Source organism: Cupriavidus sp. FW305-3-2-15-C-LB2 (assembly GCF_058787575.1).
In genome coordinates, this window is record NZ_JBYSZW010000021.1 from 56,695 (window position 1) to 109,127 (window position 52,433).

Consider the following 52,433-nt stretch of genomic DNA (forward strand, 5'->3'; position numbering starts at 1 on the left):
CGGCACGTCGATGGGCGAGACGATGTCCTCGGCCAGCACGCGGTCCAGGGCGCTGCGGATCGGCAACTGCTCGACGCCGCGCACCGGCTCGACTACCTCGCCGATGATGCGGTTGGCCTGGTCCACCGGCAGGGCGGTGGGGTCGTAGTCGGAAAGGCAGGAGATGACGGATTGCAGGGTGGGCATGGTGGCTCAGCGCGTTTCGTGCGTGCGCAGTTCGTCCAGGGTGTTGATATTGGCAAAGGCCGCGGCGTCGTCGAACAGCACTTCGGCCAGGCGGTGCGAGGCGGCCCAGGTCTCGATCTTGCGGCCGCCGCCGGAAAGATAAGCCACCAGGCTGTCGAGCGCACTGACCGGCATCAGGCAGAACACAGGTTGGGTCTGGCGCCGGCCGTCTTCGTCCAGCGTGACGGGGATCGCCAGGTCCGCGCCTTCGGCCTCGATCGCCTGCGCCAGGCGCGCCACCAGGTCGGTCGGCAGGAACGGCGAATCGCAAGGGGCGGTCACCATCCACGGCGTGGCGCATTGCTCCAGGCCGGCCAGCATCCCCGCCAGCGGACCGGCGAAGTCGGGCACGGTATCGGTGTAGACCGGCACGCCGAACGACTCATAGGCGGCCAGGTTGCGGTTGGCATTGATCATCAGCCCGCCCACCTGGGGGGTAAGCCGCATCATCGTGTGCATGGCCATCGGCGTGCCGTGCAGCGGCTGCAGGCCCTTGTCGGTGCCGCCCATGCGGCTGCCCCTGCCGCCTGCGAGGATCAGGCCGGTGATGTCGTCGCGTGCAATCATGGATTTTGTGTGCGGCTGGGTCAGCCGCCGATATAGGACATCTCGATCTTGCGCTCGGCACGCCTGGCGCGCACCGTCGGGTCGCTGCGCTGCTCGGAATAATTGTCGGTGCGGCCCTGCCACACCTGCGCAATCGCATTGGAGATTTCCAGGTCGCTGTAGCCGCCGCGCAGCAGCGCGCGCAGGTCGAAGCCCTCGGTGGCGAACAGGCACAGGTAGAGCCGGCCTTCGGTGGACAGCCGGATGCGGCTGCAGTCGCCGCAGAAGGCGTGGGTGACGCTGGAGATCACGCCGACCTCGCCGCTGCCGTCGCGGTAGCGCCAGCGCTCGGCGGTTTCGCCGGAGTAGTTGGCCTGCACCGGTTCGAGCGGGAATTCCGCATCGATGCGCTTCACCACCTCGGCGGACGGCAGCACTTCATCCATCTGCCAGTGGTTGCTGGCGCCCACGTCCATGAACTCGATAAAGCGCAGGATGATGCCGCTATTGCGGAAGTGGCGCGCCATCGGCACGATTTCCTGGTCATTGGTGCCGCGCTTGACCACCATGTTGACCTTGATCGGCGCCAGCCCCACGGCCTGCGCGGTCTCGATGCCGTGCAGCACGTCGGCGACGGCGAAGTCCACGTCGTTCATGCGGCGGAAGGTGGCGTCGTCGATCGCGTCCAGGCTGACGCTGACCCGCGTCAGTCCCGCGTCGCGCAGCGCGCGCGCCTTGCGCGCCAGCAGCGAGGCGTTGGTGGTGAGCGTCAGGTCCAGCGGCTTGCCCGAGACCGTCTCGATCTTCGCCAGCATCTCCACCAGGTGCTCGATATTCTTGCGCAGCAGCGGCTCGCCGCCGGTCAGGCGGATTTTCTCGACGCCGTGGGCGACGAACAGGCGCGCGGTGCGCTCGATCTCCTCGAAGCTCAGCAGCTCGGAGTGCGGCAGGAAGGTGTAGTCCTTGTCGAAGACTTCCTTCGGCATGCAGTAGACGCAGCGGAAGTTGCAGCGGTCCGTCACCGAGATGCGCAGGTCATGCAGCGGCCGGCCGCGGGTGTCGGCCACCAGGCCGGTGGGGGCAGCCAGCTTGCCGGGAATGCTGGGCGTCATCGAGCGGTAGCGATGGTCGCGCAGGTCGAAAATCGGAATGACGGATTCGGTCATGGCCTGTGGGTGGGCACGGCGTCCGGGGAGCGGCCTGGCGGCGTGGCCAAATCAGGGGCGCTCGAGGGCCGGATGCCTTCTGCTGCCATTCTAGCCGAGGCGGGGGCGGGGCACCCGCATCCCCCGGAGATGGCGGGGATTCATCCGGCCGGCTGCCCATGAAAAAAGGGGACGGCGTGGCCGTCCCCTTCTTGCTTTGGCTGCGGTGCAGCGGCAACGCTTACTGCTGCGATGCCATCTCCACTTCGCGGCCACCGGTTTCCACCAGGATCATCGGACCGTGGGGCAGTGGCGGCAGCGCCTTGCGCTCGCGCTGCACGCGCGGGGCGGGCGCGATGCGGGCGGCGGCTTCCTGGGCCGAACGCAGCTTGTCGCTGTCGGTATGGACCCATTGAAGGCCGGCAGTGGCCAGCATCGATTCCAGGTTTTCCAGCGCTGCCGGGGTGGCCGGCGCTGCAGCAACGACCGGGGCTGCCGGGGCGAACACTTCGGCCGGTGCGGCTTCGGCGACAGGGGCGGCGACCGGTGCAGCGGCAGGTGCCGCCACCACCGGAGCCGCTTCGACGGCCACGCTTGCGGTGGTCTCGACGATCGCTTCGGCGGCAATGGCTTCCGTGACGGCAACGGCTACCGGCGCAGCTTGCTGGGGCGCGGGCTCGGCAACCGGCGCGGTCACTGGGGCTGCCTCGGCGACCGGCGCGGGCGTCACATCTTCCGGCACGGCGATGCGGATCGCTTCGACGGCCTCGGCCGCAGCGGCCACGGCAGCTTGCGGTGCGGGCTCGGCCGGCACGGGGGCTTCAGCACGTACCGGGGCAACGGCTTCAGCAGCGGCGGCCTCTTCGTCGCCTTCGCCCTGGGCAACTTGCACCGACTCGTCGCGCTCGCGGCGATAGCGGTTGCGGCCACGGCGGTTGCGGCGGCGGCGCTCTTCGCCCTCAGCAGTCTCGGCGGTGCTTTCGGCACCTTCCGGCAACTCGGCGCGGACGGCTTGCGTCTCTTCGGTCACGGCCTGCGGCAGCACGCCCAGAGCCTGGGCGGCGGCGACGGCTTCCGGCCGCGGTGCTTCACCGGCTTCGGCTTCGCGCAGTTCGCTGCGTTCGCGCTGGCGTTCACGCTGGCGCTCGCGGCGTTCCTGGTTGCGGTCGCGGCGGCCTTCCTGACGGCCCTCGACGCGCTCGCCCTGGGCGCGCTCGGCTTGCACCGCCTCGCCCTGGCGTGCCAGGGCCGGGGTGGCCTGGCCTTCACCTTGCTGGCGCGGCTGGCGGCCCTGGCGTTCGCCACGGCCCTCGCGTTGCTCGCCGCGCTCGGCACCCTGGCGTTCACCACGTTCCGCGCGCTCGGCACGGTCGCCGCGCTGGCCGCGGCCCTGGCGCTCGCCACGCTCCGCGCGCTCACCACGCTCGGCGCGGTCGCCACGCTCACCACGCAGGCCACGGCCTTCGCCGCGCTGGCCGCGCTCGCGCCGGCCTTCGGCGCTGCGGGCCTCAGTGGCAACCGCCGGCTTGGCCGGTTCCACCACCGGCGGGGTTGCCGGACGGGCACCGAACAGGCCCTTCAGCCAGGCGATAAAACCGCCGCTGACCACCGGCTGGGTGGCCGGCACGGGCGGGGCGACCGGGGCTTCCGGCTTGGGTGCGCGCTCGGGGCGCGGCACCGACACCGGGGCTGGCTGTTCCGGGGTGATGCCCTTGACCGCGGCTTCCTGGCGCGGCTTGGCTTCTTCCTTGCGGCGGCTGCTGTAGCTGGTGTCGGCTTCCAGTTCCTTGGCGGCGGCCTCGGCCATGCGGTAGCTGGCGGTGCTTTCTTCCAGGCGCGGGTCGTCGTGGCGCAGGCGCTCCAGCTTGTAATGCGGCGTTTCCAGGTGCTTGTTGGGGATCAGCAGCACATTGACCTTGAAGCGCAGCTCGATCAGGTTGATTTCCTGGCGCTTCTCGTTCAGCAGGAAGGCGGCCACTTCCACCGGCACCTGGCAGTGGATGGCGGCGGTGTTTTCCTTCATCGCCTCTTCCTGGATGATGCGCAGCACCTGCAGGGCGGACGATTCCGTATCGCGGATATGGCCGGTGCCGTTGCAGCGCGGGCAAGTGATGTGCGAGCCCTCCGACAGCGACGGCCGCAGGCGCTGGCGCGACAGCTCCATCAGGCCGAAGCGGCTGATCTTGCCCATCTGCACGCGCGCGCGGTCGTGGCGCAGCGCGTCCTTCAGGCGCGTTTCCACGTCCTTCTGGGCCTTGCCCGACTCCATGTCGATGAAGTCGATCACGATCAGGCCGCCCAGGTCGCGCAGGCGCAGCTGGCGCGCGATCTCGTCGGCGGCCTCGAGGTTGGTGCGCAGTGCGGTTTCCTCGATGTCGGCGCCCTTGGTGGCGCGGGCCGAGTTCACGTCCACGGAGACCAGCGCCTCGGTGTGGTCGATCACGATGGCGCCGCCCGAGGGCAGCATCACCATGCGCGAGTAGGCCGACTCGATCTGGTGCTCGATCTGGAAACGCGAGAAGAGCGGCACGTCGTCCCGGTACTTCTTCACGCGGTTCATGTTGTCAGGCATCACCACGCTCATGAAGGCGCGGGCCTGTTCGTAGATCTCGTCGGTGTCGATCAGGATCTCGCCGATATCCGGCTGGAAGTAGTCGCGGATGGCGCGGATGACCAGGCTCGATTCCAGGTAGATCAGCAGCGGGGCCTTGTTGTCGCCGGCGGCGCCGTCGATGGCCTTCCACAGTTGCAGCAGGTAGTTCAGGTCCCACTGCAGTTCCTCGGCCGAGCGGCCGATGCCGGCAGTCCGGGCGATGATGCTCATGCCTTCCGGCACGGTCAGCTGCGCCATGGTCTCGCGCAGTTCCTGGCGGTCCTCGCCCTCGATGCGGCGCGACACGCCGCCGCCGCGCGGGTTGTTGGGCATCAGCACCAGGTAGCGGCCGGCCAGCGAGATGAAGGTGGTCAGGGCCGCGCCCTTGTTGCCGCGTTCTTCCTTCTCGACCTGAACGATCAGTTCCTGGCCTTCATGCAGGGCATCCTGGATGCGCGCGTTGCGCACGTCGATGCCTTCCTTGAAGAAGGCGCGGGCTACTTCCTTGAACGGCAGGAAGCCGTGGCGCTCTTCGCCGTAGTTGACGAAGCAGGCTTCCAGCGAGGGTTCGATGCGGGTGATGACACCCTTGTAGATGTTGCCCTTGCGCTGTTCGCGCCCGGCAGTCTCGATGTCGATATCGATCAGTTTCTGACCGTCGACGATGGCGACGCGCAATTCCTCCTGTTGCGTCGCGTTGAACAGCATGCGTTTCATCGCAATACCTCACTCCAGTGTCGCGGGTGGCACCGTCTGGGCGGTGTCCGCGGCGATCCATGGAGCACGCGAGGGAGCGAGCGAGGCGCGAGAATTGCCGGAAAGCGCCGCTGCGCGGGATAGGCGAGCGGCTGGGCGCGGGTGAAAGAGAGCGATGACGTCGGGGTAACGTCCGCGGGGCAGGAGAGAACACCGGAGGCTGCTCTTGCGCAGACATCCGGCGCGTTCCCGTGCCGGAGGCGATGCTGAACGCCGGCGCAACCGGCGCCGGCGGCATCGCGGCCGGCCGCGGAAGGCCTAGACGCGTCAAAGAGCAAATTTTTCGGACACGGCATGGTTGCCGTTGCTGCCTGACTACTCCTGGCGGGCGCACCTACTACTTCTTGGAATTCTGCGACCGGGCGCCGGTATTTCCAGTCAGGCGGCAGGCTAACCTGCCGGCCGGCACCGTTTCCCGGTGCGGGCAGGACTTCTCTCACCGAAGCGGATGCCGGCAGTGGCATCCGCCTTTAAATTCTGTTTTACCTGAACACTCAGTTCCCACGTCACCGCCTGCCTCGCCGAAGCCTCCTTTGGGCGACTTCCTGCATGCCGGCGGCACCGTGCGTGCTGCTTTTTACTGCCATTTGCCCGTCTGGCGCTTGGCGGAACGCAAAGTTGCGGGAGACGGGCGGGGTTGGCGGCAACCCCAAGTGTAGAATGCGAAAAATCCAGGAAAACTCGAAGATTAATCGCTTACACAGGTCTTGCGCTGCCGGCCACAAGCCGGGACAGCGAGGAAATTATATTGAAAATGAATGAGTTACGCCATCAAATTGAAAAGGCTGCCGAAGCTGCGCCGGCCAGCCCACAGGTGGCGTATGTCACGATTGACGAAGGCTCGGAAGGTCAGCGCATTGACAACTTCCTGCTGAAGGTGGCCAAGGGCGTGCCCAAGAGCCATATCTACCGGGTGCTGCGTTCGGGGGAAGTTCGCGTCAATAAGGGCCGGATCGATGCCACTTATCGTCTGCAGTCGGGTGATGTAGTGCGCATTCCGCCAATGCGGGTGGCGAATTCGGCGCAATCGGACAATGCCCAGCATGTGCCGGCGGGGGAGTTCCCGGTGCTGTTTGAGGATGCCCAGCTGCTGGTGATCAACAAGCCGGCCGGCGTGGCCGTGCACGGCGGCTCGGGCGTGGCCTTCGGCGTGATCGAGCAATTGCGCCGGTCGCGGCCCGAGGCCAAGTTCCTGGAGCTGGTACACCGGCTCGATCGCGAGACCTCCGGCATCCTGGTGCTGGCCAAGAAGCGCTCGGCGCTGGTCCACCTGCACGAGCAGATTCGGGGCAGCGCGATGGACAAGCGCTATTTCGCCTGCGTGGCCGGCGAATTCCCGAACGCGCGCCAGCACGTGAAGCTGCCGCTATATAAGTACAGCACGCCGGACGGCGAGCGCCGGGTGCGGGTGCAGGCCGACGGGCTGGCCTCGCACACCGTGTTCAACCGGGTCGAGGCCTTCCAGGGCTTCACCCTGCTGGAGGCCGAGCTGAAGACCGGCCGTACCCACCAGATCCGCGTCCACCTGGCCCACTCGGGTTTCCCGATCGTCGGCGACGAAAAATATGGTGACTTCTCGCTGAACAAGGCACTGGCGCGTTCCGGCGCCAGGCCGGGCCTCAAGCGCATGTTCCTGCATGCCCACCGGCTGGTGTTTATCCACCCGGCCACGGGCGAGCCGCTGGCGGTGGAAGCGCCGCTGCCCGACGAGTGCGTCGGATTCCTGCAACAATTGCGTGAACTGCATGCCCCGGAGTAGGGTAGTGCATCAAACGCCACAAGGACTTCCATGGCCAGGCAACAATTTGACCTGATCGTTTTCGACTGGGACGGGACGTTGATGGACTCGACCCCGACCATCGCGAAGTGCATCCAGCTTGCCAGCCGCGACCTGGGCCTGCCGGTGCCGGATGACAGCGCCGCCAGCCACGTGATCGGGCTGGGCCTGAAGGATGCGCTGTCTTACGCGGTGCCGACGCTGGACCCCGCCGACTACCCGCGCCTGGCCGAACGCTACCGCTACCACTTCCTCGCTCGCGACGCCGACCTGGTGCTGTTCGACGGCGTGCGCGAAATGCTGGAGGCCCTGCGCGGCGAACACTATTTTCTTGGCGTGGCCACCGGCAAGACCCGCGTCGGCCTGCAGCGCGCGCTGGCCGCGAGCGGTCTGACCCGCCTGTTCGACGCCACGCGCTGTGCCGACGAGACCTTCTCCAAGCCGCACCCGGCCATGCTGCACGAACTGACCCGCGAACTGGGCCAGGACGTGGAGCGCACGGTGATGGTCGGCGACACCACCCATGACCTGCAGATGGCGGCCAATGCCGGCGCCAAGGGGATTGGTGTGTGCTATGGCGCACATCCCGCAGATTCGCTGCGCGCGATGGCGCCGGTGCATTGCGCGACTTCCATCCCCGACCTGACCGACTGGCTGCTGGCCCATGCCTGAGGCAGCGGCCGGCCAGGCGCCGGTGCGGCTGTGCGCCGCCGAGGACCTGGAGGAAGGCGGCCTGGGCGTGCGCTTCTCGGTGGCGCTGGACCAGCGCGAGATCGGCGCCTTCGTGGTGCGTTTCGACGGCGCCGCGCACGGCTACCTGAACCAGTGCGCCCATGTGCCGATGGAACTGGACTGGCAGGAACGCCGGTTCTTCGATGCCTCGGGCCTATACTTGATGTGCGCCACACATGGCGCGGTTTATGCGCCGGACAGCGGCGAGTGCGTCGGCGGTCCCTGCCGCGGTGCATCGCTGGCCAAGCTGCGCATAGAGGAGCGCGACGGCCAGGTCTACTGGCTACCGGAAGCGCCATACCGGATTGCTGCGCGCATGGGCGGTGCCTGAATGACGGGCAGGGCCAGCAGTCAGGCCGGCCGTTGTATTTCCAGGCCTGGGGTTCCAGGCGTTTCCACGAGCGATTTGCATGACAGAACAACAGAAGCCGCCATCGGGTGAATCGGGTCAGCCGGACGAGCACAAGCCAGCCGGCGACGGTGCGCCGGGCGAAGGGGCGCCCCAGGCGGAGTCCGAGCGCCTGGTCACCGCACCGCGCGCCGACTACCCGCTGGAAGACGAATTGCGAGCCGGCGACGACGCCGCAAGGCGTGAAGCGCGCGAGCGCAAGGCGCGCATGGCTGGAGCCACGGCGGGGCCCCCGGTTGGCGGCGGCGCCGGCTGGGAGCGCGATCTGCTGGAAAAAGTGCTGACCGCATCGCTGCGCGAGCAGCGCGCGGCACGGCGCTGGCGCATCTTCTTCCGCTTTGTCGGACTGGCTTTGCTGGCGCTGATCCTGGTCACGCTGTTCGACTTCAAGGGCGATGGCGCCATCAGCACCTCGGGCCGCCATACCGCCATGGTCACGCTGGAGGGCGAAATCGCCGCCGGCACCCCGGCCAGCGCGGAATCGATCAATGCCTCGTTGCAGGCGGCGTTCGCTGACGGCAATGCCGCCGGCGTGATCCTGAAAATCAACTCGCCGGGCGGCTCGCCGGTGCAGGCGGGCATCATCAACGACGAGATCCAGCGGCTGCGCACGCTTTATCCGTCCAAGCCGTTCTATGTGGTGGTGGAAGAGATCTGCGCCTCGGGTGGCTATTACGTGGCCGCGGCGGCCGACAAGATCTATGTCGACAAGGCCAGCATCGTGGGTTCGATCGGCGTGCTGATGGACGGTTTTGGTTTTACCGGGCTGATGGACAAGCTGGGCGTGGAGCGCCGGCTGTACACCTCGGGCGCCAACAAGGGCATGCTGGACCCGTTCTCGCCGCAGGTGCCCAAGCAGAAGGCCTTTGCCGAGGCCATGCTCAAGCAGATCCACCAGCAGTTCATCGACGTGGTCAAAGAAGGGCGCGGCGACCGGCTCAAGGATGATCCGGAACTGTTCTCCGGCCTGTTCTGGTCGGGCGAGCGCGCCGTGGAGCTGGGCCTGGCCGACGGGCTGGGCAGTGCCGACTATGTCGCGCGCGATGTGCTCAAGGCCGAGGACATCGTCGACTACACCGTCAAGGAGAACATCGCCGAGCGCGTGGCCAAGCGCTTTGGCGCGGCGGTGGGCTCGGCGGCGATGAAGACCATGCTGTGGAGCAACCGCATGCAGGGCATGCACTGAGCCTGGATGGCGCGGCGGCAACGGCAAAGGGGGCGTTTGCGCCCCCTTTGCCGTTTCTTACATGGCCAGCAGCGAGAAAATCGCCGGGCGCTTGTGCAGGTCGATCCGCTCGGGACGCCAGTCCGACAGCGGCAGCGTGACGATGGTCTCGCCCGGCAGGGTCAGGTCCACGGCCACGGACAGCAGCGTGGTGCCGGCGCAGTGCTGGCGCATGGCTTCCAGCAGCGCCGCATTGCGGTAGGGCGTTTCGATGAACACCTGGGTCTGGCTGGACTTGCGCGAGCGCTGTTCCAGCTCACGCAGGCGCTGCGCGCGCTCGCCGGCATCGACCGGCAGATAGCCGTTGAAGGCAAAGCTCTGGCCGTTCAGGCCCGAGCCCATCACCGCCAGCAGGATCGAGCTGGGCCCGACCAGCGGCCGCACGCGGATGCGGCGCGCATGGGCCAGCCGCACCAGGTCGGCGCCGGGGTCGGCCACCGCCGGCACGCCGGCCTCGGACAGCAGGCCGCCGTCGCGGCCGGCTTCGAGCGGGGCTAGCAGTGCGGCCAGGGCGTCGGCGCGCGTGTTGACGTTCAGCTCGCGGATATCGATCTGCTGGATCGGGCGTGCCAGCGGCGTGGTCTCGCCCAGCTTCTTCAGGAAGGCGCGCGCGGTCTTGGCGTTCTCGGCGACGAGGTAATCGAGGTTGGCCGCGATCTGCTGCACGCCGGCCGGGATCACGTCGGCCAGCGGGTCGGCTTCATCGCGCTTGCCGAGGGTGTTGGGGATCAGGTAGAGAGTGCCGCTCATCGTGGGCTCGTGCGGATCATGCGGAAAGAAGAGGGTAGCCAGCCTGGCGCAGCATGCCGGTCAGTGCGATCAGCGGCAGGCCGACCAGTGCGGTCGGGTCGTCCGACTCGACGCGTTCCAGCAGCGCGATGCCCAGGCCTTCGGACTTGGCGCTGCCGGCCACGTCGTAGGGGCGCTCCAGCTGCAGGTAGGTCTCGATTTCAGCATCGGTCAGGTCGCGCATGGTCACGCGGGTCTGCACGTCGGCCAGCTGCACGGTGCCGGTGCGTGCGTCCAGCAGGCACAGCGCCGAGTGGAAGGTGGCGGTGCGCCCGCGCATGCGGCGCAGCTGCGCCACGGCCTTCTCGTGCGTGCCGGGCTTGCCCATCTGTTCGCCGTCCAGGGTCAGCACCTGGTCCGAGCCGATCACCAGCACGCCCGGATGGCGCGCGGCAATGGCTTCGGCCTTGCGCTGCGACAGGCGCAGCGCGGTGGCTTCGGGCGCTTCGCCGGCAAGCGGGGTTTCGTCGATGTCGGGCACGGCCACCTCGAACGGGATGCGCAGGCGCTCCAGCAGTTCGCGGCGGTAGGACGAGCCGGAGCCAAGGATCAGGCTGGGGCGGGGGTCTGTGGACATAAGTAATGGAATCGGAACAGGAAGCGAAACAGTAAAAGGTGCGGCCCGCGTTGCAAGACCTTTGACCTCGACGCGGTTTACGTCGTACAATCGCGCGTTTAGCCGCATCCGCACCCGGGCGCAGTGCCGCCAATGTGCGCGGCCCGTAGTCCGGCAGGCGTGGAATGTGGCGAACCAGTCATTGTATAGCGACCGGAGCACGCACATGACCCAGCCGATTGACCTGCGCGCGCTTGATCTCTTCGCCTTGTGCCGGAAGGGTGAAAGCCTGGCCGGCGACGTGGCGGTGCGGGATTTGCCGCGCATCTTAGCCGAGACCGCCGCGCAAGCGCCAGCCTCGGCACCCGATGAGACGTTTGCCTATACGGTCACTGGCTTCATGCGTGAAGAGGCGGCCGAGCCGGGCGCCGCGGTGGCGCGGCGGCTGTTTCTCGACGTGACCGTGCAGGGCCGGATCTGGCTGGATTGCCAGCGCTGCCTGGCCCCCTATGCCGAGCCGATCGATACGGCAACGCGTTTCGAGGTGGTGGAAAGCGAGGAAGCGGCCGACGCCGCGCCGATGGACGACGACGAAGTCGACGTGATCGCCGGCTCGAAGCGTTTCTCGCTGCTGGACCTGATTGAAGATGAAGTGCTGCTGGCGTTGCCGGTGGCCCCCAAGCATGACGTCTGCCCGACGGTGCACGAAAGCCTCGTGACCGGTTCGGACGGCGAGGCGCAGCCAGAGGCTGAGCCTGAGGAAGAAAAACGGCCTTCGCCCTTTGCGGCGCTGGCCGGCCTGAAGACCAAGCATTGATGCCGCCGGCAGGCGGTGCGCAAGGTCTTGCAGGTGAATCTGAAGCATCCGGCCGGGCCCCGGCTACGCCTTGGGCGGGATGCGTGTGTTAATATTGAAAAATTCTCGAAGGAGTCATCATGGCTGTTCAACAGAACAAGAAGTCGCCGTCCAAGCGCGGCATGCACCGTTCGCACGATCACCTGTCGGCAGCGCCGCTGGCAGTTGAGCCGACCACCGGCGAAACCCACCTGCGCCACCACGTCAGCCCGAACGGCTACTACCGTGGCCGCAAGGTCATCAAGACCAAGAACGACTGATAGCTTCGTTCGGCGTGACGTTGCGTCTCGCTCGCGCATGCCTGTAGGTCGGACACTAAAAGGTCAGAGACAAAAAAGCGGCAAGATCGTTGCCGCTTTTTTGTTGGGCGCTCGGATTTCCCGCCGGGCGTGGCGTGCGCCGCCGCGCTATCCGTACCAGGAACAATGACGATCAAAATCGCTATCGACTGCATGGGCGGCGATCACGGAGTCTCCGTGACGGTGCCTGCGGCGATCAGTTTTCTTTCCCGCCACGACGACGCCGAGATGGTGCTGGTCGGCTTGCCCGACGCCATCCGGACGCAGCTGAAGAAGCTGCACGCGCTGGACCATCCGCGCGTGACCATCGTCGAGGCCACCGAGGTCATCACCATGGATGACCCGGTCGAGGTGGCGCTGCGCAAGAAGAGGGATTCCTCGATGCGCGTCGCCGTCACGCAGGTCAAGGAAGGCCTGGCCGGTGCCTGCATCTCCGCCGGCAATACCGGCGCGCTGATGGCGGTGTCGCGCTATGTGCTCAAGACGCTCGAAGGCATCGAGCGGCCGGCCATCGCCACCACCATCCCGAACGAGCAAGGCTGGGGCACCACCGTGCTGGACCTGGGCGCCAATGCCGACTGCGAGCCCGAGCACCTGCTGCAGTTCGCGCGCATGGCCGAAGCCATGGTGGCCGTGGTCGACCACAAGGAACACCCCACGGTGGGCCTGCTGAACATCGGCGAGGAAGTCATCAAGGGCAATGAGGTGGTCAAGCGTGCGGGTGAACTGCTGCGCGCCTCGGAGCTGAACTTCTACGGCAACGTGGAAGGCAACGACATCTTCAAGGGCACTACCGACATCGTGGTCTGCGACGGCTTCGTCGGCAACGTGGCGCTCAAGAGCACCGAGGGCCTGGCCAAGATGATCGGCAGTATGATCAAGGAAGAATTCACCCGCTCGTGGTTCACCAAGCTGCTGGCCGCGGTCGCCATGCCGGTGCTGTCGCGCCTAGCCAGGCGGCTCGACCCGGCGCGCTACAACGGCGCCTCGCTGCTTGGGTTGCGCGGGCTGGTGATCAAGAGCCACGGCTCGGCCGATGCCCATTCTTTTGAGTGGGCCATCAAACGCGGGTATGATGCCGCCAAGAATGGCGTGATCGCCCGCATCACCCGGGCTTTTGCCGATAAATCCAGCGCCGCAGGCGCTGCACAGCCCGCCCCGGAGACAGAGGTGCCTGGCGCGCATCCCAGCCCCCACGTCGCCTGAGCGCCACGCGCGCCGGTCGAGGGTGCCTGCGGGCCATACGATCCGACAATACATGACCAAGTACGCAAAAATCATCGGTACCGGGAGCTACCTGCCTCCGCGGCGCGTGAGCAACCATGACCTGGCCACGCAGCTTGCCGAAAAGGGCATCGAGACCAGCGACGACTGGATCGTCTCGCGCAGCGGCATTTCGGCACGCCACTGGGCCGAGCCGGATGTGACCAGCAGCGATCTCGCGGTCAAGGCTGCCGAGCAGGCCATCGAAGCCGCCGGCATCGACCGCCAGAGCATCGACCTGATCATCGTCGCCACCTCGACGCCGGACTTCGTGTTCCCCAGCACGGCCTGCATCGTGCAGGAAAAGCTGGGCATCACCAACCACTGCCCGGCGTTCGACCTGCAGGCGGTGTGCTCGGGCTTCGTGTACGCGCTGGCCACCGCCGACAAGTTCATCCGCAGCGGCTCGCACCGCAACGTGCTGGTGATCGGCACCGAGGTGTTCTCGCGCATCCTGGACTTCAACGACCGCACCACCTGCGTGCTGTTCGGCGACGGTGCCGGCGCCGTGCTGCTGTCGGCGTCCGAGGAGCCGGGGATCCTGTCCACCGCGATGCACTCGGACGGCAGGCATGTCGATATCCTGTGCGTGCCGGGCAACGTCGCCGGCGGCAACATCACCGGCAACCCGTTCCTGCACATGGACGGCCAGGCTGTGTTCAAGCTGGCCGTGAACGTGCTGGACAAGGTCGCGCGCGAAGCCATGGAGGCTGCCAGCGTGACGCCGGGCCAGATCGACTGGCTGATTCCGCACCAGGCCAATATCCGCATCATGCAGGGCACGGCAAAGAAGCTGGGCCTGCCGGCGGAGCGCATGGTCGCCACCGTGCATGAGCACGGCAACACCTCGGCCGCGTCGATCCCGCTGGCGCTGGACGTCGCGGTGCGCGACGGCCGCATCCGCGCGGGCCAGACCGTGCTGATGGAAGGCGTGGGTGGCGGCTTCACCTGGGGCGCGGTGCTGCTGCGCATGTGATTCGCGGCCGGCGCCATGGCATGCCGCGCATGCGGGGCATGCCGCGGCGCCGGCCACCCGTTTCTTGTTAGGGTTCCAATCCGATGAAATTCGCTTTCGTATTTCCCGGCCAGGGTTCGCAGTCGGTCGGCATGCTCAATGCCTTCGCCGATAACGCCGTGGTGCGCGCCACCGTGGAAGAGGCCTCGGCCGCGCTCGGCCAGGATCTCGGCCGCCTGATCGCCGAAGGCCCCGCCGAAGAGCTGAACCTGACCACCAACACGCAGCCGGTGATGCTGACCGCCGCAGTGGCGGTCTACCGTGCCTGGCTGGATGCCGGTGGTCCGGCACCGGCGCTGGTTGCCGGCCACAGCCTGGGCGAGTACTCGGCGCTGGTGGCCGCGGGCGTGATCCCGTTTGCCGACGCGGTACCGCTGGTGCGCTTCCGCGCGCAAGCCATGCAAGAAGCCGTGCCGGTGGGCGAGGGTGCCATGGCCGCGATCCTGGGCCTGTCCGATGACGACGTGCGCGCCGCTTGCGCCGAGGCATCGGCCGCCGGCGTGGTCGAGGCCGTGAACTTCAACGCGCCGTCGCAGGTGGTGATTGCCGGGCACAAGGCCGCGGTCGAGAAGGCCTGCGAAATCGCCAAGGGCAAGGGCGCCAAGCGCGCGCTGCCGCTGCCGGTGTCGGCGCCGTTCCACTCGTCGCTGCTCAAGCCCGCTTCGGACCGCCTGCGCGAGCGCATGGCCGGCCTGGCTTTCTCGGCGCCGTCGATCCCGCTGGTGAACAACGTCGACGTCGCCATCGTCAATGATCCGGATGCGATCAAGGACGCCCTGGTGCGCCAGGCCGCCGCGCCGGTGCGCTGGGTCGAGTGCGTGCAGAAGATGGCCGCCGAAGGCGTCACGCACGTGATCGAATGCGGCCCCGGCAAGGTGCTGGCCGGCATGACCAAGCGCATCGACGGCAACCTGACCGGCGGTGCGATCTTCGATCCGGCCTCGCTGCAAGACACGCTGGCACTGCTGAAGTAAGCAAGAGGACATCCGCATGACCAAACTTCTCGACAACCAGGTTGCGCTGGTCACCGGCGCCTCGCGCGGCATCGGCCGCGCCATCGCGCTGGAACTGGCCCGCCAGGGCGCCACCGTGATCGGCACCGCCACCAGCGAAGCCGGCGCGGCCGGCATCACCGATTACCTCGGCGCCGACGGCCTGAAGGGCAAGGGCGCCGTGCTCAACGTCAATGACGCGGCCGCTTGCGACGCGCTCATCGACGAGATCGTCAAGACCCACGGCGGCATCGGCGTGCTGGTCAACAATGCCGGCATCACGCAGGACCAGCTGGCGATGCGCATGAAGGACGAGGACTGGCTGGCCGTGATCCAGACCAACCTGACTTCGGTGTTCCGTCTGTCGCGCGCGGTGCTGCGCCCGATGATGAAGGCCCGCCAGGGCCGCATCATCAATATCACTTCGGTGGTGGGCTCGGTCGGCAACCCCGGCCAGATGAACTACTCTGCTGCCAAGGCGGGCGTGGCGGGCATGACCCGCTCGCTGGCCGCGGAAATCGGCAGCCGCAACGTGACCGTGAACTGTGTCGCGCCGGGCTTTATCGACACCGACATGACCAAGGCGCTGTCCGAAGAGCAGCATGCTTCGCTCAAGACGCAGATTCCGCTGGGTCGCCTTGGCCAGCCGGAGGATATCGCCAACGCAGTGGCCTTCCTGGCTGGCCCGCATGCCGCTTACATTACCGGCACTACGCTGCATGTGAACGGCGGGATGTACATGAATTAATGGGGTTTTGGCTGGCTGGTTTCGGGGGAGAAGCCCGAAGAAGCCGCCTGAAGTAGTAGTTTTCCGAACCAAACGGGCGCGATTCTTGCAAAGCTTGGCAGGCGGCATTTCTGTCGCCTCAAACCTGCTAAAATGCGCCCACTTTTTGTCGAACTTCCCTGGAGGGTTACATGGACAATATCGAACAACGCGTCAAGAAAATCGTGGCAGAACAGCTTGGCGTGGCCGAGGCAGATATCAAGAACGAATCGTCGTTCGTGAACGATCTCGGTGCGGACTCGCTGGACACGGTTGAACTCGTGATGGCGTTGGAAGATGAATTCGGCATGGAAATTCCTGATGAGGAAGCCGAAAAGATCACGACCGTGCAACAGGCTATCGACTACGCCACCGCGCACGTCAAGGCCTAAGCCCGTCGTCTCTGCATTCCGAGCCACAGAAGGCAGGTGGGCGGGCCGTTGCGGCCGCGCCTTGCTGTTTTCTGTGGCTTTCGTCTGTTTGAAGAAGCAGAATGGAATGTGCTTCGCCGCGCGGCCCGCAAGGCCGGCGGCGGGCTGATCTCTGTTCCGTTCCCGTTTCACGCACCCGTAGGAAAACATAGTGAGCCGTCGTCGCGTCGTCGTCACTGGGCTTGGCCTTGTGTCTCCGGTCGGAAACACGGTTGCCGAAGGCTGGGCCAACCTGGTTGCCGGCAAGTCCGGCATCGCCACCATCACCAAATTCGATCACTCCGCGCTTTCCGTGCACTTTGCCGGTGAAGTGAAGGGTTTCAATGCCGAGGACTACATCCCGGCCAAGGAAGCCCGCGCGATGGATACCTTCATCCATTTCGGCATTGCGGCCGGCACGCAGGCGCTGAAGGACAGCGGCCTGGAAGTGACCGAAGCCAATGCCGAGCGCATCGGCGTGCTGGTCGGCTCGGGCATCGGCGGCCTGCCGTTGATCGAAGAGACCCACGCCGTGCTGACCGAGCGCGGTCCGCGCCGGATTTCGCCGTTCTTCGTGCCTGGCTCGATCATCAACATGATCGCCGGCCACCTGTCGATCATCCACGGTATCAAGGGCCCGAACCTGGCTGCCGTGACGGCTTGCACGACCGGCCTGCACAGCATTGGCCTGGCCGCCCGCCTGATCCAGGCCGGCGATGCCGACGCCATGCTGGCGGGCGGTGCCGAGTCGACCGTGTCGCCGCTGGGCATCGGCGGTTTCGCCGCTGCGCGTGCGCTGTCGACGCGCAATGACGATCCGGCCGCCGCTTCGCGTCCGTGGGACAAGGACCGCGACGGCTTCGTGCTGGGCGAAGGCGCCGGGGTGATGATGCTGGAGGAGTACGAGTCGGCCAAGGCGCGCGGCGCGCGCATCTATGCCGAGCTGATCGGCTTTGGCATGAGCGGCGACGCCTACCACATGACCGCGCCGAACATGGACGGCCCGCGCCGTTGCATGGTCAATGCGCTCAAGGACGCCGGCATCAATACGGACCAGGTGCATTACCTGAACGCCCATGGTACGTCTACACCGCTGGGCGACAAGAACGAATCCGATGCGATCAAGGCCGCATTCGGGGACCAGGCCTACAAGATGGTGGTGAACTCGACCAAGTCGATGACCGGCCATCTGCTGGGCGGTGCCGGCGGCCTGGAATCGGTCTTCACCGTGCTGGCGCTGCACAACCAGGTGTCGCCGCCGACGATCAACCTCGACAACCAGGATCCCGAGTGCGACCTGGACTACGTGGCCAACACGGCGCGCGAGATGAAGATCGAGGTCGCGGTGAAGAACAACTTCGGTTTCGGCGGCACCAACGGCACGCTTGTTTTCCGCCGCGCCTGATCCGAGGTTGAGGCGGGCCCTTCGCGGGCTGCGCCAGGGCAGGGTCCACCCGTTGTGGTGGACCCTGTTCGTGTTTTGTGCCGGCGAAATGCTGGCGCTCGCGCTGCTGGCGCGGACGCTGGCCGCTGTAATAGCCAGCAGTCAGGCTGGTTTCCATTGGGGGCATGCCACCATGGCGCTGGCACTCGTGCTTGCCGCAGCGGCAACGGTGCGTGCCTGGCCGGCGTGGTGGTGCAGCCTGCGCTGGCGCTGCACGGCAGTGCTGCATGCGCCCGACGGCAACGGCCCATTGCGGATCCGCCTGCAAGGGCCGGGTGATGCCCGGCACGAGGCTGTGGTCAGGCAATGCTGGCAGGCCGGCGGCGCCGCTGTCGTGCGCCTGGCGCCCGGAGCGCCCGGGATGCCCGGCGCCATCTTTCTTCCCTGGCAGGCAGGTTCGCCCGAGATGGCGCGGCGGTTGCAACGCGCCGCCAGAGTTGCACTGCGGGTGCAACCTGAGATGCGGGCAGGGGAACGATTTTGTTAGCTTGCGGTCACAGGATGCGCGTTGCTTCACCGGGCGGGCTTAGAATCGTAGGTAAAATACAACGTTTGTCGTGACGACCAAACCAAGAGATACACTGCAGGTGAGCCATACGTGAGCGAACGCGAAGCCGATCAGCTCCTAGTTGAACGCGTCCAGCAGGGCGACAAGCGGGCCTTTGAACTTCTGGTGACCAAATACCATCGGAAGATCATTCGCCTGATTTCGCGCCTGGTCAGGGACCCCGCTGAGGTGGAGGATGTGGCGCAGGATGCCTTTATCAAGGCATACCGCGCGTTGCCCCAGTTCCGCGGGGAGTCGGCCTTTTATACGTGGCTGTACCGGATCGCCGTCAACACGGCCAAGAACTACCTTGCCACCCAGGGCCGCCGCCCGGAAGCGTCCAGCGATATCGATGCAGAGGAGGCTGAAACTTTTGCGGACGGTGAGCAACTAAGGGATATCAATACGCCGGAATCGATGCTCCACACACGCCAGGTCGCCGAGACGGTGAACCGCGCAATGGAGGCGCTTCCGGAAGAATTGCGGACCGCCATCACGCTGCGCGAGATCGAGGGCCTCAGCTATGAGGAGATCGCCGAAGCGATGGGATGTCCGATCGGCACGGTGCGTTCGCGGATCTTCCGGGCGCGCGAGGCGATTGCCGAGAAATTGCGTCCGCTGCTGGGAACGGCAGAGGGCAAACGGTGGTAGTAGTCGGGTAGTCAAGAAGAATGTCGTGCGGCCAGCGTTGCAGCGTATTCCTGCATCGATAAGCGACAGAAGTGACGGGATTATCGGTGTTCAATGGAATGTCTTGGGGTGGGAAATGGGTCAGGCTCATAAGCAGTCGGTTCATGTAGTGGAAGCAGCGGAGCAGATCTCCGTATTGATGGATGGCGAACTGGCGCCGCACGAAGTCGATGCCGTGCTGGGCCTCGCGAAAAGCGATGCCGGCATGTCCGACTGGGCCACTTACCAGTTGATCGGCGACACGCTGCGTTCGGAAGACCTGACGCACGCGGGTTCCACCTCTGCTTTCCTCTCTCGTTTCTCCGCGCGCCTGGAAGCCGAGCCGCATGTACTGGTGCCGGCAGTGGCGCAGGCCAGCGCCCGCCACCGCCTGCTGGTCAGGCCGTCGTGGGTGCGCCGCGTGATGCCGGGCACCGCGATCGCCGCCGCCGTGGCAGCGGTCAGCTGGGTGGTCGTGCCGCAGATGCGCGGCCCCGCCACGCTGGCCACGCCCGATGCCGTGGTGGCACGCGCCGACCAGCCGGCCAGCCCGGCCTCTGGCATCGTCACCGTGGCGGCGGAAACTCCCCAGATGATCCGCGACCCGCGCCTGGACGAATACCTGCGTGCCCATCGCACGTCGGTGGCAACGGATGCGTTCGTGCCCACCATGCGCACGGTTGCCAACGGTGCAAACTTCACTCAGGAAAATACGCAGGAATAATGCCGGACATGCATAAAGGAGGGTCGCCCGCCTATGTAGCGGGCGCGCAGAAAATCAGGGCCCTGCGTAGGTCCTTTTTTCTGGCCTTGTGTCTGAGCGCTGCCGCGGCCACCGCACAGCCTTCAGACAGTACGCTGAACCGACGCGACGCCACCGCCTGGCTCAACAAGATCCACAAAGCCGCACAGCGCGAGAACTATGTCGGCACGCTGATCTACCAGCGCGGCAGCGTCATGCACGCCTCGCGTATCCAGCATTACAGCGATCTCGTCCACAACGAGTACGAACGCCTGGAAACGCTCGACGGCAAACCGCGCGAGGTGCTGCGTCAGAATGACGTGGTGCACAGCCTGATCCCCGAAGCCAAGCTGGTGGTGGTGGAGAAGCAGGAGGCCAAGGATCGCTTCCCGGCGCTGCTCGCCACCAACAAGAACGACGTGCTGGACCTGTACGACATGCGCAAGATGCCCGCCGAGCGGGTGGCAGGCATGGAGTGCGAGGTCTTCGCGCTGGAGCCGCACGATGCCGCGCGCTATGCGGTGCGCCTGTGGGCGGAGAAAAACTCCGGCCTGCTGATGCGCGCGCAGACCATCGGCGATGGTGGCAAGGTGCTGGAGCAGGTCGCGTTCTCGCAGGTGCAGATCGGGGTGCCGTCCGAAAAGCAGCATATCCTCGGTGCGATCAAGAATTCCAGCAGCTGGAATCGCTATGAGGTGACCTACCAGCCGACCAATATCGCCGACGAGGGCTGGTCGATTGCGGTGCCGCTCAAGGGCTTCCAGAAGATCCGCGAAGTGCGCCGTCCGCTCGGCGAGCTGCGCGCACCCGCGCCGGGCAACGCGCGCGGCCAGGTCTTCGAAGTGCTGCAGGTCGTTTACAGCGACGGGCTGACCGGCCTGTCGGTCTTCATTGAACCGGTTTCCGAGCAACGCGTGCGCCGCGAGGGCGTGGCAGCGCTCGGCGCGACCCAGGTCGTGGTGCGCCGAATTGCCGATTTCTGGATTACCGTGGTGGGCGAGGTGCCGGCGAGCACCGTGCGGCAGTTTGCGACGGCCGTGGAGTACCGCCCGCCCAAGGCGGTACACTGAGCTTGACGCAGGTGCAGCCGACGCCGCCGGACTCTGTCCCGGCGCCGGCTCTTCATGAAACCTGCGCAGGGGTCCCCGCCACGGGATCACATCCAGACGGTTTTTCTTCTATTCGCTGAATCCCGGGAGTTGTCGATGATGTTCAGATCTCCAGCCCTGGCGCGGGCCGTGGTCATGGCTGCCATGATGCTGCTCGGCCCGACTGTTGCCGAAGTCAGCCATGCCCAGGCTGCCGCCTCCAACTACAACCTGCCCGATTTCACCGACCTGGTGGAAAAGGCCAGCCCGGCCGTGGTCAATATCCGCACCACGGAACTCGTGCGCCAGCGCGGTGCACCCGGCGGCGATGACGAGATGGCGGAATTCTTCCGGCGCTTCTTCGGCGTGCCGATGCCCGGTGCCCCGGCGCCCGGCGCCCCCCGCCGCGGCCAGCCGCCACAGCAGGAAGAGCAGAGCCGCGGCGTGGGTTCGGGCTTCATCATCAGCCAGGACGGCTACGTGATGACCAACGCGCACGTGGTGGCCGACGCCGAAACCATCTATGTGACGCTGCCCGACAAGCGCGAATTCAAGGCCAAGCTGATCGGCTCGGACAAGCGCACCGACGTGGCGCTGCTCAAGGTCGAGGCCAGCGGCCTGCCGCGCCTGCCGCTGGGCGATTCCAACAAGGTCCGCGCCGGCGAATGGGTGCTGGCGATCGGCTCGCCGTTCGGGCTGGACAACAGCGTGACCGCCGGCATTGTCTCGGCCAAGGGCCGCGACACGGGCGACTACCTGCCGTTCATCCAGACCGACGTGGCGGTCAACCCCGGCAATTCCGGCGGCCCGCTGATCAACCTGCGCGGCGAGGTGATCGGCATCAACTCGCAGATCTACAGCCGCAGCGGCGGCTACATGGGCATCTCGTTCGCAATCCCGATCGACGAGGCGATGCGCGTGTCCGAGCAGCTCAAGAGCTCCGGGCGCGTGACGCGCGGGCGCATCGCCGTGGCGATCGGCGACGTCACCAAGGAGGTGGCCGATTCGCTGGGCCTGGGCCGTGCGCGCGGCGCGCTGGTCGGCAGCGTCGAGCCGGGCGGTCCTGCCGAGAAGGCGGGCATCGAAGCCGGCGACATCATCCTCAAGTTCAACGGCCGCGATATCGAGCGGGCCTCGGACCTGCCGCGCATGGTGGGCGAGACCAAGCCGGGCACGCGCGTGCCGCTGCAGCTGTGGCGCAAGGGCGCGGTCCGCGAGGTCACCATCACCGTCACCGAGCTGGAGCCGGACGGCAAGGCCAAGGCTCGCAGCGGCGCAACGCCCAAGGACGACAGCGCGGCACAGGCCGGCAAGCCCAATGCGCTTGGCCTGGTGGTCAACGACCTGCCCGAGGCACGCCTGAAGGAGCTCAAGCTCAAGTCGGGCGTCGAGGTGGAAGTGGCCGACGGCCCGGCGCTGCGTGCCGGCATCCGTCCGGGCGACATCATCCTGCGCCTGGGCGATACGGATGTGACCAACGCCCGCCAGTTCAACGAGCTGGTGCGCAGCCTGGACAAGAACCGGATTGCCGCGGTGTTCGTGCGGCGCGGCGATGCCACCCAGGTGCTGACGCTGCGTCCGGGCGCCACGTCCAGCCGCTGATCCGCAATGGCCGGTATGCCTGCGCTGACACTGTACGGTCGGGCATACTGCCACCTTTGCGAAGACATGAAGGTCGCGCTGGAGCCGCTCCGGCGCGATTTTTCTTTCGCCCTGCACGAGGTGGATGTCGATGCCGATGCGGGGCTGGAAGACCGCTTTGGCGAACTGGTGCCGGTGCTGATGCCGGGCACCCCAGCAGACTTGCAGGGCGGCGCCGTGGAGCTTTGCCACTATTTCCTCGACGAAGCTGCCGTAAGGGTGTGGCTTGCCGCACATGGCAGCGCGCGCACAACCCGCTGATCCCCGTCGGTAACCGCCGCCAACCGCGCCACGCCGCCATTTGACGACCCGGAAGTCATTGAAAATCCGGTAAAATTGCGGATTGGCGCAAAAATTGCACCCCCCGAACCTGCGGTACGCCCGCGCCCGCCTTGCGGCGCGCGGCGCCGGGCCGCTCAACCGCTTGTTGCCGCGCGGGCTCTCACGCCGGCGCCCCCCTGAACACTAGATGGACCATATCCGTAATTTCTCGATCATTGCCCATATCGACCATGGGAAGTCCACCCTGGCCGACCGGATCATTCAGCTTTGTGGAGGGCTGTCGGATCGGGAGATGGAAGCGCAGGTCCTCGATTCGATGGATATCGAAAAGGAGCGCGGCATCACCATCAAGGCGCAGACCGCTGCGCTCAGCTACAAGGCGCGCGACGGCAAGGTCTACAACCTGAACCTGATCGACACCCCGGGACACGTCGACTTCAGCTATGAAGTGAGCCGCTCGCTGTCCGCCTGCGAAGGCGCGCTGCTGGTGGTCGACGCCTCACAGGGCGTTGAGGCGCAGACCGTGGCCAACTGCTACACCGCGATCGAGCTGGGCGTGGAAGTGGTGCCGGTGCTGAACAAGATCGACCTGCCGCAGGCCGACCCCGATAACGCGATCCAGGAGATCGAGGACGTGATCGGCATCGACGCGCAGGACGCCACGCCGTGCTCGGCCAAGACCGGGCAGGGCGTGCAGGACGTGATCGAGGCGCTGATCGCCAAGGTGCCGCCGCCCGAGGGCGACGCCGACGCGCCGCTGCAGGCGCTGATCATCGACTCGTGGTTCGACAACTACGTCGGCGTGGTGATGCTGGTTCGCGTGGTCAACGGCACCCTGCGTCCCAAGGACAAGGTACTGCTGATGGCCAACGGCTCACAGCACCTGGTCGAGCAGGTGGGCGTGTTTACGCCGAAGTCGATCCCCCGCGATGCGCTGACGGCGGGCCAGGTGGGCTTTGTCATCGCCGGCATCAAGGAACTGAAGGCGGCCAAGGTGGGCGATACCATCACCACCATGCAGCGCAAGGCCGAAGCGCCGCTGCCGGGCTTCAAGGAAGTCAAGCCGCAGGTGTTCGCCGGCCTGTACCCGGTTGAGGCCAACCAGTACGAGGCGCTGCGCGAGTCATTGGAAAAGCTGCGGCTCAACGATGCCTCGCTGATGTTCGAGCCGGAAGTGTCGCAGGCGCTGGGCTTCGGCTTCCGCTGCGGCTTCCTCGGCCTGCTGCACATGGAGATCGTGCAGGAGCGCCTGGAGCGCGAGTTCGACATGGACCTGATCACCACCGCGCCGACGGTGGTGTACCAGGTCGAGATGCGCGACGGCACCGTGATCACCGTGGAAAATCCGGCGAAGATGCCGGACCCGAGCAAGATCGAGGCGATCCTGGAACCGATCGTCACCGTCAACCTGTATATGCCGCAGGAATATGTCGGCTCGGTGATTACGCTGTGCACGCAGAAGCGTGGCTCGCAAATCAACATGAGCTACCACGGCAAGCAGGTGCAGCTGACCTACGAGATCCCGATGGCGGAAATCGTGATGGACTTCTTCGACCGCCTGAAGTCGGTGTCGCGCGGCTATGCGTCGATGGACTACGAGTTCAAGGAATATCGCCCGTCGGACGTGGTCAAGGTCGACATCCTGATCAACAGCGACAAGGTCGATGCGCTGTCGGTGATCGTGCACCGTTCGAACTCGCAATACCGCGGCCGCGAGGTCGCAGCCAAGATGCGCGAGATCATTCCGCGCCAGATGTACGACGTGGCGATCCAGGCCGCCATCGGCGCGAATATCATTGCGCGCGAAAACGTCAAGGCGCTGCGCAAGAACGTGCTGGCCAAGTGCTACGGCGGCGACATCACGCGCAAGAAGAAGCTGCTGGAGAAGCAGAAGGCGGGCAAGAAGCGGATGAAGCAGGTCGGTACGGTCGAGATCCCGCAGGAGGCTTTCCTGGCCATCCTGCAGGTGGATGACAAGTAAGAAGGCGCCGCGAGCAGGGCAGTGCCACGCGCGGCGGTTTGCCGCCGTGGTGAAAGAACAGGCTGTACCAGGATTTCAAAAAACCAGAAGCCGTCATGAATTTTGCACTGATCCTTTTTGTGCTGGTGGTGATTACGGGCGTCGCGTGGGTTGCGGACAAGCTCGTGTTCGAGCGACAGCGCCGCTCTTCGGCGCGGCTGGCGCTGGCCGAATTCGATTCGCGCCAGGCCGACCTGCAGGGCCGCTTCGGCGCGGCGGAAGCTGACGCCACGCGCAAGCGCCTGGCCGAGGAAAAGCTGCGCCAGCCGTGGTGGCTGGAATATTCGGCCAGTTTCTTTCCGGTGATCCTGGCGGTGTTCGTGCTGCGCTCGTTCGTGGTCGAGCCGTTCAAGATCCCGTCCGGCTCGATGATCCCGACGCTGCTGATCGGCGACTTCATCCTGGTCAACAAGTACGAGTACGGCATCCGCCTGCCGGTGGTGAACAAGAAGGTCATGGACATGGGCGAGCCGCAGCGCGGCGACGTCATGGTGTTCCGCTACCCGAAAGACCCGTCGCTCGACTACATCAAGCGCGTGATCGGCGTGCCAGGCGACGTGGTGCAGTATGCCAACAAGCGCCTGACCATCAACGGCAAGCCGGCCGAGTACGCCGCGCTGCCGGATTTCCTGGACGAGGAGCGCCTGGCATATTCCAGGCATTTCCGCGAAAAGCTGCCAGGCAGCGTCGATCATGGCATCCTGAACGACGCCGACCGCCCGGCGTTTATCGCGGGGGCGGACCCGGATTTCCCGTACCGGGAAAACTGCACTTACAATCAGCAGGGCGTGACCTGCAAGGTACCTGCAGGTCACTATTTCGTCATGGGTGACAACCGGGACAACAGCCTGGATTCCCGTTTCTGGGGGTTCGTGCCGGATGAGAATATCGTCGGCAAGGCCTTTGTGATCTGGATGAACCTCGGCAATTTCGGACGCGTGGGAACGTTCAAATAAGAATCCCCGCGGCGCAAGAACACTCAACGCAAAACGAGGACGAGCGCATCATGGGTCAACTTGGGAAGGTGGTGGGCAGGAATCCGGTACGACGCCGGGCAGGCATGGGCGGGTTTTCCGTCTGGACGCTGCTGGTGATCGTGGTGTTCGTGATCGGGGTGGCCTTGCCGGCCCTGCGCGCGATCCCGAGCCTGGTGGAGTATTTTTCGGTCAAGCGCGCCGCCAGCTATGCCAAGCAGCGCGCCGCCAACAAGCGCGAAGTGGCCGATTTTTTTGAAAAGCAGGCAGCCATCGACCGGATTACCGCAGTCAAGGCCGAGGACCTCCTGATCCGGGAAGACGAGAACGGCACCATCCAGTCGGTCGATTTCTCGTACCGGACCGAGGTGCCCGTCTACGGACCCCTGAGCCTACTGATTACCTATTCAGGAACGCAGCACTGATATGAACCTTGACGCCTTGCAGCAACGACTCGGCTACCGATTCAGCAAGCCCGAATTGCTGCAACAGGCGCTGACGCACCGCAGCCACAGCGCCCAGCACAACGAACGCCTTGAATTCCTGGGCGATTCGGTGCTCAACTGCGCCGTGGCCGACATGCTCTATGGCATGTTCGGCAAGCTCGACGAGGGCGACCTGTCGCGCGTGCGGGCCAACCTGGTCAAGCAGCAGGCCCTGTACGAGATCGCCCAGATGTTGCAGCTGTCCGACACGCTGCGCCTGGGCGAGGGCGAACTCAAGAGCGGAGGCTTCCGCCGTCCGTCCATCCTCGCCGATGCGCTCGAAGCGATCGTCGGCGCGGTCTTCCTCGACGCCGGCTTCGACGCCGCGCGCGCGCTGATCCGCAAGCTCTATATCCCGATCCTGGAGCAGGTCGACCCGCGCACGCTGGGCAAGGACGCCAAGACCCTGCTGCAGGAATACCTGCAGGGCCACAAGATCGCCCTGCCGCAATATAACGTAATCGCCACACACGGGGCCGCGCACAGCCAGCAGTTTGAAGTCGAGTGCACGGTGCCTAAACTGGAAGTCCGGGTGTTTGGCACCGGCGCCTCGCGGCGCGCTGCCGAGCAGGCCGCCGCCAAGCTGGCGCTGGACGAAGTCCAGAAGCTGGTGCCGCAGCTGCTCAAGCGCAGCCGCGCCGAGCGCACCGGCAAGACCCGCAAGCAACCCGTGCCGCAGGACCCACAGCTGTCTCTCAGGTTGAAGGAATGACCGAATCTACCCATCCGCAGCAAGACGCGGCGGATACCCCGGCCGCGGCGTTCCGCTGCGGCACCGTGGCCATCGTCGGCCGCCCCAACGTGGGCAAGTCCACGCTGATGAACGCGCTGGTCGGCCAGAAGATCAGCATCACCTCGCGCAAGGCGCAGACTACGCGCCACCGCATCGTCGGCATCCAGACCACGGATGACGCGCAGTATGTGTTCGTCGACACGCCGGGCTTCCAGACCCGCCACGCCAGCGCGCTGAACCGTTCGCTGAACCGCGCGGTCACGTCCACGCTGTCGTCGGTGGACCTGGTCCTGTTCGTGGTCGAGGCCGGCTACTACGGCGCCGACGACGAGAAGGTGCTGTCGCTGCTGCCGAAGAACACGCCGGTGCTGCTGGTCGCCAACAAGCTGGACCGCGTCAACGGCGAGAACCGCCTGGAAGTGATGATGCCCTTCCTGGAAAAGATGGGGCAGCAGTTCCCGTTCCGCGAAGTGGTGCCGATGACGGCCAAGACCCACGACCATATCGCGCGCCTGTTCGAGATCATCCGGCCCTACCTGCCGGAAGGCGAGCCGATGTACGACGCCGACGCCATGACCGACCGCAGCGAGCGCTTCCTGGCCTCGGAGATCATCCGCGAGAAGGTGTTCCGCTGGACCGGCGACGAGCTCCCGTACACCAGCACCGTGATCATCGACAAGTTCGAGACCGAAGGCCGCCTGCGCCGCGTCTTTGCCACCATCCTGGTCGAGCGAGACGCGCACAAGGCCATGATCATCGGCAACAAGGGCGCCAAGCTCAAGCAGATCTCCACCGAGGCGCGCCTGGACATGGAAAAGCTGTTCGACGGCAAGGTCTACCTGGAAATGTGGATCAAGGTGAAGAGCGGTTGGGCCGACAACGAAGCAGGGCTGCGCGCGTACGGCTACGAGTGAGCACAACAGCGAGCGACCAGTGAGCAAGACGGCTGACATCGCGCGCGCGCCGGCGCCGGCGCCACGGTCCCGCCGCGCCGACCCCGTGGTCGACGAGGCCGCCGAACTGCTCGACAGCAGGGCGCTGCCCGGCATGGCCGACGCTGCCGCGCGCGCGATGATGGATCGTGCCATGCGCATCTTGCCGGCCCGGCCCGAGTCGCGCGTGGCCGAGCAGCCCGGCTTTGTGCTGCACGCCTGGCCGTATCGCGAGACCAGCCTGATCCTGGACCTGTTCACGCGCGACTACGGCCGCATCTCGATGGTGGCCAAGGGCGCCAAGCGCCCGCACTCCGCGTTGCGTGCGGTGTTGCAGCATTTCCACCCGGTCTCGGTGTCATGGAGCGGCCGCGGCGAGGTCAAGACCCTGACCAAGGCCGAGTGGGTCGGCGGCATGCCGCCGCTGGCCGGCGATGCGTTGCTGTCGGCGTTCTACCTGAACGAGCTGCTGATGCGCTTCTGCCCGCGCGAGGATGCGCATCCGGCCTTGTTCCGCCATTACCTGACGACGCTGACGCGGCTGGCGCACGGCGAGCAAGCCGGGCTGGTGCTGCGCAGCTTTGAACGCGTGCTGCTGCAGGAAACTGGCTTCGCGGTTGCCTTTGACCAGTGCCTGAGCACCGGCGAGCGGGTCCAGCCGGGCCTGGACTATGTCTACCAGCCAGAGCGCGGCGTGCGCCGCGCGCAGCCGAGCGACCCGTCGTCGTGGCCGGTGGTGACCGGCCAGACCCTGCTGGACATGGCGCAGGACGATTACAGCCGCGCGCAGACCGCCGCGCAAAGCCGCGCGCTGATGCGGTTCCTGCTGCATTATTATCTGCAAGGCGCGCCGCTGAAGACGCGCCAGATTCTGATCGACCTGCAGTATCTCTGACCGACTCAAGAACCATCCGACTTACTCCTGCACCTGCTCGCATGATCTTCCACGCAAATCCGGGCGTCATCGACCTTGGCGTCAATATCGACCACGTCGCCACGCTGCGCAACGCGCGCGGCACCGTGTACCCCGATCCCATCCGTGCCGCGCTGCTGGCGGAACAGGCCGGCGCCGACCTGATCACGCTGCACCTGCGCGAAGACCGCCGCCATATCCGCGATGCCGACGTGCGCGCGCTGCGCCCGCAACTGGCCACGCGCATGAACCTGGAATGCGCGCTCACGCAGGAGATGCTCGACATCGCCTGCGAGATCCGTCCGCAGGACGTATGCCTGGTGCCGGAGCGCCGCGAGGAAGTGACCACCGAGGGCGGGCTCGATGTGGCCGGGCGTTTCGAGCAGGTCAAGGCGGCGTGCGCGCAGCTGGCCGGTGCCGGCATCCGCGTGTCGCTGTTCATTGATGCCGATGCCGACCAGATCGCCGCGGCGGCCGCGTGCGGCGCGCCGGTGATCGAGCTGCATACCGGCCGCTATGCCGATGCGCATACGCCCGATGAGCAGGCGCTCGAGTTCCGCCGCATCGCCGATGGCGTCGATGCGGGCCAGAAGCACGGCCTGGTGGTCAACGCCGGCCATGGCCTGCACTACACCAATGTGCAGCCGATCGCCGCGCTGCCCGGCATCAAGGAGCTGAACATCGGCCACGCGATCGTGGCGCATGCGGTGTTCGCGGGCTGGGAGAACGCGGTGCGCGAGATGAAGGCCATCATGGTCGCCGCGCGCCTGGGCACGCGCTGTCCTGCCGCGGGCGCGCCGGCGTGATCTACGGCGTCGGCACCGACATCATCCAGATCGCCCGCGTGCAGGGCGTGATGGAACGCACCAACGGCCGTTTCGCCGAGAAGGTGCTGGGCCCCGATGAGCTGGCCAAGTACCACGCGCGCAAGGCGCGCTCCGAGAAGCGCGGGCTGGCCTTCCTGTCCACGCGCTTCGCTGCCAAGGAGGCGTTCTCCAAGGCCATTGGCCTGGGCATGCGCTGGCCGATGACGTGGCGCGCCATGGAGCTGATGAACCTGCCGTCCGGCGAGCCCACGCCGATATGCCATGGCGAGCTGGCCGCATGGCTGGCGGAACGCGGGCTCTCCGTGCGGGTCAGTGTCAGTGACGAGCACGACTTTGCCGTCGCCTTCGCCATTGCCGAGCGTGCGGGCGGGGCGGCTTCCCAACCTACAGCCTTGTGAATCCAACAACTTCCATGTCCAAGAAGAACTCTGGCAAGCGGCCGGGCCCGGTGGTCCTCGACGTCGTCGGCAAGCAGCTCGACGCGGAGGACTTGCGCCGCATCGCGCATCCGCTGACCGGCGGCGTGATCCTGTTCGCGCGCAATTTCGAGTCGCGCGCGCAACTGCAGGCGCTGACGCGCGCCATCCGCGCGGTGCGAGACGACGTGCTGATCTGCATCGACCATGAGGGCGGGCGCGTGCAGCGCTGCAAGACCGACGGCTTCACCCACCTGCCGGCGATGCACTGCCTGGGCGAGCTGTGGGAGCGCGACGTGCTGGCCGCGACCAAGGCCGCCGTGGCCTGCGGCTATGTGTTGGCCGCCGAACTGCGCGCCTGCGACATCGACCTGAGCTTCACCCCGGTGCTGGACCTGGACTACGGCCGCAGCGCCGTGATCGGCGACCGCGCTTTCCACGCCGATCCGCGCGTGGTGTCGATGCTGGCCGGCCACCTGAACCATGGCCTGCTGCTGGCCGGCATGAGCAACTGCGGCAAGCACTTCCCTGGCCACGGCTATGTCGAGGCCGATTCGCACGTGGCGATCCCGGTCGACGAGCGCTCGCTGGACGAGATCCTGGAGCAGGATGCGCGCCCGTACGAGTGGCTGGGCCTGTCGCTGTCGTCGGTGATGCCGGCGCACGTGATCTACCCCAAGGTCGACCCGAACCCGGCCGGCTTCTCGCGCTACTGGCTGCAGGACGTGCTGCGCGCCCAGTTGGGCTTCGAGGGCGTGATCTTCAGCGACGACCTCAGCATGGAAGGCGCCAGCGTCGTCGGCAATGTCACCGAGGCCGCGCGCGCCGCGCTGACCGCGGGCTGTGACATGGTGCTGATCTGCAACCACCCGGAGCGCGCCGACCAGTTGCTGACCGAGCTGGACGTGGGCATCGACAAGACCTCGCAGCGCCGCATCCGCAAGCTGTTCGCGCGCAGGAAGCCGCTGGACTGGAACAAGCTGCACCAGGAGGGCGAGTACCGCGCCGCGCTGCGCACGCTGAAAGAGCACGACCTGATCGCCTGAACGGGGCCGCGTGCACAAACAAAAATGGCAGCCGAGGCTGCCATTTTTGTTGACCGGCCCCGCGCTGAGGCGGGGTGAGGCAAGCGCCTTAGTTGGCGCGGCTGCGGTATTCGCCGGTGCGGGTGTCGATTTCGATCTTGTCGCCGATGTTGCAGAACAGCGGCACTTGCAACTCGAAGCCGGTGTTGATCTTGGCGCCCTTGAGCACCTTGCCCGACGAGGTGTCGCCCTTGACTGCCGGCTCGGTGTAGACGATCTCACGGACCAGCGTGGTCGGCATTTCAACCGAGATGGCCTTGTCGTTGTAGAACACCACTTCAACGTTCATGCCGTCTTCGAGGTAGTTCAGCGAGTCGCCCATGCTGTCCTTCTCGACTTCATACTGGTTGTAGTCGGCGTCCATGAACACGTACATCGGGTCAGCGAAGTACGAGTAGGTGCATTCGCGGCGCTCCAGCACCACGACTTCGAACTTGTCGTCGGCCTTGAACACCGACTCGCCCGGTGCGTCCGTCAGCAGGTTCTTGTACTTCATCTTGACCACAGCGGCGTTGCGGCCCGACTTGTTGTATTCGGCCTTCTGCACGACCATCGGATCGCCGCCGATCATGAACACGTTACCGACGCGGAGTTCCTGTGCGATTTTCATCTGAACTGTTTTCCTGAAATAGAAAGTAGGAATTTGGAATGGCGAAGGCGCGCTGCCGGCATCACCTGCGGTGAGCCTGTGAGCCCCAACGAGAGGCGTTCACGCGCTCGCGACCCCGTGCTCAGCTTGCATTCAGGTCTTCGCCCAGTGTCGGTCTGACGCCTGGGAAAGGCCCTGGTTCTCCGGCCCAGGTCGCCATTTGAATCAACCGATCATTTTACCCGATTTTCGCAAAACGCCACCAGGTTGGCGGCAAGATCGCCAGGATGCTGCAAACGCCGCTCCCAGCGCGCTGCGATCGCGGCAAGTGCCGGCAGGTGCGCACGCAGACGCGGCCAGTCCACGGCATTGCCGTAGCCGTTCCAGGCGTGCCAGAAGTCCGTCAGCGCGGCGGCTGCTTCCGGCGCCACGCCGCCCTGGCCGAACAGGTCGAGCCAGGCGTCCAGCTTGACCCGGTGCGCGGCATCGTCCTGCGGGTAGATATGCCACACCAGCGGCCGCGCCGCCCATTGCGCGCGCACGAAGGAATCCTCGCCGCGCACGAAGTTCAGGTCGCAGGCCCACAGCAGTTCGTCAAAGTGCTCCTGGCGTACGAAAGGGATCAGCTGCACGCACAGGCTGCCGCGTTCCACCGGGTCGCCAATCCGCAGCGGGGCAGCCAGCCATTCGGCGACCTGGTCCGCGGCCAGGCCTGCGGGCACCAGGCAATGGACCGCCTCGGCGGCATCGCGCCATTGCTCCAGCAGCGCGGGCAGGGCCGGGTTGCGGTAGGCAAACAGGCTCACGCGCAGCGCATCGGGCCGGGGCGTCACGCTCAGCCGGTGCCACAAGGCCGCCTGGGCAGCCGTGCCGCCGAGGAAGGCGGCGCGCTGCGCGCCCAGCATCGATTCCCGCAGCAGGCCGCCGGTGCCGGGCTCGAAGCCGGGGAAGAAGAAATGCTTCACCAGCGGCAGCCGGGGATGGGGCGAGGGCATCGCATGGTGCTCCCGTACCCAGGGCTCGGCGCTCAGGTATTCCAGGTTGATCCAGGCGGGTTTGGGGTCACGCGCGGCCATGCGGGCCAGGAAGGCTTGCGGCACATCACAGGCGAAGGCTTCGATGACGGCATCGTGTGGCTCGACCCCGGCGGTGTCATCCACGCTGTCGCCACCCGGCCGCCACGGACGGATCTCCACGCCCGCCAGGCGCTGCACCGTGGCGCCGGTATCGAGTTCCGGCGCCAGCCGCGCGAAGCTGGCCAGGTCATCGACCCACAGCCGCACCGCGTGCCCGTGTTCCTGTGCGAGCTGGCGTGCCAGCCGCCAGCAGACGCCGATGTCGCCGAAATTGTCGATCACGGTGCAGAAGATGTCCCAGGAGCGGATAGGCATGGCGGGTGAGGGGCGGGCGGGGCGCGCGCTGAATTGCTCTAAACTTGCGATTTTAGAGGCCATGCCGTTTTGATGCGCGCAGGCCGTGTAGCGGTCACCGTCCCCAATGTCCGACCAGCAACCCGATTCCCCAAATCCCGCCGACGAAGTTCCGGCCGAAGCGGCGGCCGCCCGGCCAGCCGAGGTGACTGCCGAGGCGGCTGCTGAAGCGCCGCCGGAGCCGTTCGACCCGCGCCCGGTCATTTCCCGCCTGCCCGGCCTGCCGGGCGTGTACCGCTATTTCGACGCGGCAGGCAATGTGCTGTACGTGGGCAAGGCGCGCGACCTGAAGAAGCGGGTGTCGAGCTACTTCAACAAGACCCAGTTGTCGCCGCGTATTGCGATGATGGTGGCGCGCATTGCCCGCATCGATACCACGGTGGTGCGCACCGAGGCCGAGGCGCTGCTGCTCGAGAACAACCTGATCAAGGCGCTGGCGCCGCGCTATAACATCCTGTTCCGCGACGACAAATCGTACCCGTTCCTGAAGCTGACCGGGCACCGCTTCCCGCGCATGGCGTACTACCGCGGCGCCACCGACCGCAAGCATCAGTACTTCGGGCCGTTCCCGAGCGCCTATGCGGTGCGCGAGAGCATGCAGATCCTGCAGAAGGTGTTCCAGCTGCGCACCTGCGAGGACACCGTCTTCAACAACCGCACGCGGCCGTGCTTGCTGCACCAGATCCATCGCTGCACCGGTCCGTGCGTCAACGCCATCAGCGAAGAGGACTACGCGCGCGACGTCGCCAATGCGGCGCGCTTCCTGCAAGGCCGCCAGACCGAGGTGCTGGAAGGCCTGCAGGGCAAGATGGAACAGCACGCCGAGCGGCTGGAGTTCGAGCAGGCCGCGGCCGTGCGCGACCAGATCGCGGCGCTGTCGACCGTGCTCAAGCGCCAGGCGGTGGAAGAGGTAGGCGGGCAGGCGCGCGACATCGACGTGCTGGCCGTCGCCGTGGAGGGCGGGCGTGCCTGCGTCAACCTGGCCATGGTGCGCGGCAGCCGCCATCTGGGCGACAAGGCCTACTTCCCGGCCCATGCCGACGAAGCGGCGATGATCGTCGAGGATGCCGATGAGCGCGAGGATGACAGCGCCGCCGCCGCGCCGCCGCTGACCGTCGACCGCATCGCCACCCGGGTGCTGTCGGCCTTCATGGTGCAGCACTACCTGGAGCAGCCGGCGCCGCCCATCATCGTCGTCAGTCATGCGCCGGACGATGCCACGGTGCTCGAGGCGCTGACGCTGCACGCCGGGCGCAAGGTCACGCTGGTGCGCCAGCCGCAGGGCCAGCGCAAGGTCTGGCTGGAGATGGCGCAGCAGGGCGCCGCGCTGGCGCTGTCGCGCCGGCTGGCCGAGCAGGGCAGCCAGGAGGCGCGTACGCGCGCGCTGGCCGAAACCATCGGGCTGGACCTGGAAGATCTGGCGCTGCTGCGCGTGGAATGCTTCGACATCAGCCATACCGCCGGCGAGGCCACCCAGGCATCGTGCGTGGTGTACCACCACCACGACATGCAGAACAGCGAATACCGCCGCTACAACATCCAGGACATCATTCCCGGCGATGACTACGCGGCCATGCGCCAGGTGCTGACGCGGCGCTACCAGAAGCTGGTCGAGCAGATCCAGGAAGACGGCGGCATGGAGGCCGGCAGCGAAGCCGCGGCGCAGGTGCCGCAGATCGTGCTGATCGACGGCGGCAAGGGACAGGTCGAGGTGGCACGGCAGGTGTTCGAAGAGCTCGGGCTGGATATCGGCCTGCTGGTCGGCGTGGCCAAGGGCGAGGGCCGCAAGGTCGGCCTGGAGACGCTGGTGTTCGCCGATGGCCGTCCGTCGCTGGAACTGGGGCAGGGCAGCGCCGCGCTGATGCTGGTGGCGCAGATCCGCGACGAGGCGCACCGCTTTGCCATCACCGGCATGCGCGCGCGCCGCGCCAAGACGCGCACCACCTCGAGGCTGGAAGAGATCGAGGGCATCGGCGCGCGCCGGCGCCAGAAGCTGCTGACCCGCTTCGGTGGGCTGCGCGGCGTGATGGCCGCCAGCATCGACGAACTGGCCAGCGTCGAGGGCATTTCACGCGGCCTGGCCGAAGAGATCTACCGGCAGTTGCACTGAGCGCGCGGGGCCGCGGGGTGGGAAATTGACCAGTGATGGTCGATTGGTCCGGAAATCGGCGACAATCGCAAGATTGGTTACCGTCCCCCGCCGCCCGAGTTCCATGCCCTTCAATTTCCCGATCCTGCTGACCTGGCTTCGCGTCGCCATGATTCCCCTGGTGGTTGGCGTGTTCTACCTGCCCGACGCGTGGTTGCCGATGCACGCCAAGAACCTGACGGCGGCGTCGTTCTTCATCATTGCCGCGGTCACGGACTGGCTGGACGGGTTCCTTGCGCGGCGCTGGAACCAGACCTCGTCGTTCGGGGCCTTCCTGGATCCGGTCGCCGACAAGCTGATGGTGACGGCGGCGCTGCTTTCGCTGCTGGCGCTGGGCCGGGTCACGGACCTGATCGCGCTGGTGATCATCGGGCGCGAGATCACCATTTCGGCTCTGCGTGAATGGATGGCGCAGATCGGCGCTTCCAAGAGCGTCGCGGTGAACTTCCTCGGCAAGCTCAAGACCACGGTGCAGATGGTGGCGATCCCGCTGCTGCTGTACAGCGACCGCCTGTTCGGCTTCGATGCCCACCTGCTCGGCACGTGGATGATCTACGTGGCGGCGGTGCTGACGCTGTGGTCGATGTTCTATTACATGAAGCTGGCCTGGCCGCAAATCCGCGAGCGCAGCGGGATGGTGGCGCGCGCCGGCGCGCAGAAATGAAAAGAATTTTTGAAAAGGTGTTGACGGCGAGAGCAGTTCTTTGCATAATCTCATTCTCGTTGCTGACGACACAAACGAAAGCAGCGAGATAAGGTGGGTTTAGCGCAAGATGTTGTGAGATAGCAGCGTGTTGCGGCATAAAACACCTTATTGGAATTCGGTAGTGCCCCTGCGGGAGTAGCTCAGTTGGTAGAGCGCAACCTTGCCAAGGTTGAGGTCGCGAGTTCGAGACTCGTCTCCCGCTCCAGGTTAAAGAAGGTCCGGCAGCGTGCTTGCGCGGTGCGGGGCTGGCAGTAAAAAGTTGTATGCGGGAGTAGCTCAGTTGGTAGAGCGCAACCTTGCCAAGGTTGAGGTCGCGAGTTCGAGACTCGTCTCCCGCTCCAATCCCCAAAGGGAAGCACCGCTTCCCTTTTTGTTTGGGTTGAATCGCCGCAAGACATTGCCGGAAGCTGCGCTCCGGCAGCATCGGCTGAATGCGGATACAATCCAGCAGCACGTCACCTGGCGGGGTGGCAGAGTGGTTATGCAGCGGCCTGCAAAGCCGTGTACGCCGGTTCGATTCCGACCTCCGCCTCCAGTTGCATGCAGAACGGCGCCTCGCGGCGCCGTTTTTGTTTTCCGGGCCAGTTCCCTGCCTCGCCTTCAGTCAAGCAGGCGCCGGATCGTCCGCCATCTCCGCGCCTCGGGCACGTGGCGGGCATGTTACATTACTCCTGTCGTACGCTTTTCGGGGGGCTCCGCGTGATGGATAGCGGGGCAGCATGTCAATCGCCATCCCCGATCCGTGACGCGCCGCCGGCGTGTCCGGGGCCGCTGCGGCACTTCCCGTTCTTCCCCGTTCCGATGCTGCTGCCAATTGTTGCGGCGATTTCCCCGCGCTGACCGCTGGTGCGCGCCGGATGCGCTGTCGCGGTTGCCAGGGCCGGGAGCGGGTTAGCCGTTCAGCCCCTGACACGAGGAATCCCGCGCGCATGCATCACGCCACCCCGCTTATCAGTACCATCGTCGGCGGTATCGTCCTGGCCTTTATCCTTGGCGCCATCGCCAGCCGGCTGCGCCTGCCGCCGTTGATCGGCTACCTGTGCGCGGGCATCGTGGTCGGTCCGCACACGCCCGGCTATACCGCCGACCAGGCCCTGGCGCCGGAGCTGGCCGAGCTTGGCGTGATCCTGCTGATGTTCGGGGTGGGGCTGCACTTTTCGATCAAGGACCTGATGGCGGTCAAGCGCATCGCCATTCCGGGGGCGGTGGTGCAGATCGGCATCGCCACGCTGATGGGCATGCTGGTGGCCTGGGGCTTCGGCTGGTCATGGGGGCAGGGGCTGGTGTACGGACTGGCGCTGTCGGTGGCGAGCACCGTGGTGCTGCTAAAGGCCTTGCAGGAGCGTGACCTGGTGGAGTCGCCGCAGGGCCGCATCGCGGTCGGCTGGCTGATCGTGGAAGACCTGGCGATGGTGCTGGCCCTGGTGCTGCTGCCGGCCATGGCAGGTCTGCTGGCGGCTTCCGGCGTAACCTCGGGCGAAACATCGGGCGAGGCCGCCCCGGCTACCGGTGACGTGGTGCTCGCGATCTTCGCGACGCTGGGCAAGGTGGCCGCTTTCGTCGCGGTGATGCTGGTGATCGGCCGGCGCTTTATCCCGTGGATGCTGGAGCGCATCGTCTGGACCGGCAACCGCGAGATGTTCCGCCTGGGCGTGCTGGCGACGGCGCTGGGTGTGGCCTACGGCGCCTATGCGCTCTTTGGCGTGTCGTTCGCGCTGGGCGCGTTCTTTGCCGGCATGGTGCTGGCGGAGTCCGAGTTCAGTCATCGTGCGGCCGAAGAGTCGCTGCCGCTGCGCGATGCCTTCGCCGTGCTTTTCTTCGTATCCGTGGGCATGCTGTTCGACCCGATGGTGCTGGTCAACGATCCGTGGGGCGTGCTGGCGACGGTGTTTATCATCGTGGTGGGCAAGTCGCTGGCGGCGCTGGGCATCGTGCGTGCCTTCGGGCATTCCGGGCAGACCGGCATGACCATTGCCGTGAGCCTGGCGCAGATCGGCGAGTTCTCGTTCATTCTCGCCAGCCTCGGCGTCTACCTGAAGATCCTGCCCGAGCGCGGCCAGGCGCTGATCCTGGCCGGGGCGCTGCTGTCGATCATGCTCAATCCGGTGCTGTTCCATCTGCTCGACCTGTACACGGCGCGGCGCAATCGCAGCGCGGATCCGCAGCCGGCATGACCGGAGCCTGGGTGCGGCTCAGCCGCCGATCCGCGGCGCCATGGTGCGCAGGTATTCGGTAAAGGCCAGCAGCCCCTGGGTCGGGAACTTGTCCTGGTGCACCACCAGCTGCAGCGGCCGCACGATGCGTGGCAGGCCGTCGCGGATCGCCACCAGCGTGCGGCGCTCCAGTTCATCGCGCACCACATGCAGCGACAGGCAGCTGACGCCGAAGCCGCTCATCACTGCGCGCTTGATGGCTTCGGCGTTGCCCAGCTCCAGCGCGAAGCGCAGCTCGCCCAGCAGCGGCACCAGCCGTTCCTCGATGACCTCGCGCGTGCCCGAGCCCGGCTCGCGCACGATCCACTCGGCATCGCGCAGCGCCACCAGGTCGTGCGGCACGGCCGCAAGCGGATGCGAGGGGCCGACTACCACCACCATCTCGTCATCGCACCAGGGCACGCTGCGCAGGTCGCGCTCATGGCTGGCGCCTTCGACCAGGCCGATATCGGCGTCGAACTGCAGCAACGATTGCAGCACCTCGCGGGTATTGCCGATGCGCAGGTCCAGCGTGCACGGGCCGCTGCGCGAATGGCGGAAGCCCGCCAGCAGCGGCGGCAGGATGTAGCTGCCTATGGTATTGCTGGCCGCGATGCGCAGCTGCACGCCGGTCTGGGTGGCAAAGCGCTCCAGTTCCTGGGCCTGGTCCAGCAGCGACAGCGCGCGCGGGAAAAACTGGCGGCCGGTCTCGTTGATGCTGAGCCGACGGGCCACGCGGTCGAACAGCGGGCTGTCGAGCGCGCGCTCAAGCTCGGCCAGCGAGGCGCTGACGGCCGACTGCGACATCGCAAGTGCCTGCGCCGCCGCCATGGTGCTGCCATGCTGGGCCACGGCAACGAAGACGGACAGCTGGCGCAGCGTCAGGCGCAGGGGACGATGTTCGGGCCGGGGATCGGGGCGGTGGTTCATATCGATATAATCAATAACGCATAACGATATTACCCGTTTTACGGGTTAGCGGGGTGCCAGTACGCTTGAGTCACTAAAGAACACGACCCGAGCCTGCCATGTCCTCCGTCTCCGCCCCCCGCACCACCCCGGCCGCCGCGCCGGCCTTGCCGCCGCCGTGGTCGCAGCGCCTGCTGACGCTGGTACCGCTGGGCGGCATTGCCTGGCTGGCGATTGCGCTGGCCGAGCATCCGGCCGTGGCGCGCTACGGGCTCAGCGCGCTGACGCTGGCCATGTGCGCCGGCATGGTCGCGGCCAACACGCTGCCGCGCCACTGGCTGGCGCCGCTGGCCCCCGGCATGCAGGTCGCACGCCACCACCTGCTGCGGCTGGGCGTGGCGCTGTACGGGCTGCGCCTGACCTTTGCCTCGATTGTCGCCCTGGGCCTGCCGGGCATCGTGGTGCCGCTGACCATGCTGGTGGCCACGCTGCTGTTCGGCACCTGGGTGGGTACGACGTTCTTCGGCCTGAGCCGCCGCGAAGCGATCCTGGTCAGCTCCGGCAGCGCCATCTGCGGTGCCGCCGCGGCCATCGCCGTATCATCGGTGGTGCGCACCGACGACAAACAGACCGCCGTGGCGGTGGCGACGGTGGTGCTGTTCGGCACCGTCGGCATGCTGCTTTATCCCTATCTGTACGAACTGGCGACCGGCCACTGGCACTGGGCCGTCAGCGAGCGCATGTTCGGCATCTTTACCGGCGCGACGCTGCACGAGGTGGCCCAGGTGATCGCCGCCGGCAAGATGATCAGCGAGCCGACCGCCGACGCTGCCGTGGTGGCCAAGATGGTGCGCGTGCTGGCATTGGGCCCTCTGCTGCTGGTGATGGCGCTGTGGCCGCAGGGCGGCGAGCAAGCCGAGCAAGGCACCGCAGGCGGCAGCCGCCTGCATGGCATCCTGAAGTCGGTGCCGTGGTTCGCGGTGGGGTTTGTCGCAGTGATGGCGGTCAACTCGGCCGGCACCGTGCCCACTGCCTGGAAGGCGCCGCTGATCGCGCTGGACAACTGGCTGCTGGCCTGCGCGATGCTGGCGATCGGCCTGCACACCCGCATCGGCGATCTGGTGCGCGCCGGACGCAAGCCGCTGGCGCTGGCCGGTGTGCTGTTCGTGTTCCTGATGGGGGTGGGTGCGCTGATGTGCTACGCGATGGCCTGACGCGCGCGGAGCTGAAGGCAGCAAAAGAAGGGGGCCGATGGCCCCTTCTTTTATTTTGAAGCGGGAGCGGAGGGGGGCTGTACACCCTGGTGCGGCCGACGGGACTCGAACCCGTAAGCCTGGAAAGGCGGCAGATTTTAAGTCTGCTGAGTCTACCAATTTCTCCACGGCCGCACGGCAAGCCCGGTATTGTGGTGGCTCGGCATCCCGGATGCAAGCGCGTTACTGCTGCGGGCGCCTGGCGCGCGAAAAAGTGACGCCGCTGTTACGGCTGGTAACAATGTCGACCTTGCCGTTGCACCTGGAAAATTCCGAACCCCTACAATACGGATTAAGAGAAATCTCACTTTGAGAGGCGGATATGAAACGTTGGTGGCTCGCAGCATTCGGTGTCGCAGCCGGGCTTGCTTCCGGGGCAGCAATGGCCCATGTGAGCGTCGGCGTGGCAATCGGCGTGCCGGGCGTAGTGGTTGGCGCGCCCGCCTATTATCCGCCAGCCCCGGCTTACTATGCACCGCCGCCTGTCGTGGTGGGACCTGCGCCGGTCTACTACGGCCCGCCCCCGGTGGTGGTACGACCGCGTCCGGTCTATTACGGTCCTGGCTACTACGGCCCGCCGCGCTATTACGGCGGCCACCGCGGCTACTATGGCCCGCCGGGATACCATCGTGGCCGTGGGCATGGCCATGGTCATGGCCGTTGGCGCGACGACTGATCGCCCGTTCGAGCTGCGCAAGCTTTTTGAAAGAGAAGGGGCCCTCCGGGGTCCTTTCTTTTTTCCTGCCGCACTGCGACATGAGGCGCTGAAGCCAGTTCCCGGAAATTCGACCCCTTGCTGAGCGTAGTCAAATTATTTGAACAGACTGCTCAAAGCGTCACCTCTATCGTCATAAGGGTTTTCCCCTAAACTACCGTTGTGACATCGTGATGACGGCACCGCGAAGTGCTGTACGGTGCCTCGACTAACAATAGCAAGGGGAATATCCATGAAGATCACACAAGCCGTTGCTGCCGTCGCAGCCCTGGCCGCGCTGGGCGCGCTTTCCACCTCCGCATTTGCCGCCGTCGGCAAGGTCGATCCGTACCTGGACGGCGCCAGGGTCGGCAAGACGGACCCGTACACCGATGGTGCCAAGATGGGCAAGGTTGATCCGTTCACCGACGGTGCCCGCCTCGGCAAGCCCGATCCATACACCGATGGCGCGCGCATGGGCAAGCCGGATCCGTACTCGGACGGCGCCTGAATCGCTGTTGTCCGTCCATGATGAATGGCCCGCCAAGCGCGGGCCATTTTTGTTTTTCCCCGCGCTCCGGCGCACCGCAATGGGGCGCCTGTCATGACGATGGCGGGGGTGCAGCGCTATACTTCGGCCTCAACCAAATGAATGACCAGGAGAGTGGCATGCAGCAAAAGACGGTTCTGACGGCAGACGACGTGAAGAAGATCATGGCCGCTGCGGAAACCGAGGCGAAGAATCATCAATGGGCCGTGTCGATCGTCGTGGTGGACGATGGCGGCCATCTGCTGGCGATGCAGCGCCTGGATGGTGCCGCGCCGATCTCGGCCTATATTGCCGGCGAAAAGGCCCGTACCTCGGCGCTGGGCCGTCGCGAGTCGAAGGTATACGAAGACATGATCAACAACGGCCGCTACTCGTTCATGACGGCGCCGGTGCTGCAAGGCATGCTGGAGGGCGGCGTGCCCATCGTCTGCAACGATCAGGTGGTCGGTGCCGTGGGCGTGTCGGGCGTGAAGTCGACCGAAGACGCGCAGATCGCGCGTGCCGGCATCGCTGCGCTGGGCCTGTAAAGCCCTTGCGCCGGCCACTGTGCCGGCGCATGAAAATGCCCCGCAGGCATGGCCTGCGGGGCGGCATAAAAGAGGGCATGGCTGGGTACGGTCGGCCCGGCGTGGGGTCTGAATCCCGCCCGCGGCACCAGTACCTGGCTACTGCCCAACACCTCGTTCCGAGGTGGTCCCCACAAAAGTCTTTACTGCCACGTACGTGGCACCCGCGCCCAACGCGGGTCTAGATCGCTTCCCTCTGGCTTCAACCTTGCGGTATCGCCGCGGGGCCGCGTCATTTCGTCAGGATCAGCTTGCCGTAGCGCGTGACGCGCAGCGTGTAGACATCGCCGTTGTGCAGGATCGGCAGGGTGCTGGCGCCGCGCATGATGGCATCCAGGGCGACCGCCTCGCCGGCAGGCGCTGGCGACAGGCTGTCGCGCACCAGTGCCTCGAGCCGGGCGGGCAGGGCCGCCACCGCGGATTTCACGGATGCGATGGTCGACGGTGCCGCCTTCGCGCTGGCCTCGCGGCGCGGTTGCGCGGCGACCTCGACGCGGCGCAGCGACAGCCGGCGGCGGGTGACTTCACGCGGTTGCGACAGCGGCAGGGAAAGTGTGCTCATCTTCTGGCTCCGTTCTGCAAAAAGGGCGCGCCGGTCATGGCGCAGTCGATGGAAAGATATTAAATGAGAATTGTTATCATTACAATAGCCTCTGACTAAGATTCGCGGAACGACCAAGTGCGGTTAGAAGGGGGGCGCAAGAGGCGACGCAGCGCAGGCTGGCGCCATGACTCGGCGGCATCAACGACAAAGGGCACCCTGAAGTGCCCTTTGTCGTTCCGGAGCGCCTGGCGGCGCCCGCCTACTGCTTGGGTTCGGTGATAAAGCCGATCTTGCCCAGGCCGCCGTGCTGCGCGGCGGCCATGACCTCGGCCACGCGCTCGTAGCGCACCTCGCGGTCCGCGCGCAGGTGCAGCTCAGGCTGCGGCTGCTGCTGCGCGGCCAGCGCGATATTGCTTGCCAGCGTGGCCTGGTCCACTTCCACCTGGTTCCAGAAGACCTTGCCGGCAGCGTCGATCGAGACGTTGATGTTCTGCGGCTTCGGGTCGTTCGGGGTGTTGGTGGCGCGCGGCAGGTCGATCTTCACCGCGTGGTTGATCACGGGGATGGTGATGATGAAGATGATCAGCAGCACCAGCATGACGTCGACCAGCGGCGTCATGTTGATCTCGCTCATCACCTCGTCGTCGTCGCCGTCGAGAGTACCGAATGCCATGATGACTTCCTTGCTTGCGGTTTAGCGCTGAGCCGCGGCCAGGCGCACGGTACCGTCCTCGGCGCGGGCGCCGGTGGGGCGCACGCGCGCGCCGGTGACGAAGTAGGCGTGCAGGTCGTGGGCAAAGCGGTTGAGCTTCGAGATCACCGACTTGTTGCCGCGGGTGAGGGCGTTATAGCCCAGCACGGCGGGAATTGCCACGGCCAGGCCGAAGGCGGTCATGATCAGCGCCTCGCCCACGGGACCGGCCACTTTGTCGATGGTCGGCACGCCCGAGGCGCCGATGCCGATCAGAGCGTGGTAGATGCCCCACACGGTGCCGAACAGGCCCACGAACGGTGCGGTCGAGCCCACCGAAGCCAGCACTGCCAGGCCCGATTGCATGTGCGCCACCGAGTCGTCGATGGAGCTCTTGAGCGAGCGGGTCAACCAGTCGGAGATATCCATCACGTCGTGCAGCTGCGGCTGGCTGGCGCGGTGGTGCTGGGCGGCCTCCTTGCCGGCGATGGCCAGCGTGCGGAACGGGTTGGAGTCGCCGGCGCCCAGGGTTTCGAGCGCGTGGTCGAAATCGTCCGAATGCCAGAAGCGCTTTTCCGCGCCGTGCGCCATCTTCTTCAGGCGCACCAGATCCCACGCCTTGGTAAGGATCACGATCCATGAGGCGAGCGACATGATCAGCAGAATGATCGCGGTCGCACGCATGACGAAGTCGCCTTGCGTCCAGAGGTGGGAGAGTCCGAGGTCCTGCATGTGTTGGTTCCTGGTGAGTTCGCTTGGTTTAGGTCAGATCAGAGATCGGAAATCTGGGGCGGTCAGTTCAGTTCGAAGCCAATCGGCTGCTGCGCCGTGACGGCGACGGCGCGGCCGTTGTCCATGTAAGGCTTGCAGCGCATGGCCTGCACGGCCTCTACCGCGGCCTGGTCCAGGCGCGATGAACCGCTCGAGGATACGACGGAAGTCTTCACGACCTTGCCGCTTTCGTCGGTGGTCAGGCGCACCACGGCCTTGCCGGTCTCGCCCATGCGGCGTGACTGGGAAGGATACTTCGGTTGCGGCGCCGTGCACTGGATTTCGCCGATGCCGACCGCACGCGGCGCGGCGGATACCGGCGCCGGGGCGGGCTCAGGTGCCGGTGCCGGGGGTGCCGGCGGCGCGGGAGGAGCCTCGGGCGCGTTCGGTGTTGGCGGCAGGCTGGCTACCGGCTGCGGGGTTGGCTTGGGCTGCGGCGGGGTCGGCTTGGGCGTGGTCACCTTCACCTGCTTGGGCGGGGTTTCCTGCTTGGGCTTGGGTTTGGGCGGCTCCGGCGGGGCTTCCTGCTTGGGAGGCTCCAGCGGGATGATGCGCGCGACGATTTCCGGCGAGATCACCGCCTCGGTCAGCTTGCGGCCCAGGCCGCTTTGGATCAGGTAGAGCAGGCCGACGTGGAACAGCAGTACGGCGAGCGTAATCTTGAGGAAGCGTTGGTCGAACATGTGTCAACAACAAAAGTCTGCCAGCGGTGGCACCGCGGCGGCGCTGTGCGCCGTCACTTGCGATAAAACAGGATCAGCGAGATGCCGCAACCAACCAGCAGGCTAAGCAGCAATTCCATGATAAACGCTCCTTCAACTGGGTTGCCGTGGGAGCGCCACTCTGGGGCAGCGTGTCAGCGGGCTAGTATAAACGATAATGATTCTTATTTTTTGTAATTTGTGCGTCGCAACTGGAATTTTCTGGCCCGGCACGTTATACCGGCAAGTCCAGGCAGCATTTCGGGAGGTGATGCAGCGGTGCATGCGCGCTGGCGCGCTCTGGCACTTTGCTGCGCTTCGGTGCCCCAGGCCACAATTGCCGGTGCCCGTGGCGCACAGGCATGCGCGGTCGGTACCAAAGCGCGCTAGCATAGGAAGAAACTGCAGACGTGGCGGTGCCCCGGTCGCGGCCCCGCCATCGCGCACAGCGCGCTCGGGGACCCGTTCATGGACTTCACACGTTTTGCTGAAGATGACCGATCGACGATTCTGCGCTCCATGCCTGGCACATCGTCCAGTTCAGCATTGGACTGGATGTGCGCGCAGTTTGCCCTGCGCGTGGTCTGCGCGCTGGGCCCGCGCTTCAACCTGCGCAGCAATATCAACGATGTCCTGACCGTCAGCGCGCAGGAGATGGTGTGGCCGTACGGCGTGGTGCTGCGCGTGCAGCGCTTCCTGGCCGCGCGCTGCGCCGACATGCCCGCCTGGAAGGGCACCGCTCGCCTGACCCCTGAGGAATTCCTGGACCGCCACGGCCAATGGAACAGCGCTTTCGACGAAAGCGCGCTGTTCTATTACCTGGACGAGTACGTCAAGCACCACGCCAAGGACATGTTCGCCGTGTTCGACGCTTCGGCCGCTGCCATCGCCCAGCGCCTGGAAGGCGAGCGCGTGCTGCTGGTGCGCAATATCGACATGCTTAGCCATGTGCTGGACCTGCCCGAGCACGAGCGCAAGCTGCTGCTGTACGCGGCGCTGGCCAAGTACAAGCGCGACCTGCGCGCGGTGATGGTCGACTGCAAGGTGGCGCACAGCCAGGAAGCGTTCCAGATCCTGGCCGGGCTGACCGGCGCCGGCGCGGCCGACGTGGCCGCCTCGCTGCGCCCGGGCTCGCGGCTGGAGACGCTGAACCTGATCGAACAGCCGCTGCCGGAAAACAGCGTGACCGACCTGGGCGACCTGATGCGGCTCTCGGACCGGCTGCTGCACGTGCTGCTGGGCAACTACGCCAACGAAGCCGAGATGATGGCGGTCTTCACCCGCCCGGCCGCGCCGCCCACGCTGACCACTGCCGACTATCCCCATGTCGAGACCGACGCGCGCTACCTGTGCGCGCTGCTGTCCAATGCCACGCGCCAGCATGCGAGCGGAGTCAACGTGCTGATCTACGGGCCGCCCGGCACCGGCAAGACCGAGTTCGCGCGGCTGCTGGCGCGCGAGGCGGGCTGCGAGCTGTATGAAGTCGATTGCCTGGACCGCGACGGCAACAGCCTGTCGGGCAAGGACCGCTACCGCTCGCTGCAGGTGTCGCAGGCCTTCCTGCGCGGGCGTGCCCATACCGCGCTGCTGTTCGATGAGGTGGAAGACGTCTTCCCGGGCAGCGCGCGCGAGCTGATGAGCCTGTTCGGCCAGGAAGACACGCGCGCCTCGGTCAACGGCAAGGCCTGGGTCAACCAGACGCTAGAGCAGAACCCGGTGCCGGTGATCTGGATCTCGAATTCGATCCGGCAGATCGACCCGGCCTACCTGCGCCGTTTCCAGTTCCACCTGGAGCTGAAGATCCCGCCGCCGCTGGTGCGCGAGAACATCATCCGCAAGCACCTGGGCGGGCTGGACGTCAGCGACGCATTTATCACCGGGCTGGCCGGGCGCAAGACGCTGACGCCCGCGCAGGTGCAGTCGGCCGCGCGCTTTGTCGAGCTGGCACGGCCCGACGTGGAAGAGCCGGTGGAAGCGCTGATCCTGCGCCAGCTGGAACACGCCGACCGCGCCATGGGTCTGCGCCCCGAGGCCGAGGCGCGGCCGGTGGTCACGCACTACCGGCTGGAGAACCTGCACCTGGAAACCCGCTACGAGGTGGTCAAGATCGTCGACGCGCTGCGCGTGCGCCAGCGCGGCACGCTGTGCTTCTACGGCCCGCCCGGCACCGGCAAGACCGCGCTGGCCGAGCATATCGCGTCCGAGCTGGACCTGCCACTGATGATCCGCCGCGCCTCCGACCTGATGAGCAAATATGTGGGCGAGACCGAGCAGCAGATCGCCGCCATGTTCGCGCGCGCCGAAGAGGATGGGGCGGTGCTGCTGCTGGATGAGGCCGACAGCTTCATGCAGAGCCGCCAGCAGGCGGTGCGCAACTATGAGATCTCCGAGGTCAACGAGATGCTGCAGGGCATGGAGCGCTTTAACGGCATCTTTATCTGCACCACCAACCTGTTCGACCGCATCGACGAGGCGGCGCTGCGCCGCTTCTCTTTCAAGATCCGCTTCCTGGCGCTCAAGCCCGCGCAGCGCGTGGCGATGTTTGTCGACGAGGCGCTCGACGGCGATGCCGCCGGCCTGACCGACAGCATGCGCCGTGAACTGGATACGATGGATTGCCTGACGCCGGGCGACTTCGCCACGGTCAAGCGCCAGTGTGTGCTGTTGGGCGAGGCGCTGACGCCGGATGAGTTCCTGGCACAGCTGCGCCAGGAGCACGCGATCAAGCCCGAGGTGCGGGAGCACCGGCCACTGGGCTTCCTGCAGTAGGGGAAGGCGCCGGTCAGAGGTCAGAGCGCCGGCGCCGGCTCGATCACCACGGTTTCCGCATCCGCTTCCACCTGCAGCAGCGTGGCTGCCATCGCGCGCAGGTGCGCGGCGTCCTTGGTCGAGGCAAAGCGGTCGTGCGGCGTGGCATCGGGCGCGGCGGCCAGCTTGTGTTCGGCCAGCTTGCGTGCCAGCTGGCGCGCAATGGCGCTGCCGGTGTCGACCAGTGCCAGCTGGTCGCCAACCATCGCGCGGATCGTGCCGGAGAGAAAAGGGTAGTGGGTGCAGCCCAGCACCAGCGTGTCGGCGCCGGCTTCGAGCATGGGCGTGAGGTAGGTATCGAGGCGCTCGCGCACGGCCGGGCCATCGATGTCGCCTTGCTCGATCAGCGATACCAGGCCCAGGCCGGCTTCGCAGATAAAACGGCTTTCACCATCCAGAGACGCCAGCAGGCGCGCGAACTTGGCGCTCTTGAGCGTATTGGCGGTGGCCAGCACGCCCACCACCTTGCTGCGGCTGGCCGCGGCGGCAGGTTTCAGGCCGGGTTCCACACCGATGATTGGTAGCGGCAGTTGCTTGCGCAGCAGTTCCACAGCGTGGCCGGTGGCCGTGTTGCAGGCGATCACCAGCGCCTTGCAGCCTTGGGCGATCAGCCATTCGCAGGCCTGCAGGGTGCGCGCTTCGACAAACTTCTCGGGCTTCTCGCCGTACGGGGCGTATTTCGAATCGGCGAGGTACAGCACCGATTCATGGGGCAGCAGCGCGCGGATCTCGCGCAGCACGGACAGGCCGCCAAGGCCGGAATCGAAGACGCCGATGGGTGCGGGGTTCACTGGGGTGCAGGGACGACAAGAAACAAGGTAGAAAAAAGCCGGGTCGGAACCCGGCTTCTTTTTCGAGCGCGACGGCAGATTCTACCGTCCTGCCAGGCTTACAGCGCGGCGACCGGGATCTTGCCGATCTTGGCCTGCCATTCCGCGGGGCCGGTCTTGTGCACCGAGGTGCCTTCGCTGTCCACGGCGACCGTCACCGGCATGTCCTTGACGTCGAACTCGTAGATCGCTTCCATGCCGAGGTCTTCGAAGCCGACCACCTTGGCTTCCTTGATCGCCTTGGCCACCAGGTAGGCGGCGCCGCCCACGGCCATCAGGTAGGCCGACTTGTGCTTCTTGATGGCCTCGATCGCTACCGGGCCGCGCTCGGCCTTGCCGATCATCGAGATCAGGCCGGTTTCGGCCAGCATCATCTCGGTGAACTTGTCCATGCGCGTGGCGGTGGTGGGGCCGGCCGGGCCGACTGCCTCGTCGCGCACCGGATCGACCGGGCCAACGTAGTAGATCACGCGGTTCTTGAAGTCCACCGGCAGCTTCTCGCCCTTGGCCAGCATGTCGGCGATGCGCTTGTGCGCGGCGTCGCGGCCGGTCAGCATCTTGCCATTGAGCAGCAGGGTCTGGCCCGGCTTCCACGAGGCGACTTCTTCCGGCGTCAGCGTGTTCAGGTCGACGCGCTTGGAGGTCTCGGTGTTCGGGGCCCACTCTACCTTCGGCCATTGCGACAGGTCAGGCGCTTCCAGCTTGGCCGGGCCGCTGCCGTCCAGCGTGAAGTGCACGTGGCGGGTGGCGGCGCAGTTGGGGATCATCGCGACCGGCTTGGACGCGGCGTGGGTCGGGCAGGCCATGATCTTGACGTCCAGCACGGTGGCCAGGCCGCCCAGGCCCTGCGCGCCGATGCCCAGCGCGTTGACCTTCTCGTACAGCTCGACGCGCAGTTCCTCGACCCAGTCCTTCGGGCCGCGGGCGATGATGTCCTGGATGTCGATGGACTCCATCAGCGATTCCTTGGCCATCACCATGGCCTTCTCGGCGGTGCCGCCGATGCCGATGCCCAGCATGCCCGGCGGGCACCAGCCGGCGCCCATGGTCGGCACGGTCTTCAGCACCCAGTCGACGATCGAGTCCGACGGGTTCAGCATCACGAACTTGGACTTGTTCTCCGAGCCGCCGCCCTTGGCCGCAACCTGTATGTCGACGGTGTTGCCCGGCACCACTTCGTAGTGGATCACAGCCGGGGTGTTGTCCTTGGTGTTCTTGCGGCCGCCTTCGGGCGGGCTGACGATCGAGGCGCGCAGCACGTTATCCGGATGCGTGTAGCCGCGGCGCACACCCTCGTTGATCATGTCGGTCAGGCCCATGGTGGCGCCATCCCAGCGCACGTCCATCCCCACCTTGACGAAGATCGTGACAATGCCGGTGTCCTGGCAGATCGGGCGCTTGCCCTCGGCGCACATGCGGCTGTTGGTCAGGATCTGCGCGATCGCGTCCTTGGCCGCCGGGCTCTGCTCCAGCTCATAGGCGCGGCCCAGGCTGGTGATGTAGTCCATCGGGTGGTAGTAGCTGATGTACTGCAGGGAGTCGGCGACGCTCTGGATGAGGTCTTCTTGCTTGATGACAGTCATTTTGTGGGGGAGGGCAGCGGTGAAACACAGCCTGAAATCATACACTGAGCCGGGGCGCTCTGCCCGGCTGCATACATCCGTCTACAGCCGATAATGTGCGGCAAACGCCGCTGCCTGCGTGGGGGCGGGCCCAAAAGCAAAAACCGCGGCACATGGCCGCGGTCTGGCTGGGACTAGGCGTCCGATAGCGCACTAATGTGATTAGTGCTTGGCAGCTGCGCCGGCCGGGTGCGACACCATCCGGTCCACCCAGGCCATGGCGACTGCCGACAGCAGGAAGGCAATATGGATGGCCACCTGCCACATGATGGTGTGCGTGGTCCGTTGCTCGGCATCGATAAAGGTCTTGAGCAGGTGGATCGACGAAATCCCGATCAGCGCCATCGACAGCTTGACCTTGAGCACCCCGGCGTTGACGTGGTCCAGCCATTCCGGCTCGTCCGGGTGGTTGTCGATGCCCAGGCGCGAGACAAAGGTCTCATAGCCGCCCACGATCACCATGATCAGCAGGTTGGAGATCATCACCACGTCGATCAGGCCCAGCACCACCAGCATGATCTTGTTCTCGTCGAACTCGGTCACATGCGCCAGCAGATGCCAGACCTCGACCAGGAAGTGGTAGACATAGACGCCCTGAGCCACGATCAGGCCCAGGTAAAGCGGCAATTGCAGCCAGCGCGACGCGAAGATGATGCTCGGGATCGGCCGCATGGTCTGCGGCCTGGTCATTGGATTGGAAGCCATGGGCGGGGCGGTGTCAGCGAGTTGAAAGGCGGCGTGGATTGTACCAAGCGCCGATGACCGGGCGGTGTTACCGACCGTAACCGAACCGTTCGTCGCCGGCGTGGCTCAGCCCGCGGCGCCGGGATCGGCGCCGGCCGCCTTGCCGCGCCACGCGCCGCGCGCGATCCGCCCCGGCCAGCTGGCCAGCACGATCCCGGCCAGCACGCACGCCAGCGCCACCCCATGCGGCCAGCCCGGCTGCTCGCCCAGGAAGACGATGCCGTAGGTGGCAGCCGCCACCGGCAGTACCGAGGTGAACACCCCCGCCAGCTGCGCCGGCACATGGCGGATTCCCTTCATCCACAGCCAGAACGAGAACACGCTCGCCGACAGCGCATACCACAGCAGCATCAGCCAGGTCTGCGTGGGCACCGTCGACGCATCGAAGCCCAGCAGCGGCACCAGCCCCAGCGGCAGCATCAGCAGCCCGCCAATCAAATGCGTGTAGGCACAGATCTCGATCGCGGCCAGCGTCTGCGTGAGCCGGCGCGACAGGATCACGTAGATCGATTCGCACACCACCGCGCCCATGATCATCAGGTTGCCCAGCCATGCCTGGCTGCCGCTGCCGGCACCGTGCGCGTCGCCCCGGGCGATATTCAGCACGGCGATGCCGGTCATCGCCAGCAGCACCGATGCCACCGTGCGCCGCGACAGCCGTTCGCGCAGCAGCAGCCACGACAGGATCGCCACCGTGGCCGGGATGGTGCTGGTGATCACGCCGGCCGCCATGGCGCTGGTCAGCCGCACGCCATTGAGCATCAGCAGCGTAAACAGGAAGGTGCCGAAGAACGCCTGCAGGAACAGGTTCAGCCATTCCCCGCGCGAGACCCGGCGCATGCGCGCGGGCCGGTACCAGGGCGCCAGGCAGACGATGGCAATGACAAAACGCAGCAGCGCGAACAGCAGCACCGGCACATGCGCGATGATCGATTTGCCGAGGCCCACGTTGCTGCCGACCAGTGCCATCGAGGCAACCAGGAAGAGGGCGTAGACCGGGGAGAATGCTGAAGGGTTGGCGGGCACGGGTACGGCCTTGGTCGTCCGGCGGGCGCCGCGGCGCCTTGGCGCGGCCGGTGCTGAGCCGGCGGGAGCGGCAAGGGTAAGCGCCGCGATCAGGTATGGAACTCGCGGCATTATAGCTGTGCTAGCCTAATGGAGAAGGCTGCACTTTCGCGGCGCGTGCGTGGATTTTTCCCGCTGCATTGCAACAAGTTGCAGGCACGCCCCGGCCCACCGTCAGGTCTTACCGTCAGGTTTAAGTAAGCCGTCGGGCGTAACGTGGCAGCCAAAGCCAGTCCAAAATCAGGAGACAAACCTATGTCCGCCATCGAATCGGTGATGCAAGAGCATCGCGTGTTCAACCCGCCCGAAGGCTTCGCCAGCCAGGCCGCGATCCCCGGCATGGAGGCCTACCAGGCGCTGTGCGACGAAGCCGAGCGTGACTATGAAGGCTTCTGGGCGCGCCACGCGCGCGAGCTGCTGCACTGGACCAAGCCCTTCACCAAGGTGCTGGACCAAAGCAACGCACC

Annotated in this window: 53 protein-coding genes and 4 tRNA genes (1 of these 57 running past the window's edge); 39 read left to right on the forward strand and 18 right to left on the reverse strand. The window is 66.1% G+C overall.

What is annotated here, in order from left to right:
* The 4 genes from moeA to AC3WRR_RS17125 form a co-directional block, all read right to left on the reverse strand.
* On the reverse strand, nt 1–186 hold the start of the coding sequence (gene moeA, locus AC3WRR_RS17110) for a molybdopterin molybdotransferase MoeA (RefSeq protein WP_058698467.1). The gene continues 1,104 nt to the left of window position 1, outside the view; 186 of the gene's 1,290 nt are visible here — the first part of the coding sequence; its start codon is at nt 184–186; its stop codon lies off the left edge, out of view.
* Nucleotides 187–192: 6 nt separating this feature from the next.
* The gene (gene mobA / locus AC3WRR_RS17115; protein WP_010814665.1) at nt 193–792 is read right to left on the reverse strand and encodes a molybdenum cofactor guanylyltransferase MobA; all 600 of its coding nucleotides are present in this window, start codon (nt 790–792) and stop codon (nt 193–195) included.
* 20 nt (nt 793–812) lie between these two features.
* The gene (moaA, locus tag AC3WRR_RS17120; RefSeq protein WP_010814666.1) at nt 813–1,937 is read right to left on the reverse strand and encodes a GTP 3',8-cyclase MoaA; all 1,125 of its coding nucleotides are present in this window, start codon (nt 1,935–1,937) and stop codon (nt 813–815) included.
* Nucleotides 1,938–2,157: 220 nt separating this feature from the next.
* Nucleotides 2,158–5,226, reverse strand: coding sequence for an Rne/Rng family ribonuclease (locus tag AC3WRR_RS17125; RefSeq protein ID WP_058698466.1), 3,069 nt, complete (start codon nt 5,224–5,226; stop codon nt 2,158–2,160).
* A 793-nt stretch (nt 5,227–6,019) separates the two neighbouring features.
* Between AC3WRR_RS17125 and AC3WRR_RS17130 the strand changes: the two genes are divergently transcribed.
* The 4 genes from AC3WRR_RS17130 (at nt 6,020) to AC3WRR_RS17145 (ending at nt 9,369) form a co-directional block, all read left to right on the forward strand.
* Nucleotides 6,020–7,024, forward strand: coding sequence for an RluA family pseudouridine synthase (locus tag AC3WRR_RS17130; RefSeq protein ID WP_010814668.1), 1,005 nt, complete (start codon nt 6,020–6,022; stop codon nt 7,022–7,024).
* 30 nt (nt 7,025–7,054) lie between these two features.
* Nucleotides 7,055–7,714: an HAD-IA family hydrolase gene (locus AC3WRR_RS17135; RefSeq protein WP_058698464.1), complete on the forward strand. Its 660-nt coding sequence runs from the start codon at nt 7,055–7,057 to the stop codon at nt 7,712–7,714.
* Entirely contained in the window at nt 7,707–8,105 is a 399-nt protein-coding gene (locus tag AC3WRR_RS17140; protein WP_492297531.1) for a Rieske (2Fe-2S) protein, read from the forward strand. The genes AC3WRR_RS17135 and AC3WRR_RS17140 overlap by 8 nt, the downstream gene beginning before the upstream one ends.
* Nucleotides 8,106–8,184: 79 nt before the next feature.
* Nucleotides 8,185–9,369: a S49 family peptidase gene (locus AC3WRR_RS17145; RefSeq protein ID WP_010814671.1), complete on the forward strand. Its 1,185-nt coding sequence runs from the start codon at nt 8,185–8,187 to the stop codon at nt 9,367–9,369.
* A gap of 57 nt (nt 9,370–9,426) precedes the next feature.
* Here AC3WRR_RS17145 and AC3WRR_RS17150 read toward each other — a convergent pair whose 3' ends face one another.
* A complete protein-coding gene (locus tag AC3WRR_RS17150; RefSeq protein WP_010814672.1) occupies nt 9,427–10,158 on the reverse strand; it encodes an SAM-dependent methyltransferase in 732 nt (243 codons plus the stop codon).
* Between the two features lie 16 nt (nt 10,159–10,174).
* Nucleotides 10,175–10,774, reverse strand: coding sequence for a Maf-like protein (locus AC3WRR_RS17155; RefSeq protein WP_010814673.1), 600 nt, complete (start codon nt 10,772–10,774; stop codon nt 10,175–10,177).
* A 205-nt stretch (nt 10,775–10,979) separates the two neighbouring features.
* On the opposite strand from AC3WRR_RS17155, the gene AC3WRR_RS17160 reads away from it, so the two are divergent.
* The 23 genes from AC3WRR_RS17160 (at nt 10,980) to nagZ (ending at nt 31,113) form a co-directional block, all read left to right on the forward strand.
* A complete protein-coding gene (locus tag AC3WRR_RS17160; RefSeq protein ID WP_010814674.1) occupies nt 10,980–11,570 on the forward strand; it encodes a DUF177 domain-containing protein in 591 nt (196 codons plus the stop codon).
* A gap of 119 nt (nt 11,571–11,689) precedes the next feature.
* Complete coding sequence (gene rpmF / locus AC3WRR_RS17165) at nt 11,690–11,869, forward strand: 50S ribosomal protein L32 (RefSeq protein ID WP_010814675.1); 180 nt, start codon at nt 11,690–11,692, stop codon at nt 11,867–11,869.
* 165 nt (nt 11,870–12,034) lie between these two features.
* Complete coding sequence (gene plsX / locus AC3WRR_RS17170) at nt 12,035–13,114, forward strand: phosphate acyltransferase PlsX (protein WP_010814676.1); 1,080 nt, start codon at nt 12,035–12,037, stop codon at nt 13,112–13,114.
* A gap of 52 nt (nt 13,115–13,166) precedes the next feature.
* Complete coding sequence (locus AC3WRR_RS17175) at nt 13,167–14,147, forward strand: beta-ketoacyl-ACP synthase III (RefSeq protein WP_439670801.1); 981 nt, start codon at nt 13,167–13,169, stop codon at nt 14,145–14,147.
* Nucleotides 14,148–14,230: 83 nt separating this feature from the next.
* Nucleotides 14,231–15,160 (forward strand): ACP S-malonyltransferase, encoded by a 930-nt coding sequence (gene fabD, locus AC3WRR_RS17180; RefSeq protein ID WP_011615725.1) that lies wholly within the window; start codon nt 14,231–14,233, stop codon nt 15,158–15,160.
* 16 nt (nt 15,161–15,176) lie between these two features.
* Nucleotides 15,177–15,926: a 3-oxoacyl-ACP reductase FabG gene (gene fabG / locus AC3WRR_RS17185; RefSeq protein ID WP_010814679.1), complete on the forward strand. Its 750-nt coding sequence runs from the start codon at nt 15,177–15,179 to the stop codon at nt 15,924–15,926.
* A gap of 170 nt (nt 15,927–16,096) precedes the next feature.
* Nucleotides 16,097–16,336 (forward strand): acyl carrier protein, encoded by a 240-nt coding sequence (gene acpP / locus AC3WRR_RS17190; RefSeq protein ID WP_008644813.1) that lies wholly within the window; start codon nt 16,097–16,099, stop codon nt 16,334–16,336.
* Between the two features lie 190 nt (nt 16,337–16,526).
* On the forward strand, nt 16,527–17,759 hold the full coding sequence (fabF, locus tag AC3WRR_RS17195; RefSeq protein WP_010814680.1) for a beta-ketoacyl-ACP synthase II: 1,233 nt from the start codon (nt 16,527–16,529) through the stop codon (nt 17,757–17,759).
* A gap of 52 nt (nt 17,760–17,811) precedes the next feature.
* Nucleotides 17,812–18,285 (forward strand): hypothetical protein, encoded by a 474-nt coding sequence (locus tag AC3WRR_RS17200; protein WP_492297533.1) that lies wholly within the window; start codon nt 17,812–17,814, stop codon nt 18,283–18,285.
* Between the two features lie 111 nt (nt 18,286–18,396).
* Nucleotides 18,397–18,996, forward strand: a complete 600-nt coding sequence (gene rpoE / locus AC3WRR_RS17205) for an RNA polymerase sigma factor RpoE (protein ID WP_010814682.1) — start codon at nt 18,397–18,399, stop codon at nt 18,994–18,996.
* A 115-nt stretch (nt 18,997–19,111) separates the two neighbouring features.
* Complete coding sequence (locus AC3WRR_RS17210) at nt 19,112–19,738, forward strand: sigma-E factor negative regulatory protein (RefSeq protein ID WP_010814683.1); 627 nt, start codon at nt 19,112–19,114, stop codon at nt 19,736–19,738.
* A gap of 8 nt (nt 19,739–19,746) precedes the next feature.
* Nucleotides 19,747–20,826 (forward strand): MucB/RseB C-terminal domain-containing protein, encoded by a 1,080-nt coding sequence (locus AC3WRR_RS17215; RefSeq protein ID WP_011615723.1) that lies wholly within the window; start codon nt 19,747–19,749, stop codon nt 20,824–20,826.
* A gap of 135 nt (nt 20,827–20,961) precedes the next feature.
* Nucleotides 20,962–22,446: a DegQ family serine endoprotease gene (locus tag AC3WRR_RS17220; protein ID WP_010814685.1), complete on the forward strand. Its 1,485-nt coding sequence runs from the start codon at nt 20,962–20,964 to the stop codon at nt 22,444–22,446.
* 15 nt (nt 22,447–22,461) lie between these two features.
* Nucleotides 22,462–22,746 (forward strand): glutaredoxin family protein, encoded by a 285-nt coding sequence (locus tag AC3WRR_RS17225; RefSeq protein WP_010814686.1) that lies wholly within the window; start codon nt 22,462–22,464, stop codon nt 22,744–22,746.
* A gap of 208 nt (nt 22,747–22,954) precedes the next feature.
* Complete coding sequence (lepA, locus tag AC3WRR_RS17230; RefSeq protein WP_010814687.1) at nt 22,955–24,748, forward strand: translation elongation factor 4; 1,794 nt, start codon at nt 22,955–22,957, stop codon at nt 24,746–24,748.
* Between the two features lie 95 nt (nt 24,749–24,843).
* Entirely contained in the window at nt 24,844–25,743 is a 900-nt protein-coding gene (lepB, locus tag AC3WRR_RS17235; RefSeq protein ID WP_011615721.1) for a signal peptidase I, read from the forward strand.
* Between the two features lie 50 nt (nt 25,744–25,793).
* Nucleotides 25,794–26,186, forward strand: coding sequence for a DUF4845 domain-containing protein (locus AC3WRR_RS17240; protein WP_037024639.1), 393 nt, complete (start codon nt 25,794–25,796; stop codon nt 26,184–26,186).
* Nucleotide 26,187: 1 nt separating this feature from the next.
* The gene (gene rnc / locus AC3WRR_RS17245) at nt 26,188–26,958 is read left to right on the forward strand and encodes a ribonuclease III (RefSeq protein WP_010814690.1); all 771 of its coding nucleotides are present in this window, start codon (nt 26,188–26,190) and stop codon (nt 26,956–26,958) included.
* Entirely contained in the window at nt 26,955–27,893 is a 939-nt protein-coding gene (era, locus tag AC3WRR_RS17250) for a GTPase Era (RefSeq protein WP_010814691.1), read from the forward strand. The genes rnc and era overlap by 4 nt, the downstream gene beginning before the upstream one ends.
* 19 nt (nt 27,894–27,912) lie before the next feature.
* Entirely contained in the window at nt 27,913–28,806 is an 894-nt protein-coding gene (gene recO / locus AC3WRR_RS17255) for a DNA repair protein RecO (RefSeq protein WP_492297535.1), read from the forward strand.
* A 41-nt stretch (nt 28,807–28,847) separates the two neighbouring features.
* Nucleotides 28,848–29,630 (forward strand): pyridoxine 5'-phosphate synthase, encoded by a 783-nt coding sequence (gene pdxJ, locus AC3WRR_RS17260; RefSeq protein ID WP_439670797.1) that lies wholly within the window; start codon nt 28,848–28,850, stop codon nt 29,628–29,630.
* Nucleotides 29,627–30,049, forward strand: a complete 423-nt coding sequence (gene acpS, locus AC3WRR_RS17265; RefSeq protein ID WP_010814694.1) for a holo-ACP synthase — start codon at nt 29,627–29,629, stop codon at nt 30,047–30,049. Before pdxJ ends, acpS begins: the two co-directional genes overlap by 4 nt.
* A gap of 14 nt (nt 30,050–30,063) precedes the next feature.
* A complete protein-coding gene (gene nagZ, locus AC3WRR_RS17270; protein WP_011615718.1) occupies nt 30,064–31,113 on the forward strand; it encodes a beta-N-acetylhexosaminidase in 1,050 nt (349 codons plus the stop codon).
* Nucleotides 31,114–31,201: 88 nt separating this feature from the next.
* Here the strand turns inward: nagZ and efp are convergent, their stop codons facing one another.
* Both efp and earP read right to left on the reverse strand, forming a co-directional pair.
* The gene (gene efp / locus AC3WRR_RS17275; RefSeq protein ID WP_010814696.1) at nt 31,202–31,762 is read right to left on the reverse strand and encodes an elongation factor P; all 561 of its coding nucleotides are present in this window, start codon (nt 31,760–31,762) and stop codon (nt 31,202–31,204) included.
* Nucleotides 31,763–31,974: 212 nt separating this feature from the next.
* The gene (gene earP, locus AC3WRR_RS17280; RefSeq protein WP_058698459.1) at nt 31,975–33,132 is read right to left on the reverse strand and encodes an elongation factor P maturation arginine rhamnosyltransferase EarP; all 1,158 of its coding nucleotides are present in this window, start codon (nt 33,130–33,132) and stop codon (nt 31,975–31,977) included.
* A gap of 106 nt (nt 33,133–33,238) precedes the next feature.
* Between earP and uvrC the strand changes: the two genes are divergently transcribed.
* The 6 genes from uvrC (at nt 33,239) to AC3WRR_RS17310 (ending at nt 38,200) form a co-directional block, all read left to right on the forward strand.
* Nucleotides 33,239–35,281 (forward strand): excinuclease ABC subunit UvrC, encoded by a 2,043-nt coding sequence (gene uvrC / locus AC3WRR_RS17285; RefSeq protein WP_010814698.1) that lies wholly within the window; start codon nt 33,239–33,241, stop codon nt 35,279–35,281.
* Nucleotides 35,282–35,384: 103 nt separating this feature from the next.
* Entirely contained in the window at nt 35,385–35,984 is a 600-nt protein-coding gene (pgsA, locus tag AC3WRR_RS17290; protein WP_010814699.1) for a CDP-diacylglycerol--glycerol-3-phosphate 3-phosphatidyltransferase, read from the forward strand.
* Between the two features lie 171 nt (nt 35,985–36,155).
* Nucleotides 36,156–36,231, forward strand: a tRNA-Gly gene (locus AC3WRR_RS17295).
* 60 nt (nt 36,232–36,291) lie between these two features.
* Nucleotides 36,292–36,367: transfer RNA gene (locus AC3WRR_RS17300), tRNA-Gly, on the forward strand.
* A 120-nt stretch (nt 36,368–36,487) separates the two neighbouring features.
* A tRNA-Cys gene (locus AC3WRR_RS17305) sits at nt 36,488–36,561 on the forward strand.
* Between the two features lie 394 nt (nt 36,562–36,955).
* Nucleotides 36,956–38,200, forward strand: a complete 1,245-nt coding sequence (locus AC3WRR_RS17310; protein WP_010814700.1) for a cation:proton antiporter domain-containing protein — start codon at nt 36,956–36,958, stop codon at nt 38,198–38,200.
* 18 nt (nt 38,201–38,218) lie between these two features.
* Here the strand turns inward: AC3WRR_RS17310 and AC3WRR_RS17315 are convergent, their stop codons facing one another.
* Nucleotides 38,219–39,148, reverse strand: a complete 930-nt coding sequence (locus AC3WRR_RS17315; RefSeq protein ID WP_492297537.1) for a LysR family transcriptional regulator — start codon at nt 39,146–39,148, stop codon at nt 38,219–38,221.
* A gap of 98 nt (nt 39,149–39,246) precedes the next feature.
* Between AC3WRR_RS17315 and AC3WRR_RS17320 the strand changes: the two genes are divergently transcribed.
* Entirely contained in the window at nt 39,247–40,341 is a 1,095-nt protein-coding gene (locus AC3WRR_RS17320) for a YeiH family protein (protein ID WP_010814702.1), read from the forward strand.
* Nucleotides 40,342–40,428: 87 nt separating this feature from the next.
* Here the strand turns inward: AC3WRR_RS17320 and AC3WRR_RS17325 are convergent.
* Nucleotides 40,429–40,515: transfer RNA gene (locus AC3WRR_RS17325), tRNA-Leu, on the reverse strand.
* Between the two features lie 187 nt (nt 40,516–40,702).
* Here AC3WRR_RS17325 and AC3WRR_RS17330 point away from each other — a divergent pair.
* The 3 genes from AC3WRR_RS17330 to AC3WRR_RS17340 all read left to right on the forward strand — a co-directional run bounded on the left by AC3WRR_RS17330 (nt 40,703) and on the right by AC3WRR_RS17340 (nt 42,151).
* Entirely contained in the window at nt 40,703–41,056 is a 354-nt protein-coding gene (locus AC3WRR_RS17330) for a hypothetical protein (RefSeq protein WP_492297539.1), read from the forward strand.
* A 271-nt stretch (nt 41,057–41,327) separates the two neighbouring features.
* Nucleotides 41,328–41,585: a hypothetical protein gene (locus tag AC3WRR_RS17335; RefSeq protein ID WP_010814704.1), complete on the forward strand. Its 258-nt coding sequence runs from the start codon at nt 41,328–41,330 to the stop codon at nt 41,583–41,585.
* 158 nt (nt 41,586–41,743) lie between these two features.
* Nucleotides 41,744–42,151 carry a heme-binding protein gene (locus tag AC3WRR_RS17340; protein WP_010814705.1) on the forward strand — a complete coding sequence of 136 codons (408 nt, stop codon included), beginning with the start codon at nt 41,744–41,746 and terminating at the stop codon, nt 42,149–42,151.
* 271 nt (nt 42,152–42,422) lie between these two features.
* On the opposite strand, the gene AC3WRR_RS17345 is transcribed toward AC3WRR_RS17340, so the two are convergent.
* The 4 genes from AC3WRR_RS17345 to AC3WRR_RS17360 all read right to left on the reverse strand — a co-directional run bounded on the left by AC3WRR_RS17345 (nt 42,423) and on the right by AC3WRR_RS17360 (nt 44,879).
* Nucleotides 42,423–42,752, reverse strand: coding sequence for a hemin uptake protein HemP (locus tag AC3WRR_RS17345; RefSeq protein ID WP_010814706.1), 330 nt, complete (start codon nt 42,750–42,752; stop codon nt 42,423–42,425).
* A gap of 241 nt (nt 42,753–42,993) precedes the next feature.
* Nucleotides 42,994–43,407: an ExbD/TolR family protein gene (locus tag AC3WRR_RS17350; protein ID WP_010814707.1), complete on the reverse strand. Its 414-nt coding sequence runs from the start codon at nt 43,405–43,407 to the stop codon at nt 42,994–42,996.
* A gap of 21 nt (nt 43,408–43,428) precedes the next feature.
* Nucleotides 43,429–44,157 carry a MotA/TolQ/ExbB proton channel family protein gene (locus tag AC3WRR_RS17355; protein WP_010814708.1) on the reverse strand — a complete coding sequence of 243 codons (729 nt, stop codon included), beginning with the start codon at nt 44,155–44,157 and terminating at the stop codon, nt 43,429–43,431.
* Between the two features lie 62 nt (nt 44,158–44,219).
* A complete protein-coding gene (locus tag AC3WRR_RS17360) occupies nt 44,220–44,879 on the reverse strand; it encodes an energy transducer TonB (protein ID WP_010814709.1) in 660 nt (219 codons plus the stop codon).
* 486 nt (nt 44,880–45,365) lie between these two features.
* Between AC3WRR_RS17360 and AC3WRR_RS17365 the strand changes: the two genes are divergently transcribed.
* A complete protein-coding gene (locus AC3WRR_RS17365) occupies nt 45,366–47,666 on the forward strand; it encodes an AAA family ATPase (protein ID WP_011615711.1) in 2,301 nt (766 codons plus the stop codon).
* A 20-nt stretch (nt 47,667–47,686) separates the two neighbouring features.
* Here AC3WRR_RS17365 and murI read toward each other — a convergent pair whose 3' ends face one another.
* From murI to AC3WRR_RS17385, 4 genes are all read right to left on the reverse strand, one after another.
* Entirely contained in the window at nt 47,687–48,496 is an 810-nt protein-coding gene (murI, locus tag AC3WRR_RS17370; protein ID WP_010814712.1) for a glutamate racemase, read from the reverse strand.
* 98 nt (nt 48,497–48,594) lie between these two features.
* Nucleotides 48,595–50,118 (reverse strand): fumarate hydratase, encoded by a 1,524-nt coding sequence (locus AC3WRR_RS17375; RefSeq protein WP_010814713.1) that lies wholly within the window; start codon nt 50,116–50,118, stop codon nt 48,595–48,597.
* Nucleotides 50,119–50,319: 201 nt separating this feature from the next.
* The gene (locus AC3WRR_RS17380) at nt 50,320–50,862 is read right to left on the reverse strand and encodes a TIGR00645 family protein (RefSeq protein WP_037024644.1); all 543 of its coding nucleotides are present in this window, start codon (nt 50,860–50,862) and stop codon (nt 50,320–50,322) included.
* Between the two features lie 105 nt (nt 50,863–50,967).
* Nucleotides 50,968–51,927, reverse strand: coding sequence for a DMT family transporter (locus AC3WRR_RS17385; protein ID WP_011615710.1), 960 nt, complete (start codon nt 51,925–51,927; stop codon nt 50,968–50,970).
* Between the two features lie 294 nt (nt 51,928–52,221).
* Between AC3WRR_RS17385 and AC3WRR_RS17390 the strand changes: the two genes are divergently transcribed.
* Nucleotides 52,222–52,433: acetyl-coenzyme A synthetase N-terminal domain-containing protein (locus AC3WRR_RS17390; protein WP_492297541.1), on the forward strand; the 212-nt coding region annotated here is incomplete at its 3' end.

Coding starts and splice junctions, on each gene's coding strand:
- mobA (WP_010814665.1), bottom strand. CDS start 792: ATGATTGCACGCGACGACATCACCGGCCTGATCCTCGCAGGCGGCAGG.
- moaA (WP_010814666.1), bottom strand. CDS start 1,937: ATGACCGAATCCGTCATTCCGATTTTCGACCTGCGCGACCATCGCTAC.
- AC3WRR_RS17125 (WP_058698466.1), bottom strand. CDS start 5,226: ATGAAACGCATGCTGTTCAACGCGACGCAACAGGAGGAATTGCGCGTC.
- AC3WRR_RS17130 (WP_010814668.1), top strand. CDS start 6,020: ATGAATGAGTTACGCCATCAAATTGAAAAGGCTGCCGAAGCTGCGCCG.
- AC3WRR_RS17135 (WP_058698464.1), top strand. CDS start 7,055: ATGGCCAGGCAACAATTTGACCTGATCGTTTTCGACTGGGACGGGACG.
- AC3WRR_RS17140 (WP_492297531.1), top strand. CDS start 7,707: ATGCCTGAGGCAGCGGCCGGCCAGGCGCCGGTGCGGCTGTGCGCCGCC.
- AC3WRR_RS17145 (WP_010814671.1), top strand. CDS start 8,185: ATGACAGAACAACAGAAGCCGCCATCGGGTGAATCGGGTCAGCCGGAC.
- AC3WRR_RS17150 (WP_010814672.1), bottom strand. CDS start 10,158: ATGAGCGGCACTCTCTACCTGATCCCCAACACCCTCGGCAAGCGCGAT.
- AC3WRR_RS17155 (WP_010814673.1), bottom strand. CDS start 10,774: ATGTCCACAGACCCCCGCCCCAGCCTGATCCTTGGCTCCGGCTCGTCC.
- AC3WRR_RS17160 (WP_010814674.1), top strand. CDS start 10,980: ATGACCCAGCCGATTGACCTGCGCGCGCTTGATCTCTTCGCCTTGTGC.
- rpmF (WP_010814675.1), top strand. CDS start 11,690: ATGGCTGTTCAACAGAACAAGAAGTCGCCGTCCAAGCGCGGCATGCAC.
- plsX (WP_010814676.1), top strand. CDS start 12,035: ATGACGATCAAAATCGCTATCGACTGCATGGGCGGCGATCACGGAGTC.
- AC3WRR_RS17175 (WP_439670801.1), top strand. CDS start 13,167: ATGACCAAGTACGCAAAAATCATCGGTACCGGGAGCTACCTGCCTCCG.
- fabD (WP_011615725.1), top strand. CDS start 14,231: ATGAAATTCGCTTTCGTATTTCCCGGCCAGGGTTCGCAGTCGGTCGGC.
- fabG (WP_010814679.1), top strand. CDS start 15,177: ATGACCAAACTTCTCGACAACCAGGTTGCGCTGGTCACCGGCGCCTCG.
- acpP (WP_008644813.1), top strand. CDS start 16,097: ATGGACAATATCGAACAACGCGTCAAGAAAATCGTGGCAGAACAGCTT.
- AC3WRR_RS17210 (WP_010814683.1), top strand. CDS start 19,112: ATGGGTCAGGCTCATAAGCAGTCGGTTCATGTAGTGGAAGCAGCGGAG.
- AC3WRR_RS17215 (WP_011615723.1), top strand. CDS start 19,747: ATGCATAAAGGAGGGTCGCCCGCCTATGTAGCGGGCGCGCAGAAAATC.
- AC3WRR_RS17220 (WP_010814685.1), top strand. CDS start 20,962: ATGATGTTCAGATCTCCAGCCCTGGCGCGGGCCGTGGTCATGGCTGCC.
- AC3WRR_RS17225 (WP_010814686.1), top strand. CDS start 22,462: ATGCCTGCGCTGACACTGTACGGTCGGGCATACTGCCACCTTTGCGAA.
- lepA (WP_010814687.1), top strand. CDS start 22,955: ATGGACCATATCCGTAATTTCTCGATCATTGCCCATATCGACCATGGG.
- lepB (WP_011615721.1), top strand. CDS start 24,844: ATGAATTTTGCACTGATCCTTTTTGTGCTGGTGGTGATTACGGGCGTC.
- AC3WRR_RS17240 (WP_037024639.1), top strand. CDS start 25,794: ATGGGTCAACTTGGGAAGGTGGTGGGCAGGAATCCGGTACGACGCCGG.
- rnc (WP_010814690.1), top strand. CDS start 26,188: ATGAACCTTGACGCCTTGCAGCAACGACTCGGCTACCGATTCAGCAAG.
- era (WP_010814691.1), top strand. CDS start 26,955: ATGACCGAATCTACCCATCCGCAGCAAGACGCGGCGGATACCCCGGCC.
- pdxJ (WP_439670797.1), top strand. CDS start 28,848: ATGATCTTCCACGCAAATCCGGGCGTCATCGACCTTGGCGTCAATATC.
- nagZ (WP_011615718.1), top strand. CDS start 30,064: ATGTCCAAGAAGAACTCTGGCAAGCGGCCGGGCCCGGTGGTCCTCGAC.
- efp (WP_010814696.1), bottom strand. CDS start 31,762: ATGAAAATCGCACAGGAACTCCGCGTCGGTAACGTGTTCATGATCGGC.
- earP (WP_058698459.1), bottom strand. CDS start 33,132: ATGCCTATCCGCTCCTGGGACATCTTCTGCACCGTGATCGACAATTTC.
- uvrC (WP_010814698.1), top strand. CDS start 33,239: ATGTCCGACCAGCAACCCGATTCCCCAAATCCCGCCGACGAAGTTCCG.
- pgsA (WP_010814699.1), top strand. CDS start 35,385: ATGCCCTTCAATTTCCCGATCCTGCTGACCTGGCTTCGCGTCGCCATG.
- AC3WRR_RS17310 (WP_010814700.1), top strand. CDS start 36,956: ATGCATCACGCCACCCCGCTTATCAGTACCATCGTCGGCGGTATCGTC.
- AC3WRR_RS17315 (WP_492297537.1), bottom strand. CDS start 39,148: ATGAACCACCGCCCCGATCCCCGGCCCGAACATCGTCCCCTGCGCCTG.
- AC3WRR_RS17320 (WP_010814702.1), top strand. CDS start 39,247: ATGTCCTCCGTCTCCGCCCCCCGCACCACCCCGGCCGCCGCGCCGGCC.
- AC3WRR_RS17330 (WP_492297539.1), top strand. CDS start 40,703: ATGAAACGTTGGTGGCTCGCAGCATTCGGTGTCGCAGCCGGGCTTGCT.
- AC3WRR_RS17335 (WP_010814704.1), top strand. CDS start 41,328: ATGAAGATCACACAAGCCGTTGCTGCCGTCGCAGCCCTGGCCGCGCTG.
- AC3WRR_RS17340 (WP_010814705.1), top strand. CDS start 41,744: ATGCAGCAAAAGACGGTTCTGACGGCAGACGACGTGAAGAAGATCATG.
- AC3WRR_RS17345 (WP_010814706.1), bottom strand. CDS start 42,752: ATGAGCACACTTTCCCTGCCGCTGTCGCAACCGCGTGAAGTCACCCGC.
- AC3WRR_RS17350 (WP_010814707.1), bottom strand. CDS start 43,407: ATGGCATTCGGTACTCTCGACGGCGACGACGACGAGGTGATGAGCGAG.
- AC3WRR_RS17355 (WP_010814708.1), bottom strand. CDS start 44,157: ATGCAGGACCTCGGACTCTCCCACCTCTGGACGCAAGGCGACTTCGTC.
- AC3WRR_RS17360 (WP_010814709.1), bottom strand. CDS start 44,879: ATGTTCGACCAACGCTTCCTCAAGATTACGCTCGCCGTACTGCTGTTC.
- AC3WRR_RS17365 (WP_011615711.1), top strand. CDS start 45,366: ATGGACTTCACACGTTTTGCTGAAGATGACCGATCGACGATTCTGCGC.
- AC3WRR_RS17375 (WP_010814713.1), bottom strand. CDS start 50,118: ATGACTGTCATCAAGCAAGAAGACCTCATCCAGAGCGTCGCCGACTCC.
- AC3WRR_RS17380 (WP_037024644.1), bottom strand. CDS start 50,862: ATGGCTTCCAATCCAATGACCAGGCCGCAGACCATGCGGCCGATCCCG.